General features: G+C 67.4%; 51 protein-coding genes and 2 pseudogenes (2 of these 53 only partly in view). 21 read left to right on the forward strand and 32 right to left on the reverse strand.

Annotated elements, in window-relative coordinates; genetic code table 11:
- On the forward strand, positions 1 to 686 hold the 3' portion of the coding sequence (locus tag ACEXQC_RS12695; protein ID WP_374822687.1) for a bifunctional aldolase/short-chain dehydrogenase. 1,351 nt of this gene lie to the left of the window's left edge; 686 of the gene's 2,037 nt are visible here — the last part of the coding sequence; the start codon falls outside the window, past its left edge; its stop codon occupies positions 684 to 686.
- The gene (locus ACEXQC_RS12700) at positions 686 to 2,113 is read left to right on the forward strand and encodes a rhamnulokinase (RefSeq protein WP_374822690.1); all 1,428 of its coding nucleotides are present in this window, start codon (positions 686 to 688) and stop codon (positions 2,111 to 2,113) included. The genes ACEXQC_RS12695 and ACEXQC_RS12700 overlap by 1 nt, the downstream gene beginning before the upstream one ends.
- A 44-nt stretch (positions 2,114 to 2,157) precedes the next feature.
- On the opposite strand, the gene ACEXQC_RS12705 is transcribed toward ACEXQC_RS12700, so the two are convergent.
- Positions 2,158 to 4,242, reverse strand: a complete 2,085-nt coding sequence (locus ACEXQC_RS12705) for a 3-keto-alpha-glucoside-1,2-lyase-like domain-containing protein (RefSeq protein WP_374822693.1) — start codon at positions 4,240 to 4,242, stop codon at positions 2,158 to 2,160.
- A gap of 130 nt (positions 4,243 to 4,372) precedes the next feature.
- Here ACEXQC_RS12705 and ACEXQC_RS12710 point away from each other — a divergent pair, with 130 nt between their 5' ends.
- From ACEXQC_RS12710 to ACEXQC_RS12730, 5 genes are all read left to right on the forward strand, one after another.
- The gene (locus ACEXQC_RS12710) at positions 4,373 to 5,410 is read left to right on the forward strand and encodes a LacI family DNA-binding transcriptional regulator (protein ID WP_374822696.1); all 1,038 of its coding nucleotides are present in this window, start codon (positions 4,373 to 4,375) and stop codon (positions 5,408 to 5,410) included.
- Between the two features lie 86 nt (positions 5,411 to 5,496).
- The gene (locus ACEXQC_RS12715; protein WP_374822699.1) at positions 5,497 to 6,825 is read left to right on the forward strand and encodes an ABC transporter substrate-binding protein; all 1,329 of its coding nucleotides are present in this window, start codon (positions 5,497 to 5,499) and stop codon (positions 6,823 to 6,825) included.
- Positions 6,826 to 6,833: 8 nt separating this feature from the next.
- Positions 6,834 to 7,784 carry a carbohydrate ABC transporter permease gene (locus ACEXQC_RS12720; protein ID WP_374822702.1) on the forward strand — a complete coding sequence of 317 codons (951 nt, stop codon included), beginning with the start codon at positions 6,834 to 6,836 and terminating at the stop codon, positions 7,782 to 7,784.
- On the forward strand, positions 7,781 to 8,692 hold the full coding sequence (locus ACEXQC_RS12725) for a carbohydrate ABC transporter permease (protein WP_374822705.1): 912 nt from the start codon (positions 7,781 to 7,783) through the stop codon (positions 8,690 to 8,692). Before ACEXQC_RS12720 ends, ACEXQC_RS12725 begins: the two co-directional genes overlap by 4 nt.
- 23 nt (positions 8,693 to 8,715) lie before the next feature.
- On the forward strand, positions 8,716 to 10,356 hold the full coding sequence (locus ACEXQC_RS12730; protein WP_374822708.1) for an FAD-dependent oxidoreductase: 1,641 nt from the start codon (positions 8,716 to 8,718) through the stop codon (positions 10,354 to 10,356).
- A gap of 47 nt (positions 10,357 to 10,403) precedes the next feature.
- On the opposite strand, the gene ACEXQC_RS12735 is transcribed toward ACEXQC_RS12730, so the two are convergent.
- From ACEXQC_RS12735 to ACEXQC_RS12745, 3 genes are all read right to left on the reverse strand, one after another.
- Positions 10,404 to 11,447, reverse strand: coding sequence for an LLM class flavin-dependent oxidoreductase (locus ACEXQC_RS12735; protein WP_374822711.1), 1,044 nt, complete (start codon positions 11,445 to 11,447; stop codon positions 10,404 to 10,406).
- Positions 11,444 to 12,142 (reverse strand): NADPH-dependent F420 reductase, encoded by a 699-nt coding sequence (locus ACEXQC_RS12740; RefSeq protein WP_374822716.1) that lies wholly within the window; start codon positions 12,140 to 12,142, stop codon positions 11,444 to 11,446. The genes ACEXQC_RS12735 and ACEXQC_RS12740 overlap by 4 nt, the downstream gene beginning before the upstream one ends.
- A gap of 88 nt (positions 12,143 to 12,230) precedes the next feature.
- Positions 12,231 to 12,692 carry a MarR family winged helix-turn-helix transcriptional regulator gene (locus tag ACEXQC_RS12745; RefSeq protein ID WP_374822719.1) on the reverse strand — a complete coding sequence of 154 codons (462 nt, stop codon included), beginning with the start codon at positions 12,690 to 12,692 and terminating at the stop codon, positions 12,231 to 12,233.
- Positions 12,693 to 12,718: 26 nt separating this feature from the next.
- On the opposite strand from ACEXQC_RS12745, the gene ACEXQC_RS12750 reads away from it, so the two are divergent.
- Complete coding sequence (locus ACEXQC_RS12750; RefSeq protein ID WP_374822722.1) at positions 12,719 to 13,654, forward strand: aldo/keto reductase; 936 nt, start codon at positions 12,719 to 12,721, stop codon at positions 13,652 to 13,654.
- A gap of 9 nt (positions 13,655 to 13,663) precedes the next feature.
- Here the strand turns inward: ACEXQC_RS12750 and ACEXQC_RS12755 are convergent, their stop codons facing one another.
- On the reverse strand, positions 13,664 to 14,545 hold the full coding sequence (locus ACEXQC_RS12755; protein WP_374822725.1) for an Fpg/Nei family DNA glycosylase: 882 nt from the start codon (positions 14,543 to 14,545) through the stop codon (positions 13,664 to 13,666).
- A gap of 135 nt (positions 14,546 to 14,680) precedes the next feature.
- On the opposite strand from ACEXQC_RS12755, the gene ACEXQC_RS12760 reads away from it, so the two are divergent.
- Complete coding sequence (locus ACEXQC_RS12760; protein WP_374822728.1) at positions 14,681 to 17,944, forward strand: lamin tail domain-containing protein; 3,264 nt, start codon at positions 14,681 to 14,683, stop codon at positions 17,942 to 17,944.
- Between the two features lie 100 nt (positions 17,945 to 18,044).
- On the opposite strand, the gene ACEXQC_RS12765 is transcribed toward ACEXQC_RS12760, so the two are convergent.
- From ACEXQC_RS12765 to ACEXQC_RS12780, 4 genes are read right to left on the reverse strand one after another with little or no spacing between them, the layout of a single operon-like run.
- A complete protein-coding gene (locus ACEXQC_RS12765; RefSeq protein WP_374822731.1) occupies positions 18,045 to 18,518 on the reverse strand; it encodes a MarR family winged helix-turn-helix transcriptional regulator in 474 nt (157 codons plus the stop codon).
- 52 nt (positions 18,519 to 18,570) lie between these two features.
- The gene (locus tag ACEXQC_RS12770; protein ID WP_374822733.1) at positions 18,571 to 19,479 is read right to left on the reverse strand and encodes a ferredoxin family protein; all 909 of its coding nucleotides are present in this window, start codon (positions 19,477 to 19,479) and stop codon (positions 18,571 to 18,573) included.
- 28 nt (positions 19,480 to 19,507) lie between these two features.
- Positions 19,508 to 20,857 (reverse strand): cupin domain-containing protein, encoded by a 1,350-nt coding sequence (locus ACEXQC_RS12775; protein ID WP_374822735.1) that lies wholly within the window; start codon positions 20,855 to 20,857, stop codon positions 19,508 to 19,510.
- On the reverse strand, positions 20,854 to 21,108 hold the full coding sequence (locus ACEXQC_RS12780) for a BatC protein (protein ID WP_374822737.1): 255 nt from the start codon (positions 21,106 to 21,108) through the stop codon (positions 20,854 to 20,856). The genes ACEXQC_RS12775 and ACEXQC_RS12780 overlap by 4 nt, the downstream gene beginning before the upstream one ends.
- Before the next feature lie 169 nt (positions 21,109 to 21,277).
- On the opposite strand from ACEXQC_RS12780, the gene ACEXQC_RS12785 reads away from it, so the two are divergent.
- Positions 21,278 to 22,198 (forward strand): hypothetical protein, encoded by a 921-nt coding sequence (locus ACEXQC_RS12785; RefSeq protein ID WP_374822740.1) that lies wholly within the window; start codon positions 21,278 to 21,280, stop codon positions 22,196 to 22,198.
- A gap of 122 nt (positions 22,199 to 22,320) precedes the next feature.
- Complete coding sequence (locus ACEXQC_RS12790; RefSeq protein ID WP_374822743.1) at positions 22,321 to 23,754, forward strand: YVTN family beta-propeller repeat protein; 1,434 nt, start codon at positions 22,321 to 22,323, stop codon at positions 23,752 to 23,754.
- Positions 23,755 to 23,810: 56 nt separating this feature from the next.
- Here ACEXQC_RS12790 and ACEXQC_RS12795 read toward each other — a convergent pair whose 3' ends face one another.
- From ACEXQC_RS12795 to ACEXQC_RS12805, 3 genes are all read right to left on the reverse strand, one after another.
- Positions 23,811 to 24,740, reverse strand: coding sequence for an NmrA family NAD(P)-binding protein (locus tag ACEXQC_RS12795; RefSeq protein WP_374822746.1), 930 nt, complete (start codon positions 24,738 to 24,740; stop codon positions 23,811 to 23,813).
- Between the two features lie 10 nt (positions 24,741 to 24,750).
- Positions 24,751 to 25,347, reverse strand: a complete 597-nt coding sequence (locus tag ACEXQC_RS12800) for a MarR family winged helix-turn-helix transcriptional regulator (protein WP_374822748.1) — start codon at positions 25,345 to 25,347, stop codon at positions 24,751 to 24,753.
- Between the two features lie 71 nt (positions 25,348 to 25,418).
- A complete protein-coding gene (locus tag ACEXQC_RS12805; RefSeq protein WP_374822751.1) occupies positions 25,419 to 26,426 on the reverse strand; it encodes a helix-turn-helix transcriptional regulator in 1,008 nt (335 codons plus the stop codon).
- A gap of 111 nt (positions 26,427 to 26,537) precedes the next feature.
- Here ACEXQC_RS12805 and ACEXQC_RS12810 point away from each other — a divergent pair, with 111 nt between their 5' ends.
- Positions 26,538 to 26,960, forward strand: coding sequence for a VOC family protein (locus ACEXQC_RS12810; RefSeq protein ID WP_374822753.1), 423 nt, complete (start codon positions 26,538 to 26,540; stop codon positions 26,958 to 26,960).
- Between the two features lie 33 nt (positions 26,961 to 26,993).
- Positions 26,994 to 27,479: a pyridoxamine 5'-phosphate oxidase family protein gene (locus ACEXQC_RS12815; protein ID WP_374822756.1), complete on the forward strand. Its 486-nt coding sequence runs from the start codon at positions 26,994 to 26,996 to the stop codon at positions 27,477 to 27,479.
- A gap of 10 nt (positions 27,480 to 27,489) precedes the next feature.
- On the opposite strand, the gene ACEXQC_RS12820 is transcribed toward ACEXQC_RS12815, so the two are convergent.
- The 9 genes from ACEXQC_RS12820 to ACEXQC_RS12860 all read right to left on the reverse strand — a co-directional run bounded on the left by ACEXQC_RS12820 (position 27,490) and on the right by ACEXQC_RS12860 (position 37,402).
- A complete protein-coding gene (locus ACEXQC_RS12820) occupies positions 27,490 to 28,401 on the reverse strand; it encodes a PfkB family carbohydrate kinase (RefSeq protein WP_374822759.1) in 912 nt (303 codons plus the stop codon).
- Positions 28,398 to 29,855 (reverse strand): glycoside hydrolase family 32 protein, encoded by a 1,458-nt coding sequence (locus ACEXQC_RS12825; protein ID WP_374822762.1) that lies wholly within the window; start codon positions 29,853 to 29,855, stop codon positions 28,398 to 28,400. Before ACEXQC_RS12825 ends, ACEXQC_RS12820 begins: the two co-directional genes overlap by 4 nt.
- An 8-nt stretch (positions 29,856 to 29,863) precedes the next feature.
- The gene (locus ACEXQC_RS12830) at positions 29,864 to 30,874 is read right to left on the reverse strand and encodes a LacI family DNA-binding transcriptional regulator (protein WP_374822765.1); all 1,011 of its coding nucleotides are present in this window, start codon (positions 30,872 to 30,874) and stop codon (positions 29,864 to 29,866) included.
- Positions 30,875 to 30,902: 28 nt separating this feature from the next.
- Complete coding sequence (locus tag ACEXQC_RS12835) at positions 30,903 to 31,799, reverse strand: carbohydrate ABC transporter permease (RefSeq protein WP_374822768.1); 897 nt, start codon at positions 31,797 to 31,799, stop codon at positions 30,903 to 30,905.
- Positions 31,796 to 32,677, reverse strand: coding sequence for a carbohydrate ABC transporter permease (locus ACEXQC_RS12840; protein WP_374822771.1), 882 nt, complete (start codon positions 32,675 to 32,677; stop codon positions 31,796 to 31,798). The genes ACEXQC_RS12835 and ACEXQC_RS12840 overlap by 4 nt, the downstream gene beginning before the upstream one ends.
- Before the next feature lie 60 nt (positions 32,678 to 32,737).
- Positions 32,738 to 34,090 (reverse strand): ABC transporter substrate-binding protein, encoded by a 1,353-nt coding sequence (locus tag ACEXQC_RS12845; protein WP_374822774.1) that lies wholly within the window; start codon positions 34,088 to 34,090, stop codon positions 32,738 to 32,740.
- 61 nt (positions 34,091 to 34,151) lie between these two features.
- Positions 34,152 to 35,648: a family 43 glycosylhydrolase gene (locus ACEXQC_RS12850; RefSeq protein ID WP_374822777.1), complete on the reverse strand. Its 1,497-nt coding sequence runs from the start codon at positions 35,646 to 35,648 to the stop codon at positions 34,152 to 34,154.
- A gap of 119 nt (positions 35,649 to 35,767) precedes the next feature.
- A complete protein-coding gene (locus ACEXQC_RS12855) occupies positions 35,768 to 36,841 on the reverse strand; it encodes a Fic family protein (RefSeq protein ID WP_374822779.1) in 1,074 nt (357 codons plus the stop codon).
- A 282-nt stretch (positions 36,842 to 37,123) separates the two neighbouring features.
- Positions 37,124 to 37,402: a hypothetical protein gene (locus ACEXQC_RS12860; RefSeq protein ID WP_374822782.1), complete on the reverse strand. Its 279-nt coding sequence runs from the start codon at positions 37,400 to 37,402 to the stop codon at positions 37,124 to 37,126.
- A gap of 85 nt (positions 37,403 to 37,487) precedes the next feature.
- Between ACEXQC_RS12860 and ACEXQC_RS12865 the strand changes: the two genes are divergently transcribed.
- Positions 37,488 to 38,666 carry an MFS transporter gene (locus ACEXQC_RS12865; protein ID WP_374822785.1) on the forward strand — a complete coding sequence of 393 codons (1,179 nt, stop codon included), beginning with the start codon at positions 37,488 to 37,490 and terminating at the stop codon, positions 38,664 to 38,666.
- A 90-nt stretch (positions 38,667 to 38,756) separates the two neighbouring features.
- Here the strand turns inward: ACEXQC_RS12865 and ACEXQC_RS12870 are convergent, their stop codons facing one another.
- The gene (locus ACEXQC_RS12870) at positions 38,757 to 39,446 is read right to left on the reverse strand and encodes a hypothetical protein (protein ID WP_374822788.1); all 690 of its coding nucleotides are present in this window, start codon (positions 39,444 to 39,446) and stop codon (positions 38,757 to 38,759) included.
- Between the two features lie 373 nt (positions 39,447 to 39,819).
- Positions 39,820 to 40,440 (reverse strand): N-acyl homoserine lactonase family protein, encoded by a 621-nt coding sequence (locus tag ACEXQC_RS12875; RefSeq protein ID WP_374822791.1) that lies wholly within the window; start codon positions 40,438 to 40,440, stop codon positions 39,820 to 39,822.
- Positions 40,441 to 40,581: 141 nt separating this feature from the next.
- Here ACEXQC_RS12875 and ACEXQC_RS12880 point away from each other — a divergent pair, with 141 nt between their 5' ends.
- Positions 40,582 to 41,190 (forward strand): hypothetical protein, encoded by a 609-nt coding sequence (locus tag ACEXQC_RS12880; protein ID WP_374822794.1) that lies wholly within the window; start codon positions 40,582 to 40,584, stop codon positions 41,188 to 41,190.
- Between the two features lie 25 nt (positions 41,191 to 41,215).
- On the opposite strand, the gene ACEXQC_RS12885 is transcribed toward ACEXQC_RS12880, so the two are convergent.
- Positions 41,216 to 41,563 (reverse strand): type II toxin-antitoxin system PemK/MazF family toxin, encoded by a 348-nt coding sequence (locus ACEXQC_RS12885; protein ID WP_374822797.1) that lies wholly within the window; start codon positions 41,561 to 41,563, stop codon positions 41,216 to 41,218.
- Entirely contained in the window at positions 41,557 to 41,802 is a 246-nt protein-coding gene (locus tag ACEXQC_RS12890; RefSeq protein ID WP_374822800.1) for a CopG family transcriptional regulator, read from the reverse strand. The genes ACEXQC_RS12885 and ACEXQC_RS12890 overlap by 7 nt, the downstream gene beginning before the upstream one ends.
- Positions 41,803 to 41,934: 132 nt before the next feature.
- Between ACEXQC_RS12890 and ACEXQC_RS12895 the strand changes: the two genes are divergently transcribed.
- Positions 41,935 to 42,531 (forward strand): dihydrofolate reductase family protein, encoded by a 597-nt coding sequence (locus ACEXQC_RS12895; RefSeq protein WP_374822803.1) that lies wholly within the window; start codon positions 41,935 to 41,937, stop codon positions 42,529 to 42,531.
- On the opposite strand, the gene ACEXQC_RS12900 is transcribed toward ACEXQC_RS12895, so the two are convergent.
- From ACEXQC_RS12900 to ACEXQC_RS12920, 5 genes are all read right to left on the reverse strand, one after another.
- A complete protein-coding gene (locus ACEXQC_RS12900) occupies positions 42,532 to 43,764 on the reverse strand; it encodes a type II toxin-antitoxin system HipA family toxin (protein ID WP_374822806.1) in 1,233 nt (410 codons plus the stop codon). It abuts the gene before it with no gap.
- 22 nt (positions 43,765 to 43,786) lie between these two features.
- Positions 43,787 to 44,023 (reverse strand): helix-turn-helix domain-containing protein, encoded by a 237-nt coding sequence (locus ACEXQC_RS12905; RefSeq protein ID WP_374822809.1) that lies wholly within the window; start codon positions 44,021 to 44,023, stop codon positions 43,787 to 43,789.
- Positions 44,024 to 44,071: 48 nt separating this feature from the next.
- The gene (locus ACEXQC_RS12910) at positions 44,072 to 44,287 is read right to left on the reverse strand and encodes a hypothetical protein (protein ID WP_374822812.1); all 216 of its coding nucleotides are present in this window, start codon (positions 44,285 to 44,287) and stop codon (positions 44,072 to 44,074) included.
- A 107-nt stretch (positions 44,288 to 44,394) separates the two neighbouring features.
- On the reverse strand, positions 44,395 to 44,922 hold the full coding sequence (locus ACEXQC_RS12915) for a helix-turn-helix domain-containing protein (protein WP_374822815.1): 528 nt from the start codon (positions 44,920 to 44,922) through the stop codon (positions 44,395 to 44,397).
- Positions 44,919 to 45,491 carry an excisionase family DNA-binding protein gene (locus tag ACEXQC_RS12920; RefSeq protein ID WP_374822818.1) on the reverse strand — a complete coding sequence of 191 codons (573 nt, stop codon included), beginning with the start codon at positions 45,489 to 45,491 and terminating at the stop codon, positions 44,919 to 44,921. The genes ACEXQC_RS12915 and ACEXQC_RS12920 overlap by 4 nt, the downstream gene beginning before the upstream one ends.
- 244 nt (positions 45,492 to 45,735) lie before the next feature.
- Here ACEXQC_RS12920 and ACEXQC_RS12925 point away from each other — a divergent pair, with 244 nt between their 5' ends.
- Positions 45,736 to 50,232 (forward strand): NACHT domain-containing protein, encoded by a 4,497-nt coding sequence (locus tag ACEXQC_RS12925; protein ID WP_374822821.1) that lies wholly within the window; start codon positions 45,736 to 45,738, stop codon positions 50,230 to 50,232.
- Between the two features lie 446 nt (positions 50,233 to 50,678).
- On the opposite strand, the gene ACEXQC_RS12930 is transcribed toward ACEXQC_RS12925, so the two are convergent.
- Complete coding sequence (locus tag ACEXQC_RS12930; RefSeq protein ID WP_374822824.1) at positions 50,679 to 51,098, reverse strand: hypothetical protein; 420 nt, start codon at positions 51,096 to 51,098, stop codon at positions 50,679 to 50,681.
- Between the two features lie 354 nt (positions 51,099 to 51,452).
- On the opposite strand from ACEXQC_RS12930, the pseudogene ACEXQC_RS12935 reads away from it, so the two are divergent.
- Positions 51,453 to 51,659 (forward strand): annotated as a pseudogene (locus ACEXQC_RS12935) (MmyB family transcriptional regulator); the annotation flags it as partial.
- Between the two features lie 84 nt (positions 51,660 to 51,743).
- Here the strand turns inward: ACEXQC_RS12935 and ACEXQC_RS12940 are convergent.
- Positions 51,744 to 53,213, reverse strand: a pseudogene (locus ACEXQC_RS12940) (DUF6119 family protein); the annotation flags it as partial.
- A gap of 262 nt (positions 53,214 to 53,475) precedes the next feature.
- Between ACEXQC_RS12940 and ACEXQC_RS12945 the strand changes: the two are divergent.
- The 3 genes in view from ACEXQC_RS12945 to ACEXQC_RS12955 are tightly spaced (at most 1 nt apart) and all read left to right on the forward strand, a layout consistent with a single transcriptional unit that may run on beyond the window.
- The gene (locus ACEXQC_RS12945) at positions 53,476 to 54,930 is read left to right on the forward strand and encodes a class I SAM-dependent DNA methyltransferase (protein WP_374822827.1); all 1,455 of its coding nucleotides are present in this window, start codon (positions 53,476 to 53,478) and stop codon (positions 54,928 to 54,930) included.
- Positions 54,927 to 56,081, forward strand: a complete 1,155-nt coding sequence (locus tag ACEXQC_RS12950; RefSeq protein WP_374822830.1) for a restriction endonuclease subunit S — start codon at positions 54,927 to 54,929, stop codon at positions 56,079 to 56,081. The genes ACEXQC_RS12945 and ACEXQC_RS12950 overlap by 4 nt, the downstream gene beginning before the upstream one ends.
- Position 56,082: 1 nt before the next feature.
- Positions 56,083 to 56,383, forward strand: the 5' end (the start) of a protein-coding gene (locus ACEXQC_RS12955) for a DUF8606 domain-containing protein (protein WP_374822832.1). 776 nt of this gene lie beyond the right edge of the window; only the first 301 of its 1,077 coding nucleotides appear in the window; it begins with the start codon at positions 56,083 to 56,085; its stop codon lies off the right edge, out of view.

The raw sequence follows: 56,383 nt of genomic DNA on the forward strand, positions 1-56,383 counted from the left end.
TCGACCTCGCGAAGGCTCGGGAGGCGGCCGCCGAGCTCGGCTCGACCGACGTCGCCATCGGGGTGAAGGCCGATGTCACGATCGAGGCCGAGGTGCAGGCCGCGGTGGATGCGGCCGTGCTCGCCTTCGGCGGCGTCGATCTCGTGGTCAACAATGCCGGCCTCTCCATCTCGAAGCCGCTGCTCGAGACGACCACGAGCGATTGGGATCTGCAGCACAACGTCATGGCCAAGGGCTCGTTCCTGGTCTCGAAGGCCGCCGCGAAGGTGCTCATCGAGCAGGAGCTCGGCGGCGACATCATCTACATCTCGTCGAAGAACTCCGTGTTCGCCGGCCCCAACAACATCGCCTACTCGGCCACGAAGGCCGACCAGGCGCACCAGGTGAGGCTGCTCGCGGCCGAGCTCGGCGAGCACGGCATCAAGGTGAACGGCATCAATCCGGATGGCGTCGTGCGCGGCTCCGGGATCTTCGCGGGCGGCTGGGGCGCCAAGCGCGCCGCGGTCTACGGTGTGCCTGAGGAGGAGCTCGGCGCCTACTACGCCCAGCGCACCCTGCTCAAGCGCGAGGTGCTGCCCTCGCACGTGGCGAATGCGGTCGCGGTGCTCACAGGCGCCGACCTCACCCACACCACCGGTCTGCACATCCCCGTCGACGCCGGCGTGGCCGCCGCCTTCCTCCGCTGATGAACGGGGCGGTGGCCGCCGTCGACCTGGGGGCGACGAGCGGGAGGGTGATGCTCGGGTACGTGGGGCGCGACGAGGTGCGGCTCGTGCCGGTGGCGCGGTTCCCCAACCAGCCGGTGCGCACGATCGACGGGCTGCACTGGAACATCCTCGAGCTGTACCGCAACGTGCTCGCCGGCCTCGGCAAGGCCGTGCACGATGAGCCGGGGGTCGGCAGCATCGGCATCGACTCGTGGGCCGTCGACTACGCCCTGCTCGAGGGCGACCAGATGCTGGGCACGCCGTTCCACTACCGCGACGAGCGCACCTCCCGGGGCGTCGATGCCGTGCACTCCCTCGCCGGCTTCGACGAGCTCTACGCCGTGAACGGCCTGCAGTTCCTCCCCATCAACTCGATCTACCAGCTCGCCGCCGAACGAGACGGCGGCCGGCTCGACCGCGCCGACACCATGCTGCTCATCCCCGACCTGCTCGCGTTCTGGCTCACCGGAGCGCGTCGTGCCGAGCGCACCAACGCCTCCACCACGGGGCTGCTCGATGCCCGCTCCGGGCAGTGGGACCGCGCGCTCGCCGAGCGCCTCGGCATCCCGCCCCGCATTCTGCCTCCGCTCGCCGAACCCGGCACGGTCGTGGGCACTCTGCTGCCTGGGGTCGCGGCCGAGATCGGCGCCGCCGGTTCCCTTCCGGTCACCGCGATCGGCTCGCACGACACCGCGTCGGCCGTCGTCGCGGTGCCCGCCACCGAGTCTGGGTTCGCCTACATCTCGAGCGGAACCTGGTCACTCGTGGGGGTCGAGCTCGAGCACCCCGTGATCACCGAGGCCAGTCGGGCCGCGAACTTCACGAATGAAGGGGGAGTGGACGGCCGCACCCGATTCCTGCAGAACGTCTCCGGCCTGTGGTTGCTCTCGGAATCGGTGCGGCACTGGGAACGGGAGTCGGGCGAGACCATCGGCCTTCCCTCGCTGCTGGCGGCGGCGGAGCAGGTGCGCGGCCCCGTCGGTGTGTTCGATGCCGGCGACCCCGCGTTCATCCCTCCCGGCGACATGCCCGCGCGCATCGGCGCGTGGTTCACGTCGAGGGGGCTGCCCGCGCCGGAGGGGCCCGCCGAGGTGACGCGCAGCATTCTGGAGAGCCTGGCCGAGGCCTATGCGCGCTCCCTCCGCCAGGCGGCCGAGCTGTCGGGCCACCCGGTCTCGGTCGTGCACGTGGTGGGCGGCGGCTCGCAGAACGCACTCCTCTGCCAGCTCACCGCCGACCGCACCGGGCTCCCGGTGCTCGCGGGGCCCGTGGAGGCCACCGCGCTCGGCAACGTGCTCATCCAGGCTCGGGCGCAGGGTCTCGTGGCGGTGGACTCGAGCATGGAATCGCTGCGCGCGCTCGTGGCGCGGGCGTTTCCGCCCGTACGTTACACCCCGGTGAGGTAGACGCCGCGCGGGCTCCGCCGGCGCGAAACCGGGGCCTCCGCCGCTCAGCCGCGCACGATCACCTCGTCGAACGCGCCCGTCGAGGAGGCCGTGCGCACCCCGACCTTGCCGGCCGTGAAGGTGCCGGCCGGAGCGGTCCACGTGAGGAGAGCGCGGCCGTCGGCCCAGCCGGTGATCGTGCTGCCCCTGGCATCCGCTCGGAGGCTCACGAACTCGCCCGGCCGGCTCACGAACGGCTGCGATGCGACGAGGGTCAGCACTCCGGCCGACTTGCGGTAGAGGTCGAGGGTCGAGGCGCCGGAATCCATCCGGAGCATGAGGAAGTTCGACGCGTCGGTGTAGCGGAGGAGCACTCCGGCGTTGCCGCCGGGGGTGGTGACGGCCACGCGAGCGGCGATCGTGTAGTCGGTCCAGGCCGTCGACCCGGCGCTCGCGATGGCCTCGCCCGACGAGGAGCTCTGTGTGAGAGCCCCCGGAGTGCCTCCGACGGTCCAGCTGCCCGAGACGGGTGCCCACCCCTCGGTGCTCGCCGATCCGAAGAGGGCCACCGAGAGCACCGCGGCGCCGCCCTCGACCGCCCCGCGGTCCGGTGCGCCGCTGTAGAGCGGACCTCCCGCGAAGTCCAGGCCGCCGTTGCCTGCGATCTGCGCTCCCGATTCGCGCGAGGCCGACGAGGCGGCCATCGTGTACGCGGCGGCCGCATCCGCGATGCCGGTGGCGCCGCCGGGGGCCGCGAAGAGCGGATCGGCCGTGATGCGCTGCGGATCCGGCACCGTGGAGGCGTTGGCCCCGACGAAGGTGTTGTTCGTGTACGAGGCCCCGCTGTTCACCGTGAAGCCGCCGGTGCCGGTGGTGACGAAGATGTTGTTCGAGTACGCCACGACCCCGGTGGGGTTGGGGCTCGTGAGGGCACCCGTCTGCCCCTGATTCCGGTAGAACACGTTGTTGGACACGGCGAGGCTCCCCGCGCCCGAGACCACGTGGAAGGCTCCGACCGAGAGGTCGAGGTCGTTCTGCGAGATGTTGTACCGGAACACGTTGCCCGAGGTCGCGTTCATGGTGAGCAGCACTCCGCCCTCGTTGGCGAAGCTGTAGTTGTACTGGTAGACGCTGTTGGTCACTCCGATGTCGAAGTCCCACGGCTGACCGTCCCCCTCGAGCCGGCGCGTTCGTGAAGCCTGGTTGTACTGGAAGACGGCGCCGTCTGAGTAGTAGGCCCACTGCGCCGCGACGACGGCCACGTTCGGCAGGTAGCCGACGGTCGCGGTGTCGGCCGTGGTGGACTCGCCGATGAGGTCGGTGGTGTTGTACTCCACGAGTGGGGAGACCGCCGCCCGCACGAGGATCCCGTCGCGGTGGATCTCCGAGACGGTGTTGCGCCGCATCACCACGTGCTGGAACGCGTCGTACTCGTGGGTCCAGTTCGAGCTCGGCAGCAGGGCATCCGTCATCGTCTGGATGCCGGTGTCGGCGACGTTGCGCACCGTGTTGCCCTGGATCAGCACGTCGTCCCAGGTGCTCTCGGGGGAGGTCGACGACGCCTGGCGCGCGTGCACGTTGATCCCGCCCGTGCGCCGGTCGTTGCCGAAGATGTCGTGCACGTAGTTGTCGACGATGTGGATGTGGCGGAACGCGCCTCCACCCGCTCCCGTGCCCAGGACGAGGATGCCGTTGCGGCGCTTCGAGGTCGGGAACTCGCCGCTCGTGATCTCGAGGTTCTCGACGTGCCAGTACGACCCGTTGGTGATCCGCACCCCGAAGCCCTCACCCCCCACGGAGGTGTCGTCGAAGTCGATCACGGGGCGGGCTGTGCCGCCGTAGCGCCCCACGACCGCCGGTGCCGCCGCGGTGCCGGATCCCTTCAGATCGAGGTACTGGCCGTTCCAGACGGATCCGGATTTCAGCAGGATGCTGGTGCCCGCGGTCGCGGTCAGGGCGTTCGCCTTGGCGAGCGACTTCCACGGCGACGAGGCACTCGTTCCGGGGTTCGCGTCGCTTCCGGCCACGGAGTCGATGTAATAGGTCGTGGCGGCCGCCGAGGCCGGGGCCGCCGGCTGGGCCGCGACCAGGGAGCCCGCCACGAGCGCCACGGCGGCGCCGGCGGCGGCGATGAACGTCAGTGTTCTCACTCTTTCCTCCTTGAATGGGTGTGACCCCTTCATAACCGCTTATTCGTATAACTACAATCCGGAGATCGCTTGACACTTATACGTATGAGCGGATACGGTCGCTGCTATCGACGCCGAAGGAGGCTACCCCGTGGTCCGAAGCAGAACCCCCCGCCAGAGCGATATCGCTCGGCTCGCCGGGGTGTCGCAGGCCACGGTGTCGATGGTCCTCAACGGCCGTGCGGAGTCGAACCGCATCCCCGAGTCCACGCAGCACCGCATCCGCGAGTCGATGGCCGAGCTCGGCTACGTGCCGAACATCGCGGCCCAGTCGCTTCGGGGAGGGCGCAACGGGCTCATCGGGGTGCACACCTTCGAGCGCGTCTTCCCGGTCTCGCCGGACGACTACTACCACGAGTTCCTCAACGGCATCGAGGAGCAGGCCGTGGCGGAGGGCCTCGATCTCGTGCTGTTCGCCTCGACGCAGCGCCCCGACGGCACGCGCACCATCTACGGCAACGGCAGCAACCGGCTCCGCCTCGCCGACGGCGCCATCATGCTCGGTTTCGAGACCAACGACGACGAGCTCGCTCGCCTCGTCGACGAGGGGTTCCCTTTCGTCTTCATCGGCCACCGCGATGTCGCCGGCATCGAGATCCCCGCCGTCACCGCTGCCTACGCCGACGCCATGCGGCCGGTGGCAGAGATGCTCGCGGCGGCCGGCCACCGCGATGTCGCCTACCTGGCCACCACCACCCGTGCAGCGGCTCAGGCCGAGCGGTTGAAGGGTTTCCGGCAGCATGCCGACGAGGCGGGGATCGACGGCGTCACGGTGCACGAACTCGCCGTCGAGGCCGTCACGGCGGACTGGCTCCGCCTCCTGGTCGACGACGGCACGACTGCGGTCGTCGTCGAGACCCACGATCTCGCGCACGCGCTGCGGCGAGCGGTCGTCGAGGCGGACATCGACGTCCCCGGCGCTCTGAGTGTCGTGAGCCTCGACTCCGACCCCCGTGGTGGCGAGGTCTTCAGCACCGTGCAGGTGCCTCGCCGCGAGATGGGACGCCGGGCGGTGCGCCTCCTGCTCGGCGTGATCGAGGATGACGTGAACCCCGTGCTCACCGAACCGATCGCGTGCGGCGAGCCTGCCCCGCTCTCGGTCGCCCCCGCCAGAACCCCGCGCGACTGACCGCTGTCGCGCCCCTGAACGCACCACCCGCTCGCCGATACGAACCCCGCCACTACAAGCCCTGCTAATACGAATAAGGAGTCAACATGGACGTTACTCGCACAGCTCGCCTGCGCCCCAGGACCCTCGGCATCGCCGCCGTGGCCGTCGCCGCGCTCGCTCTCGGCGGATGCTCGGCCGACGCCGGATCGGAGACGGGCGCCGAGGCGGAGACCCTCACCGTCTGGATGCCCGGCAACAACCAGACCGAGATCGACCTGGTGACCGACACGATCGTCCCCGCCTTCGAGGAGGAGACGGGAGCGACCGTCGAGGTCACCTACGTGGACTGGGCCGACATCTCCACCAAGCTCAACTCGGCTTTCGCGGCGGGCACGGCGCCCGACCTCTTCGGTCACGGGCCGGCGGCGGCAGCCGACTTCGTGGTGAACGACCGCATCCTCGCCCTCGACGACTACGTCGAGGCCCTCGACCAGGCCGACCGCGACGACATGGCCACCGCTCTCGAGGGCGGAACCGTCGACGGCACCCAGTACCTCATGCCGCTCTCGCTCCAGGGCTACCTCGTGATGTACGACGCCGAGGCCTTCACCGCTGCCGGGCTGGATCCGGATGCTCCCCCCTCGACCTGGGAGGAGCTCATGGAGGCCGCCCAGGCGCTGACCGAACGCGACGACTCCGGCACCATCACGCGATCCGGGTTCCTCATGCCGAGCCAGGCGCTCGCGCGCCAGCAGTCGTTCACCACCCTGCTGGCCGGAGCGGGAGGAACCCTCGTGAACGACGACGGCACCGCCGCCGAGTTCGCCTCCTCCGAGGGAGCGGCAGCACTCGACTTCTTCACCGACCTCTACGTGGGCGATGACGCGGTGTCGGCGAATCTCGGCGAGGACTACCTGAACGCTCCTCCCGCGCAGCAGCCGCTCGTGCAGGGCACCGCGGCCATGACCGTCCAGAGCGCCCCCGGCATGGTGCAGATCCTCGCGAGCGCCCCCGACAAGGATCTGCGGGTGATGCCTGCGCTCGGCTTCGAGGGGGGAGACCCCGCGGCGTTCGGAGGAGCGGGAGCAGGCCTCATGATCAACTCCGACACCGAGAACCCCGACCTCGCCTGGCAGTTCATCGACTACATGCTCTCGCCGGAGGTCAGCACCGAGTACACCGAGGGAACGGGCTCGATACCCGTGCGGGCATCGGCCGCCGAGAGCGACTACGCCACCGGCAGCCCGGTCATCTCGATGTTCCTCTCCCAGACCGAGTTCCTCGTCGCCAACCCCAACGTGGTGGGCTGGACGCAGGTGAGGGACTCCCTCGACAAGGAGCTCGAGCAGGCGCTGAACGAGACGATGTCGTCGCAGGACGCGCTCGACCGCGCGGCCGTCGAAGCCGACAAGATCCTCTCGGCGAACGGCTAGGCGAGCACATGACGGCGACCATCCTCCCTCCGGCGGGAGCGGCGACACCCGCTCCCGCCGGGGCGGCCCCACCCACCGTCCGCCGGCAGCGGCGCTGGAGCCGCTCGGCGATCGTCGGCCTCGTGTTCGTGCTGCCCGCGGCGCTCTACGTCGTGATCTTCCAGCTCGTGCCCGTGATCTACGGCCTCGTGCTCTCGTTCACGTCGTACAGCCCGCTCAGTCGCTCCGGGCCGGAGTTCACCGGGGTCGACAACTACACCGACCTGCTGGGCGACGCGGAGTTCGGCAACGCGCTCCTCGTGACGGGTCGCTACGTGCTGCAGGTGCTCCCCATCACGGTGATCATCGCTCTCGTGCTCGCCCTGCTCGTGAACCGGCCGTTCCGCGGGGTGGGGATCTTCCGTTCAGCCCTCTACGTGCCGCACATCGTCTCGCTCACGGCGGTGAGCATGGTCTGGCTCTGGATGTACTCCCAGACGGGCCTGTTCAACGAGATCCTGAACGGCATCGGGCTCCCGAGCCAGAGCTGGCTCCTCGATTCCGACTCCGCCCTCAACGCCGTGTCGGCGATGCGCGTCTGGAAGGCCCTCGGCAGCAACATGGTCCTGCTCCTCGCCGGCCTGCAGTCGATTCCCAAGGAGCTCTACGAGGCGGCGCGGATGGACGGCGCCGGGCGCTGGAACGCGTTCCGCTACGTGACGCTCCCGGGGCTCAGGCCGATGCTCGTGTACGTCGTAGCGATGGACATCATCTACCTCGCCCAGGGCTTCGCCGAGATCTACGTGCTCACCGGGGGCGGACCGCTCGGGAGCACCACCACCGTCAACTACCTCATCTACAACGAAGCGTTCCAGTACAACCAGCTCGGCTCGGCATCGGCGATGGCCTTCGTGCTGTTCGCCCTCATCGTGGGCTTCTCGGTGCTGGCTGTGCGCGGAGTGACAGGGAGACAGAAGTGACCGCCTCCGCCGACACGAGACGAGCCAGCGCCCTCCGCCGCATGCGGGGCGCGCCGGGCGAAGGGCGCATCGGCTCGATCGTCATCCTGGTGCTCGTGACCCTCGCGGTGCTCACCCCCTTCGTCTGGGTGATCTCGCTCTCGTTCACGCCGCCGAACGACGCGTTCGGCTCGGTGTCGCTCATTCCCGCCGAGCCGACCCTCGAGAACTACGCCACGGCGTTCATCGACGCCGACCTCGCGCGAGCGCTGTTCAACTCGGCCGTGGTGGGGAGCGTGACCGTGGCGAGCAACTGCATCCTCGCGGTACTGGCGGGCTATGCGTTCGCGATGCTGCCGTTCCCCGGCAGCCGGGCGGTGTTCTACACGCTCATCGCGACGGCGGCGATCCCCATCTCGGTCACTCTCATCCCGCTGTTCCTGATGGCGAGAGGGATCCCGCTGGTCGGGGGCAACGACATCCTGGGCCAGGGCGGCAGCGGTCTGCTCGACACGCTCGCCGGCGTCATCCTGCCCTACGTCGTGATGCCCATGAACATCTTCCTGGCCCGTCAGTTCTTCAGCTCGGCACCTCTCGAGCTCGGCGAGGCGGCGAGGGTCGACGGGGCGAGCGAGCTGCGCATCTTCCGGAGCGTGTACCTGCCGCTCGCGAAACCGCTCGTCGCCGTGGTGGCGATCTTCTCCTTTACCGGGGTCTGGGACGACTTCCTCTGGCCCCTCGTCGTGACCAGCTCGGAGGAGGTGCAGACCGTCCAGCTCGCTCTCGCCCGCTTCCTCGGCAGCGGCAACGTGCAGTACGGGCCCCTCATGGCGGGAACGGTCATCGCCACCATCCCCGTGCTCATCGTCTTCCTGTTCAACCAACGCAGCTTCATCTCCGGCCTCGCCGACGGCAGCGTCAAGGGCTGACCAGCCCACAGAAAGGATCCACCATGCCCACTCGTCATCTCGAGGCACCCTTCGTGGTCATCGGCGGGGGACTCGGCGGCGTCGCCGCCGCCCTCACCGCCGCCCGGCTGGGCACGCGAGTCGTGCTCACCGAGGCGAGCGACTGGCTCGGCGGCCAGCTCACGAGCCAGGGTGTTCCGCCCGACGAGCACGAATGGATCGACCGCCAGGCGATCTCACCGAGCTACACCGAGCTGCGCGAGCGAATCCGGGACCACTACCGCCGCGAGTATCCGCTGGCCGAGGGCATCGGAGCGGTCGTCGAGCTCAACCCGGGAGCGGGCTTCGTCTCGCGACTGTGCCACGAGCCCCGGGTGGCCCACCTCGCGATCCGCGAGATGATCTCGCCGCTCGAGGCCTCCGGCATGCTCACGGTGCTGACCGAGCACGAGCCCGTTGAGGTGCTGCGGGACGGCGATCGCATCGAGGCGGTGCGACTCGTCGACCGCCGGACCGGTGACGAGGTGGTGCTGCGGGGCGGCATCGTGGCGGATGCGACGGAGCTCGGCGACCTCCTCGAGCTCGGCGCCGTCGACCACGTGGTGGGTGCCGAGGCGGCCTCGGAGACGGGCGAGCTGCACGCGCCCGACGTCGCGGACCCCCTCGACCAGCAGGCCATCACCTGGTGCGCCGCCCTCGAGCTGCGACCGGGGGAGTCGCACGTGATCGACCGCCCCCGCCACTACGACCACTGGCGTTCGGCCGTTCCCGCCTTCTGGCCTGGCCCGCAGCTGTCGTGGGTCGACGTGGAGCCGATCAGTCTCGAGGCCCGCTCGCGGCCGATCTTCTTCGGCACCCCGGAGGCGGCGGTCTGGAGCGACGACCTCGACCTGTGGCACTACCGCCGCATCCTGTCGCGCCGCATGATGGTGCCGGAGTGGGCCGGGCACGATGTCACCCTCGTCAACTGGCCGCAGGTGGACTACTGGGACGCGCCCCTGGTGGGCGTGGATGCGGCGGCCAAGGCCGCAGCCCTCGAGGGGGCCCGCGAGCTCACCAGGTCGTTCATCTACTGGATGCAGACGGAGGCTCCGCGGGCCGACGGCGGGGAGGGCTACCCCGAGCTGAGACCACGCGGCGACGTGCTCGGCACCGCCGACGGGCTGGCGAAAGAGGCGTACATCCGCGAATCCCGTCGCATCCGGGCCCTCTTCACCGTGACCGAAGGCCACATCGGCCGCGACATGCGCGGAGACGGGGCCGGATCGGCGGTCTTCGACGACAGCGTCGGAATCGGCTTCTACCGCATCGATCTGCACCCGTCGACGGCCGGCCGCAGCTACGTCGACATCGACTGCTACCCGTTCCAGATCCCGCTCGGGGCACTCATTCCGCGGGATGTCTCGAACCTCCTCGCGTGCAATAAGAACATCGGCAGCACCCACATCACCAACGGCGCCTACCGGCTGCACCCGGTGGAATGGTCGATCGGCGAGGCGGCGGGGGCGCTCGCCACCTTCTGCAGCGGCGTCGGGGTGCGCCCGGAGGCCGTGCACGCCGACACGGGTCTGCGCGAGGACTACCAGGCGCTGCTCTCGCACCGTCTGGGCATCGCGCTCGCGTGGAGCGACGAGATCCGCACCCGGGGGTCGCGGAGCGAGGCGGTCGCGGTCGTGGAGGCGTAGCGGCGCCCGTCAGGGCGCAGCGGAGTAGGACGGGCTGACCGCTGCGGTCAGCTCGTCGCCGCGGTGCCCAGTTCGCGGTCGACGGCGGGCTTCACCACGGTGCCGAGGAGCTCGATGTGGTGGAGGAGGTCGCGGTGGGGCATGCGCCCCCAGTCGCTCTCGAAGCCGAACCGGTCGGGGCCCAGCTGCTCGTGCACGGTCAGGATGCGCTCGGTGATCTCCTCGGGATCGCCGATGAAGAACGAGCCGCCTGGCGCGACCTGCCGGTCGTAGAGGGGGCGGGGGATGCGCGAGGTGCCGCCCATGTCGTTCGTGCGCTCAGTCATGCGGTCGTAGAAGCCCGAGCGGGCCGCGGGGCCGTCGTCGGCGATGAAGCCGAGCGCGCCGAAGCCGACCGTGCGCTTGTGCTCGGGTGTGCCGGTCTGCGCCGAGGCCTCGCGGTACAGCTCCACGAGGGGCTTCAACCGGATCGGGTCTCCGCCGACGATGCTGAAGAAGATGCGCGAGTGCAGGTTGGCGGCGCGGATGACGGAGTTGGGGTTGCCGTTGGTGCCGAGCCAGATCGGCAGCTCGCTCTGCTCGGGGCGGGGGACCACCTCGGCGTTCTCGAGGGGGGCCCGGAACGTGCTCGACCAGGTGATGCGCTCGGACTCGTCGAGCTTGAGCAGCAGCTCGTAGTTCTCGGCGAAGAGCCCGTCGTAGTCCTCGAGCGAGTGGCCGAAGAGCTTGAACGGATCGGCGGCCGATCCGCGACCGGCGATGATCTCGGCCCGACCGTTCGAGACGGCGTCGACGATCGCGAACTGCTGGTAGACGCGCACGGGGTCGTCGGCCCCGATGACGGAGATGGCGCTCGAGAGGCGGATCCGGTTCGTGACCATCGCGGCCGCCGCGAGCACGGTGGCGGGGCTCGACGACGGCATCGTGAACGAGTGGTGCTCGCCCACACCGAACCAGTCGAGTCCGACCTCTTCGGCGACCCTGATGGCCTCCACGAGATTGCGGATGCCCTGCGCGGTGCTGACGCGCTTTCCGGTCGCGGGATCGTTCTCGAGCGATCCGAAGCTCATCATCCCGAGTTCCATGGTCATGCCTCCTGCAGTGCGGTTCGTGCGGTCGGTGCGGTTGATGCGGTCGTGCCGAGGGCGGCACGTGTGCGGTCGGCGTCGAGCCGGTCGTCGAAGATGGGGGTGCCCGGCTGGAGCACCGCGGAGCCGCTGAGCGGTCCGGTGAAGACCGGGTCGTAGCCGAGGGAGTCGATGAAGTCGGCCACGAGTCGCGCCGCCTCCTCGTGGTCCGACGAGATCGCGAGGGCCCTTCGGTCGGGCGCTCCTGGCGGACGGGCGTCGGCCTCGAGCTCGTGGTAGCCGATGTGGTTGAGCGTCTTGACCACCTCGGCGAGGGGGAGCGCGCGCTGCACGAGCTCACTCGTGGGGGCCTCGGCGTCGCTGAACCCAGGCACGTGCCCGTCGAGCGGTTCCCAGTAGTTCATGACGTCGATCACGGTGCGCCCGGCGAAGACGGCCGGGTCGAGCGTGGCGAACTTCTTGAGCGGAACCGCGAGGACCACGAGATCGGCGTGGGCGGTGACATCGCTCGCGCTGCCGATGCGGGTGCCCGGCATGGTGAAGCGGGCCACGAGCGCGAGTTCGTCCGGCGTTCCCGATCCGGCGACGCTCACGGAGTGACCCGCGGCCACGGCTGCTCTGGCGATGGCCGTGCCCACCCGGCCGGCTCCGATGATCCCGATGCGCAGACCCTGCGGTCCGCTCGGCTGCGATGGCATTCCCGACTTCTCTCCGCCGATCGCGACAACTGCGATCTACTTGATGATTCAAGTAGAGTAGCTCAATCTACTTGAATCGTCAAGTAAATCAGGATCGGGGAGCTGACCTCCGGAGGTTCTCGGCGATCGGCCGCAGCAGTTGGGCCAGCTGAGCGGCGGAATCCTCCGGGAGGTGATCGAAGACCAGGCGGCGCACCTCCTCGACGTGCCCGGGAGCGGCGGCCTGCAGGGTCTCCCAGCCGAGCTCGGTGAGGGTGACATATCGGGTGCCGCCCTTCTGGGTGCGCGTCACGAGCCCGCGCTCCGCCAGGCGAGTGACCGTGTGCGAGAGCCGCGAGAGAGAGCCGTTCGCCAGCTCGCTCAGCTGCAGCATCGCGATCGAGCGGCCGGGCGATCCGGAGGCCATCGCCAGCACCGAGTACTCGAACCGGCCCAGGCCGGAATCCCTCTTCAACTGCGTCTCGATGGCCCCGGGGAGGTACTCGAAGACCGACAGGAGCTGCAGCCAGGCATCGGCCTCTTGGTCGTCCAACCACCGCGGTTCGCTCATGCGGGAACCCTACTAGCGTGGGGCTCATGAAGACATTCACTCTGCCAGGCACCGACATCACCGTTCCGAACGTCGTCCTCGGGCTCATGCGCATCACCGAGAAGACCGACGACGAGGTGCGTGAGCTCCTCCGCACCGGCCGCGACGCCGGCATCGACTTCGTCGACCACGCCGACGTCTACGGCGACGACCTGCACGGCTGCGAGCGGCGCTTCGCCGAGGCCATGCAGCTCTCGCCCGCCGAGCGGGACGCGATCACCATCCAGACCAAGGCCGGCATCGTGCGCGAGGGGCCGTACTTCGACTTCTCCTACGAGCACATCGTCTCGTCGGTGGAGGCGTCGCTCGAGGCCCTGCAGACCGACCGCATCGACATCCTGCTGCTCCACCGCCCCGACGCGCTCGTCGAGCCCGAAGAGGTCGCGAAGGCGTTCGACGAGCTCGAGAGCTCGGGCAAGGTGCGCGCCTTCGGTGTCTCCAACCAGACGCCCAGGCAGATCGACCTGCTCAAGAAGTACGTGCGTCAGCCGATCGTGGCCAACCAGCTGCAGCTCTCCATCACGCACTCGCCGATCATCGCGCAGGGCGTGGCGACGAACATGCTCGGCGAGGACCAGTCGGTCACGCGCGACGGCGGTGGCATCGTGGACTACTGCCGCCTCAACGACATCACCATCCAGGCCTGGTCGCCGTTCCAGGCCGGCTTCTTCAACGGCGTCTTCCTCGATTCGCCCGACTACCCCGAGCTCAACGCCGTGATCGACAGGCTCGCCGCGCAGTACGACGTGCCGCCCATCGCCATCGCTACCGCCTGGATCACACGCCACCCCGCGCAGATGCAGGTGGTGCTCGGCACCACGAGCCCCGAGCGCGTGGCGGGGGCGGCGCAGGGCTCCGACCTGCCCCTCACCCGGGCCGAGTGGTACGAGCTCTTCCGCGCCTCCGGCCACCTCGTGCCGTAGGCGGCACCGCTACTTGAGGAGGCGGGAGAGCACGCGGTCGGCGAGGGGCTTGCCTCCCGTCTGGCAGGTGGGGCAGTACTGCAGCGAGGAGTCGGCGAAGGTCACCTGGCGCACGGTGTCGCCGCAGACCGGGCAGGCCTCTCCGGTGCGGCCGTGCACCTGCAGGTGCGACTTCTTCTCGCCCTTGAGCTCGCTCGCCGCGACGCCGTCGGCGCGGGCCACCGCCTCCCGCAGGGTGCGCTGCAGCGCCTCGTAGAGCAGCACCCTGTCGGCGGCCGGCATGGAAGCGGGCTTGTAGGGCGACATGCGGGCCGCGTGCAGGATCTCGTCCGAGTAGGCGTTGCCGATGCCCGCGATGAGCGATTGGCTGCGCAGCACCCCCTTGATCTGAGCACGCCCGGCGTCGGCCAGGATGCGCGCGAAGACCTCCTCGGTGAAGGCGGCATCGAGCGGATCGGGGCCGAGCCGCGCGATGCCGGGCACCTCAGACGGGTTGCGCACCACGTACAGCGCGAGGCTCTTCTTGGTGCCTGCCTCGGTGACGTCGAACCCCGCGCCGGCGGGCAGGCCGTCGCCTCCCGCGAGCACGAGTCGAGCGGCGAGGGCACCGCGCGCGGGCTTGCCGGTGGGCGGGGGAGGCGGGCCGTCGCGCCAGCGGATCCAGCCGGCTCTCGCCAGGTGCAGCACGAGATGCAGCTCGCCGATCTCGAGGTCGAGGAACTTGCCGTGCCGCCGCACACCCCTCACGGTCTCGCCGGCCAGAGCGGAGGCCGGGGGATCGAAGGTCTTGAGCGCCGCGAACGAGACGAGCTCGAACCGGTCGACCACCTGGCCGCCGAGGCGGCGCCCGAGGTCACCCACGAGCGCTTCGACCTCGGGCAGTTCTGGCATGCCACCAGTCTCCGCCTCGCCGCCGACATCCGCGAGCCCCGCGCCCGCGCATCCGTTGGGCTGGCGTTCACCTGCCGTTCCCCAGGGCTCGCCACACTTCGGTCGACGCCATCAGGCGTGCGTGAAAGGGCCCCCATGCGAATTCATTGGCGAAAGAACGCCGCGCTCCTCATCTCGACCGCTCTCGCTGTGCCGCTCCTCGCGGCACTCTCGCCGATCGCGGCCCCCGCCGCCTCGGCGGCGCCGGTCGTCCCGAGCGACACGGCGTCGATCCGCATCAACGAGGTCGAGTCCGACGGCGACGCCGTGGGCGACTGGGCGGAGTTCACGAACATCGGATCCGTCGCCGTCGACGTCTCCGGCTGGATCGTGCGCGACGACAAGGACGACCGCACCGATGCTCTGCCGGCCGGCTCCGTGATCGAGCCCGGCGGCTTCCTGGCGTTCGGCGAGCCCGAGATGTCGTTCGGACTCGGCAAGGCCGACACCGTGCGCCTCTACCTCGCCGACGGCACCACGCTCGTCGACTCCTACGCCTGGACCCAGCACGCCGCCGCCACCAGCTACGGCCGCTGCGCCGACGGCACGGGCGAGTTCATCGTCACCGTCGCCCCGACGCGCGGTGCCGCCAACGCGTGCACCCTCGATGCCTCCACCGTCGTGCGCATCAACGAGGTCGAGTCCTCCGGAGGCGCCCCCGGCGACTGGATCGAGCTCGTCAACACCGCGTCCGTGACCGTCGACGCCTCCGGCCTCGTGCTGAAGGACAGCGACGACACCCACACGTTCGTGGTGGCCGAGGGCACCACGATCGCCGCAGGCGGCTTCGTGGCCATCGACGTCGACGTCACCGGCGGCTTCGGACTCGGCGGCGGTGACTCCGCGAGGCTCTTCGCGGCCGACGGCACCACGCTCATCGACTCCTACTCCTGGACCTCGCACGGCACCCCCACCTACGGGCGCTGCCCCGACGGCACGGGCGAGTTCGCCACGACCGTCTCCTCCACCCGCGCCGCCGCCAACGACTGCGCGCCCGTGGTCGTGCCCGGCGACGCTGTGCGCATCAACGAGGTCGAGTCCAACGGCGGCACCCCCGGCGACTGGATCGAGCTCGTGAACCCGACGGCCGACGCCGTCGACGTGAGCGGCTGGATCGTGAAGGACAACGACGACACCCGCACCGCCGCGCTGCCCGCCGGCACCTCGATCGCCGCGGGCGGCTACTTCGCGATCGACGAGTCGGTCTTCGGCTTCGGTCTCGGAGCCACCGATTCGGCGCGCATCTACGCTCCCGACGGCGTGACGCTCATCGACTCCTACAGCTGGACCGGTGGCCACGCCACCACGACGTACGGGCGCTGCCCGGACGTCACGGGCGAGTTCGCCGTCACGACCTCCTCCACCAAGGCTGCCGCGAACGACTGCAGCGCCCCCGTGCGCATCAACGAGATCGAGTCGTCCAACGGAGTGCCCGGCGACTGGATCGAGCTGAAGAACAACGGTGCCTCCGCCGTCGACGTCTCGGGCTACGTGCTCAAGGACAACGACGATACCCACGCGGTCACCATCCCCGCGGCCACGAGCATCGCCGCCGGCGGCTACCTCGCCATCGACGTGGAGGAGGGCACGAGCGGCTACGGCCTCGGCGCCAACGACTCCGCTCGGCTCTTCGCGGCCGACGGCACCACGCTCGTCGACTCGCACACCTGGGCCGGTCACGCCGCGACCACCTACGGGCGCTGCCCCGACGGCACCGGCGAGTTCGCGGTGACCAGGGTGGTCACCAAGGGTGCGGCCAACGCGTGCGAGGGCGACCTCGTGACCGCGCCGTGGCCTGGCGGTGCCGAGGTCTCCACGATCGACGAGGCCGGCTACTTCGGCACGAACATGAGTGGGCTCGCTTACGAGGCTTCGACCACCGCCCCCGCCGACACCCTCGAGGGCACGCTGTGGGCCGTGAAGAACGGTCCTGGCACGCTCTACCAGCTCGAGTGGAACGGATCCGCCTGGGTCCCCTCCACCGAGGCCGGCTGGTCGGCGGGCGCACCCCTGCACTACGCCGACGGCACGGGCGACGTCGACTCCGAGGGTGTGGCGTTCACCGCTGCAGGCCCCGCGGGCGGCGCGTTCGTCTCCACGGAGCGCAACAACTCCGTGTCGGGCGTGAGCCGGCCCGCCGTGCTGCGCTACGACGTGACGGGCACCCCCGGTTCTGCCGGGCTCTCCGCCTCCATGGAGTGGAACCTCGCCGCCGACCTGCCCGTCGTGGGCGCGAACGCGGGCCTCGAGGGCATCGCGTGGGTTCCGGATGCCGTGCTCGTGCAGAAGGGCTTCGTGGACGAGAGCACGAACGCTCTCTACGACCCGGCCACGTACGCGGACCACGGTGACGGCCTGTTCTTCGTGGGCCTCGAGGCCAACGGCACGGTGTACGCCTACGCACTCGACCAGGTGACCGGCGGCTACGACCGCGTGGCCACCATCTCGAGCGGGTTCACCGGGGTCATGGACCTCGAGTGGGATGCCGAGAACAGCGTGCTCTGGGCGGTCTGCGACGACACCTGCGAGGGGCGCAGCGCGCTGCTCGACGTAGCTCCCGCGACCGCCGCGACCGGTGCGGGGCGCTTCGCGGTGACCACCGTGCTCGAGCGTCCGACCGGCATGCCGAACCTCAACAACGAGGGCTTCGCGGTCGCACCGCAGTCGCAGTGCGCCGACGGCCTGAAGACCGCGTTCTGGTCGGACGACAACGGCACCGGCGGGCACTCGCTGCGCGCCGGCACCGTGACGTGCACCGAGGCGCCGGTCGACCCGACGGATCCGACCGATCCCACGGACCCGACGGATCCCACGGACCCGACGGATCCCACGGACCCGACCGATCCCACGGACCCCACGGACCCGACGGTGCCGACCGATCCCGCGCCGACCGATCCGGGAGCCCCCAGCGGGTCGCCGGCCCCGGTCGACGACAGCGCCCTCACCGATGCGGCCCGCGGTTCGGTCTCGACCCCCGCGACCGCGCGGGTCGGGCAGACGGTGGTCGTGACGATGAGCCCGGCGCTCGCCGGCAGCCAGGTCGACGTGTGGCTGCACTCCACGCCGGTGAACCTCGGTCGTCACACCGTGTCGGCGGCGGGCACGGTGAGCGTCGTCATCCCGGCGAACGCCCCGCTCGGAGCCCACAAGATCGCGGTCGTCGACGTGCGCGGCGGCCTCATCGGCTGGGACGACATCGCCCTCTCGGCCGCGGCCGCCGCCCCCGGCGGCTCCGGGGCCGGCTCCGCGGGAGGCTCGCTCGCCTCCACCGGTGCCGAGCCGCTCCTGCCGATCGGACTCGCGGCCGCCCTGCTCCTCGCCGGCCTCACCGCGGTCATCCTCCGCCGCCGCACCGCCTGACACCGACCGGGGCACCGTTCCGAACCGCAACGCTCCCGGCATCCGGCGCCCACAAGGGCTCGGAGGCCGGGAGCTTTGCGGTTGTCAACGCCGCGAGCCGTCAGCGGCCGAGGGCGTTGTCCGGGTCGAGGCGCGTGAGGAGCGACTGCATGATGCCGTCGAGCTGGGTGACCTGCTCGGGCGAGAGCGCGTCGATCACGTGCTCACGCACGTTCTCGACGTGACCGGGCGCCGTCTCCACCACCTTCGCCCACCCCGCCTCTGTGAGGTGCGCGTTGGTGGCGCGCCGATCGCCGGGGCAGGGCAGGCGCTCCACGTAGCCGCGCCCCTCGAGCCGGCTCACGACGTGCGAGAGCCGGGGGAGCGAGGAGTTGGTGCCCGCCGCGAGCGCCCCCATGCGCAGCAGGTGACCGTCGCTCTCGGAGAGCGTCGCCATCACGAGGTACTCGAAGTGCGTGAGCTGGGCGTCGCGCTGCAGCTGCGAGTCGAGCACGGCGGGCAGCAGTTCCACCACGGCCTCGAGTCGGATCCACGCCCTCAGCTGATCGGCCGTCAGCCAGCGCACCCCGTCCATGCTCCGAGTCTAGATCGATTGTCGGAACAACTATCGTCGGTGCCCGCCGCCGTCAGGCCCGGGCGATGGAGGCGAGCTGCCACTGCCGCACACGGCCCGTGCGAGTGGCGGCGCACGTGCTGAGCAGGGGCTCGGAGAGGTGCTCGGCCAGCTCGACCGTGACGGGACCGGCCTCAGAGTCGAGGCGCACGGTCCAGTGCGCGGCGCCCAGCACGGGGTCGCCGTCGCCGTGCCACAGCTCCTCGAGCGGGGGATAGGCGTCGAGGCGATCGTCGCCGTAGGCCTCGCGGGCGAAGTGCTGGGCCGCCTGCACGGGGTGGGTGAGTGAGCTGCGGCCGCGGTAGAACTCGTCGACCACCCGGCCGTCGAGGTAGGCGCGGGCCACCGTCGCCGCGTCGGTGTCGTCGACGCGGCCGTAGTAGAGGGCGTGGGGGAAGAGCACCATGGTGCCGGCGAAGCGGTCGCCGCCGAGGTGCGAGCATTCCCACGTCTCCTCGGGGAACTCGGCCGCGAGGGTGCCGACGACCTGGCGGCCGCGCACGGCGCAGCACTGGTCGTGGCGGGCGTGGGCGCACACGCAGAACACCGGGTGCTCGGAGGGGGTGCCTGTGGAGCCGTCGAGCGGCACCGCCAGCAGCTCGGCGGGGTCGCTCACCTCACCCCAGCGCACCTCCTCGTGGCCTGGCCGCGAGTCGACGAACGCCCACCGCCAGCTCGACTGGGCCTCACGTCGACCGGTGCGACGGATGGCGAGCGGGCGCAGCCCGGCCGCCTCGATACGGGTCACGAGAGCGCGCCCGAGCTCGGGGTCGAACGGCGGATCGAGGAACGCCCGGGTGCCCCACGCCCCCGAGATCTCGACCAGGAACCACTGCAGCCCACGCGACCCGGTGGCCGTGAGCGGATCCTCGCGCTCCCGAGCCCGATCACTGCACGGCCGCCACCCACCCCCATCACTCACGCGACGACGCTCCGCGAACTCGATCGCATCAGGCGGGGACCAGGATGGCCTCGCGGAGCAGGCGGCGCACCACCACGATCGCGTCGTCGACGTCGAGCCCCGGCAGCTCGGAGAGCTCCACGGGCCCGCCCTCGTGCAGACGCCGCACGGCAGCCTCCGCCTCGGCCGGCAGCGCCACGGTCTTGGACGCCGTGACGATGCGCACGGTGCCGGACCCGCTGCCCGATCCGCCAGTCGACCCGCTGCCCGACTCTATGCGAGCGGTCAGCGACCCGCGCCAGCGCACCACCGAAGCGGCTCCGAGCGCGGCGGCGGCCTCCACGGTCGCGAGCGGAGCGACGGGCTCCGGCCGCGTGGCATCGGCGAACCGCCGAGCCAGCGCCCGCGAGACCATCCCGACCCCGTCCGCTCCGGATCGATCGCTGGAAGACGCCGAAGCGGACGCGCCGAGGGCCGCGAGCATCTCGGCGGCGACCTCCTGCACGAGGGGCCGCATGGCCTCAGGCGACGACCAGTCGACGCCGAGCGGCAGCGATCCGCGCAGGGCCTCGTGCTCGCCGAGCGTCGACACGAGCGCGCGCACCACGTCGGCGCGCGTGTACGCTGCCATGCCCACGGTGAGGTGCACCGAGGTGCCCCCGAGGGCAGTGGCCGAGTGGATCCACCCGCGCGGCAGGTAGAGGGCGTCGCCCGGTCGCAGCACAGCGTCGATGACGGGCTCGCCCAGCGCGGCCTCGGCCACAGCGGCGCGGTGATCCGTCCACGGCTGATCGCGCAGCGGATCGACGTGCACGGGAGCGTGGATGCGCCAGTGCTTCTCGCCCGCGATCTGCAGCACGAACACGTCGTGCACGTCGTAGTGCGGGTCGAAGCCGCGCGACGAGGCCGGCGTGACGTAGGCGTTGACCTGGGCGGGATGCCCGATGTCGTCGATGAGCCGGCGCGTGAAGTCGATGAGCGGCGGCCACACCCGGTGCAGCCCCTGCAGCACGATCGTGGCCCCGGCGGCGAACTCGGCGAGCACCTTCTCAGAGCTCACCTGATCACCGACCTCGGCCCCGAACCCGCCGGACGCCGTGAACGAGGAGGAGGGCAGAACCGACCCCTCCTGAGCCATGCGGATGAACGGCGTGCGCAGACCCCGCTCGCTCACGAGCTCGTCGACAGCAGCCGCGCTGAACAGGTCGGAGAAGTCGGTGTAGAGGCCGGAGGCGGGGGAGAGGAGCGCCTGACGGCCCCAGTACTCGCTCGCGAAGACCTCGGGCGAGACGTCGATGCACCGCGCGAGGGCCGAGCGCGGGGCCGACCCTGAAGAGGGTCGACCCGCGCCGTCGTGAGCCCGGTCGCCGGTGTGAGCGGGAGCGGGATCGAGTGTCACGCGGAGCCGTCTGCCCCGCCGTCGTGGCCGTCGGCGTTGGCTCCGCCGTCGGCGGGGCCTTCACCCTCGTCGGCCGAGCCGTCTGCTCCGCCGTCGTGGCCGTCGGCGTTCGCGCCGCCGTCTGCGGTGCCCTCGCCGGCCGCAGCCGAGCCGTCTGCTCCGCCGTCGTGACCGCCGGGGTTCGCCCCGCCGTCTGCCACGCCTTCGCCGCCCCCGGCCTCGGTGGTGATGTCGTCGTCGTTGATGGCCATGGTGTCTCCTGTCGAGGTGGTGGTTGCCGTCGATCCGACACTACGCCCGCCCTCCGACACGGTGAACCCCCTCCCGTCGACAACACTCCGACAACAAGAGGAACCCCGTGCGACGAGCAGACGTCGGCGAGACGGTGCGTCGTGGAGCGAGTGTGCTTGACTCGGCGACATGAGACCCCGCCGCCTCGCCCTGCCAGCCGCCCTCGCCCTCGCCCTGCTGCTCGCGGGGTGCACCGGTGCGACGCCGGCGTCCGACCCCGACGCCACGGCGACGCAGACGCCCACCGCGGCGGCCGAGCCGAAGACGCTCGTGGAACTCGCCGACGCCGTGAGGGCGGAAGGGCTCGTCGACTCCGCCACGTTCTCCGAGATCACGGGCGATCCGGGCTCGCTCTCGATTCAGCTCTACTGGACGGATCCCCCGCGCCCTGCTGAGCAGCTCGACGTGCTCACCGAGATCGATGGCCGCATCGACGACGTGCTCGCCGACCGCCCCGAGGTGACGCAGATCAGCATGACCACGGCTCGCCTCGACGGCACGATCGTGGGAATCGGTGCGGCTTACGACCCCGGTGCCGAGGTGCTCCTCGAGATGCTCGAGACCGTGTCGTACTCGCCGTGCTCCTTCGCGAGCCTCGACACACGGGATGTCGGTGAGGGCCCGCGTGCGATCGTCACTCTCACCTGCAAGGTGGAGGCCACGGATGCAGTGGGTCTGGCGTCGGCGTACGACGACGTCACCGACTACCGCATCGACGCCGCCGGGATCGACGGGACGCGCTGGGACGTGTCGCTCGCCGGCCGGTCCGCCGCGGACGGGGACATGCGCTTGGAGGCGGGCCCGATCGAAGGCCGCCAGCAGCTCTTCACCGACGCCATGACCCTCGCGGTGGAGGGAGGCGCCGATCAGCTCACCCTCATCGACGATGGTGAGGGCATCACGATCGTCGGTTTCGCGGATGCCGCCCAGGCCGGCCTGTGCACGGTCATGCGCGAGCGCCTCCTCGCCGCCGGCGTGCCGTTCGCCTCGGTGTCGCTGCAGCTGCGCGACACGGAGCCGGGAGCCTGGTCGTGCCGCGTCGACTCCTGAAGTGGGGCCTTGTCCGCCCCTGAGGATTCCGCCAGAGTGAAGTCCTCGGCCTGCGTCGTGGTGTCTCCCCTGCGGGCCGCTCTCGTCCACGTGCAGCTACCGCCCCGGAAGTGAGCTGCAGCATGACCCGACACGGTGCACCCCTTCGGCGCAGGATCCTGACGATAGCGGCGACCGCACTGCTCACCGGCGGCGCCGTCGTGCTGCTCTCGGGGCCGGCGATCGCCGCCGGCGAACCCACCGTGATCGCCGTCGGGCTCAATCCGCAGACGGTGATCGTGAGCCCCGACGGCGGCACGGTCTACGTCGCCAACGCCAACGGACACTCGATCTCGGTGATCGACGCCACCACCCGGGCGGTCGTCGACACCGTGCAGGTCGGCAACGTGCCGCTCTCGATGGCCATGAGCCCTGACGGTTCGACGCTCTACACGACCGACTCGTACGACGGCTCCGTGTCGGTCGTCGACACGGCTCTGGGGGAGCGCACCGCGGGCATCCCCGTCGCCGGCTACCCGATCGGTGTGGCGGTGAGCCCCGACGGGTCGACGCTCTACGTCGCCCAGAACAACCTCGGCTCGCTCGCGGTCGTCGACACGGCGACCCAGACCGTCACCGGCACGATCCCCGTCGGGGCGTCCCCGAGGTCGACGGTGTTCAGCGCCGACGGCACCACCGCCTACGCCACCGGCGGCGAGGCGATCACCGTGATCGACACGTCGTCGCGCACTGCCACGGCCACCGTTCCGATGGGCACGCGGGCGACCTCCCTCGCCCTCAGCCCCGACGGCACGACGCTCTTCACCGCCGACCCCTTCGACAACACGTCGACGGTGATCGACACGGCCACCGACGAGGTGATCGCCACCATCCCGATCGGCTTCGGACCCCTGGATGTGGCCTTCCGCCCCGACGGCGCCGTCGTCTACTTCACGAACTTCGCCGCGGACACCGTCACGGCTGTCGACACCGCCTCCCGGGAGGTGACCGCCACGGTCACGGTGGGAGAGCGCCCTCGGGAGCTCGCGATCAGCCCCGACGGTCGCCTCGCGTACGTCTCCCTCATGGGCGACTCCGTCGCGGTCGTCGACCTGCCCGCGGAGCCGGTCTTCGTGGAGGACACCCCGCCCGCTGCAGCGACGGTGGGGCAGCAGTACGCGTACACCTTCACGGCGACCGGAGAACCGCAGCCGACCTTCACGCTCTCATCGGGCGCTCTCCCTGACGGCCTGTCGCTCAGCCCCGAGGGTGTGCTGTCGGGCACGCCGACGAGCGCCGGGCCCGCGACCTTCACGGTGACCGCGGCCAACGGTGTGGCACCCGACGCGACGACGGATCCGCTCACCATCACGGTCGCGGATGTCGTGCCGACGCCCACCCCGACGCCGACGCCCACGCCGACGACCGCACCCACCACCGCGCCGACGGCGCCGCCCGCCAACCCGGCCCTGGCCGCGACGGGCGCCGATCCGCTCGTTCCCCTTGCGGCGGGGGCGATGGCCCTCGTGGCCGGGGCGTTCCTCGCCGCGGCGAGGCGGATGCACCGCGCCCGCTGACCGCGGCTACTGGCCCCGACGGCTACCGAGCCCCGACGGGTACCGGCGACCGACTGCTACCGAGCCCCGGCGACCTGCCCGGCGACCTGCCCGGCGAGGTGCCCTTCGAGGACATCCCGCACAGTCGTCCACGCGTGCGGCCCGTAGCGGTCGTTGTCGACGTGATGCAGCTGCGCCTGCCCGCTGAACATGCTCACGAAGTACTGCATGCCCTGCCAGGCCGGGAAGGTCTCGTCCGGGTTCTTGGAGAGGCGCTTGCCGACCTTGCTCATCGCCGCGAGAGTGCCGGTGGTGCCCGCCCACTGCGTCTTGAAGGGGGTTCCCGTGAGCTCCGTCATGGTGCGGGCGACGTCCCGGGCCGAGACCTGGTCTCCGGCGATCTCGATCACGCGCGGGGCGTCGTCGTCGAGGGCGGCGAGAGCGGTGACGCGGGCCACGTCGTCCTTCGTGGTGAAGTCGAGGATCTGGTCGGCGGACGACCAGAACATGATGCGTCGGCGACCGAACAGGATCATGGGCGCCTGGTCGGTGAGCAGGTCGGTGAACATGCCGTTGAGGATCGATGTCGCCTGCACGGGCGCCGCGTCGACGTCGGCGGCGAACTCGCGTCGGAGCTCGAAGTTGCGGTTGCTGCCCGGCGTGATGCTGCGGTAGTCGGCGGCGTAGTCCGACGGGATGAACCGGGGCACTCCCGCCGCCACAGCGGCCGCGAGGAGCGCGCGCTGGGCGTCGACGATCACAGGCCGGATGCCGCTCACGGCCGAGACCACGACGTCGGCACCTGCGAGGGCCGCGGTCAAGGCGGCGCGGTCGGAGTACGCGGCGGTCACGACGTCGATTCGGGCATCGCCCCCGAAGAGTGCGGCGGCGGTGGAGCTGCCGGGGCGGGTGAGCACGCGGAGCCGCACGTCGTGCAGGAGCAGTTCGCGCGCGATGCGCTGTCCGAGGTCGCCGGTGGCGCCGGCGAGGAGGATGGTTCGGGTCATGGGGGTGGTCTCAATCTGTCGGGGTCGAAGGGGCGGAGCGGCGGGAGCGATCCGGGGCGGCGAGCGGTTGTTCGCGGGCTGCCCGGGCTGCGTCGGCTGCCTCCGCGTCGGCGATGCAGGATTCGATGTCGCCCGCGCCGAGAGCGACCCGTGCCATGAGCCGGCGCAGCTGGGTCTGCTCCTCCGGGCTGAGGTGCCGCAGGAGCACACCCTCCCTCTCCCGGAGTGCGACGCGCGAGGACGACAGAAGCGCCCGGCCCGCCTCGGTCGGGTTGACCTGGCGGATGCGTCGATCGCGCGGATCGGGGCGGCGTTCGACGAACCCGCCGGTCTCGAGGGCGTCGATGACGTAGGTCATCTGGGTCTTGTCGATGCCGAGGCGGTGGGCGAGCGCCAGCTGCGAGGAAGGCTGTTCGGTCGTGATCGCCACGAGCACCTGATACCCCCGCGGACCCCCCGGCACGTCGGAGACGGCACCGATGGCCGACCGGGAGTACCCCTGGTACATCCCCGACACCGCCCACCCGAGCTCGGTCTCGATGCCTTCGGCGCCCCAGTCGATCTCCGGCAAAGAAGCCGGTCCGTCTGTCGATGCTGCATCACTCACAGTGTGATCGTATATGTCAGAGATCGTCTTTGCAAAAGACGATTGGCCCGCCGGTCAGTGTGCCCTCCCCATCAGGAGGCGGCGTAGAGCGCTCGCAGCTGTTCCGCGATGGCGGCGAGCTCGAGCCGAACAGCCGGCGGTTCCAGCACCTCGGCGAAGGCGCCCCAGCCGGCCAGGCGCCGGGCGATCAGCGTCTCGGTCGGGGCGGAGATCCGGATGCGCGTGCGCCCGTCGTCGTGCGCCGCCAGCTCCTCGACGTGCTGCTGGCCGAACTCGGACCGCAGGTAGCCCAGCAACGAGGAGGGCACGATCACGACGGCGGAGGTGGATGCGCGCTCGCGCTCCACGCCCGCGACCACACGATCCCAGGCCGCGGCCAGGTCGAAGTCGGCCGGGCGGTCGGCGGGCTCCTCGGTGAGCGTGACGGCGCGCATCCGATCGACGCGGAACGTGCGCTCCGCGAGTGCGCCATCGGCCCTGCCGACGCCAACGCCAGCACCTGGGCTATCGCCTTCGCCGGGTTCTACCCCGGCGAGCAGGTACCAGACCTCGTTCTTCTCCACCAACCCCCACGGCGCAACCAAGTAGTCGGCCTCAGGGCTAGACCAACCCGCATAGCGGATGCGCACGAGCCGCCGCCGGATGACGGCCGTCTGCAGCTCCTCCACGAACGCGGGCCGCGGTCGAGCCGATCCGCCCCAGGGAGCAGGGTCGGCGACCACGGTCGCGGCCGCCGCCTCGGCGTCGTCCCGGAATGTGGCCGGCAGGGCCCGCAGCAGTTTGCGCAGTGCGGAGCGTGCGGCCGGATCGCCGGCGGTGTGCGGGCCGAGCAGCACGAAGAGCGCTTGCGCTTCGGGCGAGCTGAGCCCGCTCAGATCGGTGCGGGCGCCTCCGAGGAGCGCCCATCCGCCGCCGCGACCCGCCTGGGGGTAGACGGGGATGCCGGCGCTCGACAGGGCGAGGAGATCGCGGCGGGCGGTCGCCACGGAGATCTCGAGCTCGTCGGCGAGCTCGCGGGCCGTGATGCGGTCCCGGGCCTGGAGCAGGAGGACCGTGGCGATGAGGCGATCGGCGCGCATGACTCCATTCTCGTCAGAAAAGTAGTCACAAGATGAGCACTTCTGGAGCGCAGACTGATCCTGCTTCCGCGAACCGTCACCGGAGCATCCGATTCGAGAAGGAGAACGATCATGCTGCGAGGACTCTCCACCGTGAGCTTCTGGGCCGCCGACCTCGAGGCCGCGGAGACGTGGTACTCAGAGCTGCTGGGTGTCGAGGCGTACTTCCACGTGCCCGGCTACGTCGAGTTCCGGGTGGGCGACTTCGCTCACGAGCTCGGCATCATCGATGCCCGCTACGCACCGCCCACCCGCACCGACGGTCTCGGTGGTGAGATCGTGTACTGGCACGTCGACGACGTCGAGGCGTCCCTCGAGCGGCTGCTCGCCCGGGGAGCGTCGCTCCACGAGGCGCCGCGTGACCGCAGTGAGGGCTTCATCACGGCCTCCGTCGTCGACCCGTTCGGCAACATCCTCGGCGTCATGTACAACCCGCACTACCTCGAGGTGCTCGCCGCGCACCCGGCCCTAGGCGAGGCCCCCGGCCCGGCGTAGCGTGAGGATCCTCACCACCGAATGGAGCATCCCATGACCGGCACCGACGACATCGAGACCCTGGCCGCACTGCTCGACGACTTCCCCATCACCATGATCGTGACCCTCGACGACGCCGGGCACCCGGTGTCGCAGCCGTTCGCGATGCAGCAGCAGCACCACCGCTTCGATGGCGACCTGTGGTTCCTGCTCGCCGCCGACTCCTCCACGGCGACCCGCCTCGAGAAGAACCCGATCGTGAACCTCGCGTTGAGCTCGAACTCGTCCTGGGTCTCGGTCACGGGCCACGCCGAGCTCACCACCGAGCAGAGCTTCATCGACGCGATGTGGGACACGAGCGTGGAGGCCTGGTTCCCCGGTGGCCGCACCGACCCGTCCATCCGGGCCCTCATCGTGCACGCCGACTCGGCCGAGTACTGGGACACCCCGGGCTCCACCCTCACCACGGTCTTCAGCTTCGTGAAGTCGAAGGTCACAGGCACCCCCATCGACATCGACAACGAGAAGCTCGCCCTTTAGTCCTCCCCCTCTAGTCGCGGAGCTCCGCGGCGCTGGGGATGTCGGCGCCCGCGCGACCGACCACGATGGCGGCGACCTCGGCGGCCCGACGCCCGAGAGCGGCGAGGTCGGAGTGGTCGAGGCGAGGCATTCCTGCACGGTCGACTCCGCGCTGTGCGATTCCGGCGATCAGCGCCGCCAGATAGGAGTCGCCCGCCCCGATGGTGTCCTCGACGGGCACCGGGGGAGCGGGGACGTCGACCTGCGCCGTGCGGGTGCGGAGCGTCGAGCCGCCAGCGCCGCGGGTGAGCACGGCGAGGGCTGTTCCCGCGTCGAGCAGGCGGTCGAGCACCTCATCGGCGGCGAGTTCCGGGTAGAGCCAGGCGGCGTCGTCATCGCTCAGCTTGACTAGGTCGGAGGCCGCAGCGGTGCGCTCGAAGCGCAGCCGCACCTCTCCGTGGTCGCCCAGGAGAGACGGTCGGATGTTCGGATCGAAGGTGCGGATCGCGCCCGTTACGTCGGTCGCCCGCAGAAGGGCGTCGACGGCATCGCGACCGGGTGCGAGGAAAGCGCCGATCGAGCCCACGTGCAGCAGCCGCCAGGCGGATGCGGGCACCAATGCCGGGTCGGGATCCCAGCGCAGGTCGAAGTCGTACTCGGCAGAGCCGTCCGGGCCGAGATGTGCGTGCGCCAGCGAGGTCGCTCCTCGAGGCCGGGCGAGCACGGTGACGCCGGCCATCCGCAATCGATCGCCGAGATCCACCCCGTCGGAGTCGGCACCGAGGTCGGTGAGGAACGACACCCTGGCGTCCGGCGCCAGCCGAGCGGTCCCGATGGCCACGGTGAAGGACGACCCTCCGGGAGTCCGCGTGACGCCGCCGTCGGTGCGATGCACCACGTCGATGAGCGACTCGCCGACGACCAGGATCTGCGGAGCGCTCATGCCCCGACCGTCCGCGCCGCCGACGGCAGGGCGCGCACGGTCACCGTTCCCGTCCCCCCGTCGGCAGCGAGGACCAGGCCATCGGCATCGTCCGGAGGGAAAACCAGATCGGTGAACGTGATGGCGCCGGAGTCGGCGAAGACCTCCACGATGCTCGCATCGACGACGATCCGGAGCAGGAGTGCGCCGTCTCGGAGCCGGGTGACCGCCTCGGTCCTCGTCGCGAAACCCGGGTGGACCTCCGGCCCGCCGCTGTTCCGCCGATCCAGCGACAGGAGCTGCTCCGCCGCGTCGTAGACGAGCCGCACGCCGGTTCCCAGCCCGGCCACGAGCTCGAGCGAGAGCGTCGAGTCGGGCGAGGGAGTCCACGAGACGTCGGCGATGTAGTGCCGCCCGGCCGGCAGGGAGATCCTCTCGCCGGGAATGATCTGCACCTCTCGCCACGGCTGCGAGTCATCGGCTGTCGAGCCCTCCATGCCCCACTCCCGAGGAAGGGCCTGTCGCAGCATGACCACTCCGTCCTGCTCCGTCAGGCTCAGCTCGCGGGGCGACGACATCGCACCGCGCCAGGGATGCGTGGGTGTCTCGGCGGCGTACTGCCAGTTGCCCGCCCAGCCGATCGCGATACGGCGCTCGTCGGGTACGTCGGAGAACGTGACGGCGGCGTAGAAGTCGCGGCCGTGGTCGAGCGCACGCCACGCGCTCACCTCGTCGGCCACGAAGGCGTGGCCGTCGAACGACCCGATCAGGTAGCTCATGGAGGAGTCGGTGATGTCACCGGTGCGGTTCGTGCTGAGGAGCAGCACCCACTTCGATCGGTCCGGATCACCGTCGACGGGCAAGGGGAACAGGTCGGGGCACTCCCACACCACGTCGCCGGGCCCGGTCGGGCCGATGACCGACTCGAAACTCCAGTCGCGGAGGTCGGTCGAGCTGTAGACGAGCACCTGCCGGTCGACCGCTTCGACGGCGACCATGATCCAGCGGGTTCCACCGGCCGCCGAGGTGAACTCGAACACCTTCGGGTCGCGGAACTCCCGGGAACCGCGGTCGAGCACGGGGTTGTCCGAGAACTTCTCCCACCGGTACCCACCATCCGTGCTGAAGGCGAGGGACTGCGCCTGGCGGCCGTCGGTGGAGACGCCCGTGTAGATCGCGACGAGAGGTGGCCGGTCGCTGCTCCCCAACCCGGAGCTGTTGCGATGGTCGACGACCACCGACCCCGAGTAGATCTCCTCCTCGGCGGCGCACGGAATGGCCACCGGCAGCTCGTCCCAGATCACGAGATCGCGGCTGGTCGCGTGGCCCCAGCTCATGTTCCCCCACGTCGCCCCGAACGGGTTGTGCTGGAAGAACAGGTGGTAGACGCCGTCGTGGTGCACGAGCCCGTTGGGGTCGTTCATCCAGTTGCGGGCCGGAGTGAAGTGGGCACGGGGTCGGAGATCGGTCGTCATGGTGAGCCTCAGACGGATGACCGGGCGACCGGCGGGCACGAGATCGAGAGGGGGGCGCCGCTCGGGGCGGGCTGCATGCCGAGGAGCACCCGCACGCCCGCGGCGCCGAGCTCGTAGTGGGGGAGGGCGACGGTCGACAGCGGTGGGCGCAGGTGCGCGGCGATGACCTCCTGATTGTCGAACCCCACGACTGCGATGTCGTTCGGGATGGTGAGGCCGAGCTCGCGGAGGCCGTCGTAGAGACCCATCGCGACGCGGTCGTTGTGGCAGAACACACCGGTGACGTCCATGTCGCGTATGCGACCGGCGGCGCCGTATCCGCCCTCCTGCTCGGGCGCAGCATCCAGCACCAGGGTGGGGTCGAAGGCGATACCGGCATCCTGCAGCGCCTCGCGGTAGCCCGCGAGGCGGCCCGATCGGGCGGGGGACGGGGAGGTCGTGTTCACGAAGGCGATGCGGGTGTGGCCGGCGCTCAGGAGCATCCGTGTCGCGGTGCGACCGCCCTCCCGCTCGTCGGGCACCACGGCGGGGGCGGGCGTGCCGGTGTCGAAGCAGTCGACGAGCACGTACTCGGTCTCGTGCAGCGCCGGAGGGGCCGTGACGGCGCGGTGGTACCAGGTGGAGTAGAGGATGCCCCGCACCTTGTGCTCGAGCATCATCGAGATGGCGGCCTCCTCCGCGGCGAGATCACCCTCGGTGTTGGCCACGAGGAGCACGTAGCCGTGCTTCCACGCCTCGTCCTGGGCGCCATGGATGATCTGACCGGCGAACGGGGTGGTGGCGATCGCATCGGCCACGAGGCCGATGAAGTTCGAGCTCCCGCTGGAGAGCGTCTTCGCCAGGGCGTTCGGGCGGAATCCGAGCTCCTTCACGGCGTCCCGCACTCGCCGGCGCGCCTCGGCACCGATCCTCGCCCCCTTCTTGTCGTTGACCACGTACGACACCGTCGCGATCGACACCCCGGCCGCCTCGGCCACTTGGCGCATCGTGATCGGAGGCGCCGACCGGTCGACGCTCATCGGTTCACTCGTTTCGGACACGAGACGATCATCCCTTAGTGGCGCCGCTGGCGAGGCTGTAGGTCATGGCTTTGTTCAGCACCAGGAAGACCAGGAGCAGGGGGGTGATGCTCACGCACACCGCGGCGAACGTGGCGGTCCAGTCGACCTTGCCCATCGAACCGATGTAGTTCTGGAGCCCGAGGGGGATCGTCTTCAGGTCGTCGGTCAGCACGAACGTGTTGGCGAAGATGAAGTCGTTCCAGATGAAGATGCTGTTGACCATCGCGACGGTCACCATCGTGTTCACCGACAGCGGCAGAGTGATCTGGCCGAAGATGCGGTACGGCCCCGCGCCGTCGAGCGACGCCGCCTCGTAGATCTCTCCTGGGATGTACTCGTAGAAGGAGGAGAACAGGTAGATCGACGTCGGGAGCGCGAACCCGGCGAGCGGGATGATGATCGACTGGTAGGTGTCGAGCAGGTTCACCGCGGCGTAGTCCACGAACAGGGGCACGAGGGCCACCTGCACCGGCACGATGATGCCGATCAGGAACAGTGCCCGCACGAACCTGCTGAAGCGGAAGCCGAGCACCTGCAGGGCGTAGGCCCCCATCATCCCGAGGAACACGATCACCACGATCGCGCCGACCGTGACGATCAGGGAGTTCAGGATGTTGAGGCCCAGGTTCCCCGTGGCGAAGGCTCGCGCGTAGTTGTCGAAGGTGACTTCGGTGGGGAGGGCGAAGGGATTGCCTTCGGCGAAGTCCTGTTCGGTGCGCACGCTCGTGATGAAGAGCCACGCGAGCGGGTACACCTGCACGATGACGATCAGAGCGACGATGACGCCGGTGATCTTGCGGCGCAGGTGCAGCTGCCGGCGTCGCGGCCTTGGCGGAGCCGTGTGCTCGGTGGGTCGGGTGGGGCGGGATGCCGTGAGCGTCATGCGTCGGCCTTACGTCGGAGGAGAAGGAAGATGAGCCCGACCGCGGCGAGGCACTCGACCACCACGAAGACGGAGATCGCGCTCGCATAGCCGTAGTTCGTGCTCGTGAAGGCCGTCTTGTACATGTACGTGGTGAGGAGCTCGGAGGACTGCCCGGGCCCGCCGTTGGTCAGCAGGTACGGGATGTCGAAACCGCGGAGGGCGTTGGTGGTGGCGATGATGGTCGTCGTGATCCAGACGGGACGGATGTAGGGGAACCGGATCCGCCAGAACGTCTGCCACCACGACGCGCCGTCGAGCTTCGCCGCCTCCTCGAGTTCGGCCGGAACGGCCAGGAGGGCGGCGTAGATGATGAGCATGTAGAGCCCGGTGAACCGCCACCCCTCGGGTACGGAGACCGCGGCCAGCACCGTGCCGACATCGGAGAGCCAGGCGTTCTGCAGAGCGCCGAGGCCGACGAACTCGAGCACCTGGTTGATGAGTCCCTCGGGATCGAGGGAGTAGATGCGCTGGAACAGGAACGCGATGGCCACGGTGGAGATGACCGCGGGCAGGATGTAGAGCGTCTTGACGACTTCGCGGCCCTTGCGGAGGAGGGTGAGCAGGCTCGCGACGATCAGCGCCCCTCCTAGCTGGAGGATCAGGCAGATCACGACGTAGCCGACGGTGTTGCGGAATGCGATCCAGAACACGGTGTCGCCCGTGAGCATGCGCACGTAGTTGTCGACACCAACGAAGAGCATCGGGCTGATGCCGTCCCACTCGAAGAAGCTGAGGAACAGCGACTGGAAGATCGGCAGCAGCACGGCGATGCCGTACAGGGCGAGCGGCGGCAGCAGGAAGACCAGCACCGAGAGGCGTGACCGCTGGGGAAGCATCAGCGTCCCCTTCCTGTGGGGCCCGAAGGCCCCACATCAGGCGTGAATGGGTGGGCGGCGTTACTGGAAGGCCTTCGGCCCGTTCTCGGCGATGACGCCGTCCATGGTGCTGATGAACTCGTCAGGGTCGATCTCTCCCTGCACCAGCAGGGTCAGCTCCTGCTGCAGACGGGTGTTGGAGGTCGGGTCGAGCTGGGTGTCCCAGGGCATCGCCGTCTTCTCGCCGACCTCATCGGCCTGGTCGACCGCGCGCTGGTAGAGCGGCGTCGCATTGGCGGGGATCGTGGTCTCCACGGTCGTGGTGGGCGAGAGGGCGCCCGTGGCTGCATACACCTCGGGGTAGCGCGTGAGCGCGAACGACAGGAAGTCGCGAACGAGCGGGTCGTAGGTGCTCGTGTTCACGGCCATGCCGATGCCCGAGGGGGAGACATACTCGTTCGGAGCCGTCACCGAGTCCGCGGTGACGGGGAGGGTGAAGTAGTCGATGTCGTCGCGCACCGACTCATCGAGCGCGTCGGTGGCGAGGCTGTTCAGCTCCCAGGTGCCGATGTTGTACACGGCGGCCTTGCCCGAGGTGAACGACGCCTGCGCATCGGAGTAGCCCGTGGAGGAGAAGCCGTCCTGGAAGCATCCCGCCGAACCGAGGTCGCTCAGCCACTGCACGGCCTGCTCGCCGGTCGCATCGCTGAGCGTCGCCTCGCCCTTCTTGAGCTCCTGCACGTAGTCGGGGCCTGCGGTGCGGAACGGGTAGTAGGCCATGTACCGCTCGAGCGGCCACTGGTCCTGGCCGTCGAGGGCGATGGGGGTGATTCCGGCGGCGCGCAGCGCGGTGCACATCGCGGGGAAGTCGTCGAGCGTCTCCGGCACGGTGACCCCCGCCTGCTCGAAGAGCGCCTTGTTGTACCAGAAGAACTCCAGCTGGAACTCGAACGGCACCATGTAGAGCGAACCGTCGTCGAAGCGCTGGTAGTTCAGGGCCGCCGGACGGTAGTCGTCGTAGACCCCGAGATCCTTCAGGAGCGCCTCGGCGTCCATCATCCTGCCCTGGGAGGCGAGCTTCTGCGCGAACGGGGTCGCATCCGTGTCGAACAGCTCCGGCAGCTTGTTCGCTGCGGCGAGGGTCTCGTACTTCTGGATGTACGACGGCCGGTCGGGTGTGGTGATGAGGTTCAGCGCGAACCCGGGGTGGTCCTCGGCGTACTCGTCGGCGATCTGCTCCATCGCGGTGATGACGCCTCCGTCGGCGGGCCGGGAGAGCAGCCAGGAGATCTCACGTGGTTCGATCTCGCCCTCGGGGTCCACGGCGGTGGGGTCGGTGTTGCCGGAGCCTCCGCCGGCGGCGCAACCGCTGAGCAGCAGCGCGAACGCGGCCACGGAGGCTGCGACGGCGAGTCGTGTGCGGGTGGTCTTCATGTGTTCCATCTCCATTGATCGAAAGGGTTGGGTGTTCTCTGGGTGCTGTCAGGAAGACTGGTCAGGCGAACTGGCGTTCGGTCTGTTCGGCGGTCGAGTCCGCGAGCGGATCGGGGGAGTGATCGGAGCGGACGGTCAGCTCGAAGCGCTGCACGGTCACGGATCCCTCTCCGACGAAGACGCCGATGCGCCCGTGGGGGAGGTCGTAGATGCGCGTGCTGAGAGTGGTCGTGCCGTCGAGGTCGATCACGCACAGGTCGTTCTCCACGATCACGTCGAGTCGATGCATCCCCGGAGCGAGATCGCACGGGCGCTCGAGTTCGATCAGGAACGGCACGTCGCCGGAGATCTCCCACTGCCCGTCGCCCGTGCGTCGCCGCGGCCAGCGGTCGAACACCATCCGCTGCCGCTTGGGTTCGAGTCGCACGATGTAGGAGGTGTCTCCGTCGGCGCTTGCGCGAAGGAGCAGACCGCACTCGGTGGTTCCGGCTTCGATGTCGAAGGTGATCGAGGCGTGGAACGTGTCGGGGGTGTCATCGTCGGAGATCACCGCTTCGTAGCCGTCGGGCGCTGAGAGCGCGATGCGCTCACCCTTCTCCAGCCCAGCGAGGGTGAGGGGGACCATTTCATCGAAGTCCTCCCTGGTCTCGGGGGCGAAGCCGAAGGCGAGAGTGCCGTCGGCCTTCTGCCGGGCTTCGAGCACCGACATCGTGCCTGCCCACTGCCAGGCCCCGTCGTCGCGGGAGCCCTCCTTGCTCGCGATCCAGCCGAAGAAGAACCGTCGACCGTTCCGCTCAGCCGACTTCGACGCGTAGTAGGCGCGACCATCGATGCTGTCGTGCTCCGGCACCTCCCACGGGCCCCCGAGGGATCGGGCCATGCGGTAGCGCGTGGTGAAGCCCTCGGAGAACTCCGAGTAGACCAGGTACCACCAGTCACCCCACTTGAAGACGTCAGGGCACTCATGCGCGACGTACCGACGGGGATCCCAGAACGGTTCGGCCGTCTCCCACGTCACGAGGTCGGTCGACACGCACTGCGCGATCACGCCGCGGCGCCGTTCGGGGCCCTCGGAGTGGCGGGCGGCGATGAGCATGCGCCACAGGCCGGCATCGTCATCCCGGAACACGAAGGGATCGCGCCAGTCGCCGGATTCGTAGCCGGCCGGGGCGCCGAACGTGTGTTCGGGGTGCCTGGTCCATCCGGCCATCTCGTCGGAGCTCGTGGCGTGCATGACCAGTTGGAGCGGCAGACCGTCGGCGCCGAGGTGGCGGGGATTCTGGCCGGTGTAGAACAGGTGGACCGTGCTTCCCTCCCGCACGATGCTTCCCGTGTAGACGTTGAAATCCGGATCGTCGGCCGTCCCGTGGTCGAAGGCCAGTCCTTCATCCTCGAAGTGCACGAGATCGCGAGTCGTGACGAGGTGCCATGGTGTGCCCGGTTTCGGGTCGGCCCGCTCCTCGTAGAGGTAGAAGAGGCTGAACCCGCCGTCGTGCGAGAAGGGGATGATGTCACCCACCCACGCCCCGCGCGGTTGGAAGAATGTGTGATCGGGCATCGTCGTCGAGTCCTTTGGTTAATCGCTTGATCATGACCATAAGCGACGTCTGGACGATGATCAAGCGGTTAAGCAATTTAAGCGGACGGCCCGACGGATTACTTGTCCGGATCGGTGTCTCAGCTGCGCTCGCGTCGCCCAGCGCGCTCCGCGAAACGGTCGATGGCCCCCAGGATCTCGTCGCTGCGCCAGAACGGCCCTGACCTGTGCTCGCCCCTCGACTTCAGGATGCCCGCATCGGTGAGTGCCTGCAGCGGCGGGTACACGTTCGGCTGCTTCACCCCAAGAGCGGCAGCGGCGGTCGCCGCATCGATGACCGGCCGCTGAGCGACCACGTCGAGCAGCGCCCAGGCATTGCTCGACCGCCGGGCCGTCAGCTGTTCCTGCCATCCCTCTTTGATGGCGTCGATCTCGGCGACGAGCTCTCGCGAGTTCGCGACCGCCCGAAGGGACGCCTCACCGAACGCGAGAACGATCGGCGACACATCTCCCTCTCGGTAGGCGGTGAGGGCTTGGTGATATCCCTCGACGTCGGCGAGCAACCCCGCCGACACCGGAATCGCGATGTTGCGGGTCACTCCTCGGTGCCGCATCAGTGCCTGCGCGAACGCGCGACCAGTTCGCCCGTTCCCGTCGGTGAACGGGTGGATGGTCTCGAACTGGGCGTGGGCGATGGCCGTCGAGGTCAGGGCGGGGATGTCACGCCTCGCCGAGAATTCGACCACGTCATCGATCAGCGCCGGAACCCGGTCGAAGTGCGGTGCGACGAACTCCGCGCCGAGGGGACTGTTCGACCTCGTGCCGATCCACACGGCTTCGCGGCGCCACTCGCCGGGAGTGTGACGCTTCTGGTCGCCCATCAGCACGCGGTGCATCTCGGCCAGGGCGGCCGGTGACAGGGAGTCCGAGAGGTCGATGGCAGCCTGCATGGCTCGAGTGTTCGCCGCGATCAGTTCGGCATTGCGGCTGCCCTTCGCCCCGAGCTCGGCGCTGAAGATCGCGCGGGCGCTCGCGGTGAGGTTCTCGATCTGAGACGAGGACGCTGCTTCGGAACGCAGGAGCACCGGTGCGAACCCGGCGACCCGGGTGCCGAGCTCGGCGTCGAACCGGCTCAGCTCCTGCGCCGCGGCCTCCGCGGCCTCGCCGGCTTCCCTGTCGGGCTCCGGGTCGAGCCGGGCGATGACAGGCGGCACCGATGACTTGTACGGTCGGCCGCCGCTCCCGAACTCCGCATTGATCGACCATCCCGTGGTCGGCAGCCAGACTTGAGGCTCCCACTCGAGGCGCGGCCATCTGCTCGACGGCACGGGCCCTGACGTGAGGCTACTCATAATGTCGATCACTCTACATTATGACTAACCAGGTTACTCATAATTCGGTCGTGAGTGTCGTATGAGATCCGGGTCGCTTGATGGACTGGGGTCAAGCGAGGGCTGCCGCCTCAGGGGAGACCAGCCCGGCGGCGCTCGGCGCGCTCACCGTTCGCGGGTAAGACCCCGCTGCGACGCCGGGTACGGGCCTTCCCGGAGGCGGTGTCGGGCGAACCCGTCCAGCCGCGACAGGATGAGGTCGCGGCGACCGTGCATCCACGGCGGAGTGCACGCCTCCCAGTCCTCGGCGGTCGGCACGTAGAGCACAGGCGGTTCCACGCCCCACCCGGCATCGAACAGGAACCCGCGCTCACCCTCCCAGTAGTAGACCTCCTCCTTCCACCGGGCCTCGACCTCGAAATTGCGCTCGTCCCTGTCCATCACCAGATCATCCTCGTGCACGACGGTGCGACCGACCTCCGCCAGACTGGCTGATGTGACCAGCCCCTCTTATCCAGTCGTCGGGGTCTTGCGCACCAGACACACCGGGTACCTGCTGTTCACCTCGCTGCTCGGTCGGCTGCCCGGGGCGATGGCCGCTCTCGCGCTCGTGCAGCTCGTGCGCTCCACGAGCGGCGACTTCGGCTTCGCCGGGCTCATCACCGCGGTCTACGTCGTCGCCGGCGCGGTGGGGCAGCCGCTTCTCGGCCGACTCATCGACCGCTTCGGTCAGGTGGCCGTTCTCACCATCAGCGGCATCCTGAGCTTCCTCGCCTTCACCGGCATGGCGCTGACCCTCGAACCGCTGCCGGGCCTCGCCGTGGCGCTCGCCGCAGCGGCCGGGGTGTTCACGCCGCCCCTCGAGCCCGCCCTCCGGGCGCTGTGGCCGCGACTCGTGACCCCCGGCCCGCAGCTGAAGGCGGCCTTCAGCCTGGATGCCGGCGCCCAGGAGATCATCTTCATCCTCGGACCGCTGCTCACCGTCGCGGGCATCGCGGTCTTCGGTCCGGTCGGCAACCTGCTGTTCGCGGGCGCGCTCGGCCTGGTCGGTGCGCTCGCTTTCGTCATCAATCCCGCGCCCCGCGCCGCCTCGGCCCAGCGGCGCGGTGATGTCACGGCCCATCCCGGCGTCCGTTCACCCATCCTCCTTCCTGCGGTCGCGCGGGTCGCCGTCTTCACGTTCGGCATCGGTGTGCCCGTCGGCGCACTGACCATCGTCGCCACCGCCACCGAGGCAGCCCGCACCAGCGAGGGACTCGCCGGCTGGATCCTCGCCGTCAACGCCCTCGGCGCCCTCGTCGGCGCCACCATCGTGGGCATCCGCCCCCTCGGCTCCACCCCGGCCCGCCTCCTCACCGTCTGCGGCGTCCTCCTCGCCCTCGGCTACCTCCCGCTCGCGGCAACAGCGCTCCCCACGTGGGCGTACGTGATCGCGGCCGGCATCTCCGGCCTGATGCTTCCGCCGACCCTGGGCCAGGTCTTCGAGCGGATCTCGCAACTCAGCCCCGCCGGCGCTCTCACTGAGGCGAACGGCTGGGTCGTCAGCGCAATGACCCTCGGAGTCGGCGCAGGCACCCTCGCGGCGGGCGCGGCCGTCGGTGCCGCTGGCACATCCGCAGTGACGTGGATCGTCCTCGGCGCGTCAGCTCTCACCGCGCTTTTCTCACTCGTCGCGTTGCCCTCCGCGCGCGTGATCGTCGGGCCGTAGATCCTTTTCTTGCCGCCTCGAGCAATCTATCTCCCGAACAGGTGATCGCGATCGGCGGCATTTCTCGAACAAGTGCCTGCGTCCCGCCGGCTAAGGCCGCTCCTCGAGCACGCTCCTGACGGAGCTGCGGCTGTCGATGTGCTGCCGGAGTGGCTCTGAGAGGTTCTTCGCGACGTACACAATGCTGCGCCTCTGGTTCTCGGGTCGTCGGTCGTAGACCGATTCGTTGTGGGCGAGACGGTTCCGCACGTCCCGCAGGTCGCGAAGGGCGAGGTGCAGTTTTCCCCGATCGGCGCCCGGCAGGTATGCCTTGTGCAGCGTCGGCACCCACAGAGTCTTCTCATGCAGACTGTCGGTGAGATACGTCCAGAAGCCGAACATCAATTCGGCGATCACCTTCCCCCGATCGACGCCGTTCGTCTCGGTGTACCGTGCGCGCTTGCAAGCCTGTTTGATCGAGTTGCGTGAGATCGCGTTCTTGTCGTGACCTTCGCCGGTGCCGTTCGGGGCGAGGTGAGGCGGCAGAAGGGCTGCGGCGACAGCTGGGTCGATCCAGTCCTTACCCGAGACGAGAGGGTGACTCAGCAGTGCGCGATCGTATGCGTTCCGAAGCCCAACCTCCAGGTGCCCGAGGTCGTGGAGGAGTGACGCCGACCGCTTCGCATTCCAGTCGTACACCGCGAGCGCCCGCCCGTGGTCACCGCCGGCGGCTCTCGAATACTTGCCGAAGCGCCCGAGGGTGAGCGACTCCGTGACCCAAGGTTCGGGTGAGGATGACACGGTGGAATCCGTTCGCGTAGAATCGGGGCAACGAGAGTCCTTGATGACCGATGCTGCTGACGCAGTAAGTTACTTGGGCCCGGACCCGGAAGCCTCGGTATCAGGAAACTGACCCGGGGCTTCTTCTTTTGCTCCGGACAGAGCCGCCACGGTTCGTGCGGATCTCGCCTCTCAGCATTCCATGATGGTGAGAATCATTCAATACCTAGTCTGTTGCCAGCTGAAGGGAAGCGGCCCGACAGTAGCCTGACAATGCACCAGTGAAACGCTCCGCACGCATCGAGGGAGAGCTCCGATGAGACCACTGCGCTAGTCCGCGGTCGACCCTGGCGATTCGGTCGTCGCGGACGATGTGGGCATCCAGGCCTCCCGTCTACTTTCGGCCAGGGCGCCAGGCGGCGGTCTCGTGCGAGAGCCAGACCTGATGCGGGTCGAGCGACACGATGAGGCGCTGGCCCTCGGTGGTCGGCTCGTCGAGCTCGCCCGACCAGACCGCGGTGTCGCCGGCGATCACGACCAGGCCCTCCTCGGTCTGCACGGTGACGATTTGCGAGCCCGGGGTGTGGCCGGGTGCCGGAAGAAGCCGCACTCCGGGCAGGAGTTCGTGCTCGCCGTCGATCTCGGTGTACTCGACGCCGGGGGCATCCACCCACTCGCGGATCGCGTAATCGTCCTGGGTGCGCGCATCCTCGAGCTCCCGGCGCTGCACGTAGACCGGAGTCCCGGCGAACAGGTGGTTGCCACCGCAATGGTCGAAGTGGAGGTGCGTGTTCACCACCGCGGTGATGCGACCCAGGTCGAGGCTCTGTGACCAGAGCGGTTCGAGCTGGGGGTCCATGTCGGCGGCGGGATGGAGTTCGGTCAGGCCGGTGTCGACGAGCACCTGCCCCTGGGGGTGCGAGATGAGGTGCACGTACACGGGCAGCCGCTCCTCCTCGGCGAGCAGGGTGGCGACGCGGATCGGCGTCACGGTGACGGGGTTGCCGGATGACATGAGCGCTCCTCTGCTAAGTGGACAGCGTGCACTTCGAAGCGGACAAGCGCGCGAATTGCGAGACGTGAAGGAGGAGGGGCGGAGCCGCTAGCCTGGTCCGCACACGAACATCTAGTGCGAGCAGGTGGATCGACGATGCTGATGGATTCGAGCGAGTTCCTCCTGGGTGTCGCAGGCGTCTCCGCAACCCTCATCGGCACGTTCATCGTGGGGGTGTTCTTCTACCTCGACACGGATCTGCACCGCATCACGATGGCCACGGACGCCGCCGATCGCTACCTCCGCTCCGGCGTGCGCTGGGTGTTCGCCGTCTACGCCCTCCCCCTCTTCGTGGCCTTGACTCTCGCGGTGTTCGAGCCGATCTGGGGCGCGCTGACGTTCATCGCCTTGGGTGTCATCGTGGTGCTGTGCACCGTGGACACAGGCCGGCGGATGCTCATGCGGGGCGCCTCGGGAGAATCGATCGGCCTCGCGGTCAACCAGTGGTTGTGCACGGCAGCCGTCGTAGTCCTGGTCGCACTCCCGTGGGTCATCGGGGGATGGGTGCCCTCCGCCACGGCCTTCATCCCCTCGATCCTCCTCGCCCTCGCGGCCGCCTTCGCGAGCACCGTAGCGCTCGTCATGAGGCAGTTCGACCTGACCGCGGCGATGGCCGATTCAGGCTCCACCGACCACGACCCGGACTGCGTTCTGCGAGGACGCCACTCGAAGTGCTCCCCGACGGCTGCGGATGCCGGCCTCGGTTTCTGACCGCCGACGGCTCATGCGCGAATGTCTACACGCCCGTGACGAGGCGCACTCCGGCGCCGATCTTCGCCAACAGGTATGCGGGAACCCGCCCGGCAGGGTGGGGGTCGAAATTTTCCCTGCTCACCGGTCCGAGCTGAGACACCACGGCTACCGAGTCCCTCTCGAGGCCGGACGCCTCTACCGGAATGGCGACGTTGCCCGGAAATCCTTCCAACGCCGTGTTGGAGGTCAATGGAACGACGAGCACGGTGTTGATATCGGTCGCGAGCAGCCAATCCTCCTGCAGCACGACGGCAGGCCGGATCTTCGCCGGCTCCGAGCCCCGAGGTGATCCGAAGTCCACCCACACGACATCGCCGTACTCGATCACCATCCGGTGGACTCGAGCTGTCGGCGAGCATTCTCGCCCAGGAACACGCCATCCCCGGAGGGTTGTCCTGCCCGTTTGATCACCGCGTTCGCCAGCGCGGTGAGCTCTCGTTCGCCCTCCAACTCATCGGCCAGCCGACTGGCGGCGAGGCGATAGAACTCCGACCGGTTCATGCCGTGGCGTGACGCGACCCTCTCGAACCGCTCGAAGTCACCGTCGGGAACTGAGATGGAAGTCTTCATGCACTGAGTATGACGAGCCATACCAGGCGGGAAAAGTACTCGGACGGGGGAGACTTCCCGCCACCGGGGCCCCGACTGTAGCCTGGCAACGCACCAGTGAAACGCTCCGCACGCATCGAGGGAGAGCACCGGATGAGACCACTGCGCTACGGGATCAACGTCACCCTCGACGGCTGCGTCCACCACGAGGCCGGCATCGCCCCCGACGAGGAGTCGATGCGCTTCTGGACCGCCCAGATCGACCGAGCCGACGCCCTGCTGTACGGCCGCGTGACCTACGAGATGATGCAGTCGGTTTGGCGACGACCGGCCTCGGGGGCGTGGCCGGACTGGATGAGCGAGCGGGACATCCCCTTCGCCGAGAGCATCGACAGCACCAAGAAGTACGTCGTGTCGAGCACCCTTGGTGAGGTCGATTGGAATGCCGAACTCGTGCGAGGCGACCTGGAGCAGACGGTCCGGCGGCTCAAGCAGGAGCCGGGGGAGGGCTTGTCGGTCGGAGGCGTGACGTTGCCGCTGGCGCTGGCCGATCTGGGGCTGATCGACGAGTACGCGTTCGTCGTGCACCCGGTGATCGCCGGTCGCGGGCCGACTCTGTTCGCCGGTCTGCGCGACCGCCTGCAGCTCAGGCTCGTGGAACGCCAAGAGTTCAGCTCGGGCGCGGTGGCCCTGCTCTACCGCCCTGCCAGTGCGGTGCCCTCGCGCTCAGGGTCGTTCTCGGAGCAGTAATCACCGCTTGGGTGAGCTGATCTCTGATCCGCTAAGCAGTCGGCTGGTGTTCCAGCGCAAGCGTTCGGCCATTCCCGGAGACGACCCGGTAGGCACACCGATCGAGGCCAGGGCGGCGTCCAACGACGTGAGCGTCTCCGTCACGATGGCGGATGCTCGCGAGTGCGGCAGTACGCCCCACGACGCGACCTCGGCCAGCAGCCGCTCGGCCGACATCCTGCGATGGTCGAAGACTCCGTCGACCGACAGCGCGAGGTTCCAGTCGATGAGCCCGTCCTGGAAGAGGTTGGGCAGCGCGTCGTACATCTGGGAGAGCTCGGTTCCTGTCGGCAGATGCATGAGGGCGACGTTCTTGGCATGCGCGTCGTTGTTGCCGATCGCGATGTGGAAGGTGAGCTGACGCACCCACGCTTCCACGGCGGCGTCCCCGCGGGGAATGGACCCCAGCAGCTCTCCGATCCGCCGCGCAGTGGCCCGTTTCGGGTCGGTCGGCCAGCTCGGTTCCTGGAACTTCACGTCGGTGTCGCGCCAATCCAGACCCAAGGCCTGGGCCAGATCCTCCTGGTGGTGCAGCAGAACGTGGTCACCGTCGAGCACCCGGTCGAATCTCTCGATGGCGAGGTAGGTGGTGCGGCCGGCTGTGCGAATCCGGCTGTCGTACTGCGAGAGGCCGACCTCTCGGGCGAGCAGGTGGCTGTAGTGCTCGTCGAAGATGCGATGGGGGCGCGAGGGAACCTGGGGTTTCAGGATGTGCGTCGAATGTGCGCGCCCGTGCGGCACGGCCCACTCGTCGTTCAGCAGCGCAGCAAGCACCTTGGGCTGATAGCCGGGCAGGGTCGAGCGGCTGTCGTCGGGGATGCCCTGGTCGCTGTCTTCCAGGGCCTGCTTCAGGCGTGCGGCGAGCTGCGTGTCGGTCAGGGCCTCGTAGCTCGGCGAGACCACCGAGGTGTCGTCTGCTCGACGCAGCGTCACGGCACCGGCGATCGATCCGCCGAACTCACTCAGAAGCGCGAACAGATCGTCCTTGTCGATGCGGCGCTTGGCGGCCATCTGCTCTCGGTGGTTGCCCTCGGGCACGTAACCGCCGAGAAAGTCGGAGACGCGATCGGATGCGGGGCGCCGTCCGGGCAGAGCCGTGAACGATTCGCTCAGCAGCACTTCCTGACGGTACCCGCGATGTACAGTCAGCGTGACGCGCGTTCGATCGCGGGGCACCCTCTCGACGATGCCCACCGGTTCGTCGTGGAGGAAGAGCTCAAGCGTCGGCATCGTCGTCGCCGTAGTCGAGGGTGATGGTGATGCCGAGCTCGTGCAGCGTGCGGAACAGCCGCGTCATGTAGAGGTTCGGCTTCGCTGCCTCGAGGTCGACCATGTAGTCGCGCGGGAAGGAGAGCCGCTCAGCCAACTCGGCCTGAGTCAGCTCCGCATCTTCACGCGCGGCGCGGATGACGGCAGCGACATCGGAGTGCTTTCGGGCGGTGAGGGATGGCATGCGCGCCTCTCAAGTGGGCATTTCCCCACAACAGCGCGTGTGGGAATATCACCACACTATCCAATGTGGGGAATTTCCCACAAGTAGATGGCTCCGCGGGGCCTCATGGCGTTGCCGGCGCCCTACGAGATGATGCAGTACCAGGTCGTCGTAGCCGGTGACCAGCGCATCAGCGAAGTATCGCTCCATCGTGCCGACGCGCTTCTCGACGAGCGCCGGATCCTCGCCGTTCTTGACGAGGTTCTTCGCCAGCTCGAACAGCACATCCTTCGATCACAGCGGCCGGAACAGTCCACTGTCGGCGAGTTCGAGGATGAAGTCGTTGAGGAGCGCTCCGTAGAGAACGTTGGTGTCGAAGAAGGCTGGGAAGCTCACTCAGCGTCCAGCTCCGCACGACGCTTCACGTCAGCCGGCTTACCGACCTGAACCTTCGCCCTGAGACTGGCGCGCTGCAACTCGCGCAACGCAGCACGGCGCTCAGAACGAAAGTTCGCCTGGTAGGCGACCAGGTCCTCTAGTTGGACACGACGGTGACGGCCGGGCTTGTCGTAAGCGATGTCGCCGGCCTCCAGGAGACGGACCAGCGTCGGGCGGCTGATGCCGAGGAAACCCGCGGCTTGTTGCGACGTCATGGACATGCCCTGAGGCACGATCGTGATGCCCGCACCCGCGGCGAGGGTGTTCGTCACCTGGTCGAGGATGCGGAAGATCTCATCCGGGATGGGGCGGGCATTGCCCCGGGGGTCGACGAGTGCAGCCTTGGACGAGTTCTGCGCGAGGAAGGCCGCAAGCTCGCGCATCAACTCGGCGAAATCGAGAATCTCCTCGCGGGCGTTGGCCTCGGGAAGGTAGGTCTGTGCCTTGCGGGCACCGCGTGGCGTGTTGGGCGAGGTGCTCATGGCGCCCACCATACTCGGGCAAAACGAAAAAATCGAACATCAGGTTGGGTGGTTTCCTGCGACGTTTCGGGCCAAGTCCAAGCCATTTCCACCCGACGAAGCAACGGCGTCGACGGTCTCCGGTCGAAGCCCATGTCCTCGCTCATCTGCACCAGTGCATCAGCGGCATCATGCGCTCGAGCGTCAGCACGAGCCTTGAATGCGAGCAGCGAATCCGTTTTCGCTCGGCGATGGGTGCCCACCGTCCGGTACAGGATCTCGCTACTCTCCAGGAGCTTGATCAAGTAGGGGCGTGAGACGTTGAGCACCTCCGCTGCCTGCACCGTCGTCATCTCCTCTTCTCTCGACAGCACGCTCACGTGGTGGCCGGCGGCGAGGTTCTCGAGAGCGGCGATGATGACATCGGTCATCTCGTCCGGGATATCGACCGGTGACTTCTCGCCCACAATCGTCAGCTCGAACACGTTCGACCCAGGCGCAGCTTCTACCGCACGGCGAACGCGATCAAGAGCGCGCTTCGCGACGTGCTCGGGGTTTTCGCCCGGGCGCGGGTTGGCAGCGATGGACACGCATGCACTGTCGCTCGACAAACGCAATAAGTGAAGCGACTGCTTACTCGATTGCTGAGGAGATTAGGGATGAATATGGAGCTGACGATTCCGCTCGACCAATCCGCAAAAGGATCGCTCTTGCCTTGGACGCGCCGTCAGCCGTCGGAGCGCGGGGGAGAGCTACCTAATCTGCCTCCGTGCATTGTGATGCGGCGGAAGCGCCTAACGCCGAGAATCGGCGAATCCGCCCAGAATGGTGATCATGGAGGATGCGGACCAGGTACCCGCGGTAGCGCTTCGGAAGAATAGCGCTGGCGGCGGAGTCGCCGACAAGCTCGGCAACAAGTACGAGCTGGCATGGGCCGTTTACCACGCGTTGCGGTGCATTCAGGACGAGCGTCGAAGCATAACTCTCGAGGACCTCGACCCAGATCTAGCCCATGGCTCGGAGTTCACGCTCGTGGACGAGCACGGCATAGTTGCAATCACCCAGGTGAAGCGCCAGCACAGCGTGAACGATCGTTGGACGACCGCAGCCCTGCACAGTCGCGGCATCTTCAAGGTAGCAGCGCGGCACGTCGCAGCTGGCCGGGAGTACCACTTCGCTTCGATGACGCCATGCGGATCGCTACGCGTACTTAGCGAATGGGCCCGGGCGTCTTCTAGTGTCCAGCAATTCATGAGGCGCCAACTCACCAAGCAACTAAGTCCGGTCTTCGATGAAGTCGCCGATCCCGCTGTCCTCGGCAGCGCGGAAGACGCTTGGCGGGTGCTTCGCGGTATGTGGTTCGAACTCGGAGATGAGCAACAGCTAGTTAAGACGAACGCCATGCTCGCTGAAACGATGTTGGAGGGCGCGTCAGAATCGCTCCTACCGATCGCCGTGGGTGCAGTATTGCTCGACAATCTCCGTCTAAGGCTCACGAGGCGCGAGTTGCTCGAGGGGCTGGCCCGTCACGGTATCTCAGCCCGCCACGCTACGGCGACAAGGACCGCTCATGAAGAGGTTCAGGCTACGACCAAGGGCTGGCGTGGCACCGTGGAAAGAGAGCTGCTCAGCCCGCCCATCCCCAGGAGTGAGTCCGCAGACCTCGTCAAACTGATGAACAGTACGCGCGTGGCATTGGTTGTCGGCGCTGGTGGTGGAGGCAAGAGTTCTGTCCTCTATCAGGCGGCGGATAGCTTCGAATCAGATGGGGCCGAGATCTTGGCGTTCCGTCTCGACCGTCGGGGAGCCTTCAACTCGACGGTCGAGTTGGGCGCCCAGCTAGGCCTGAATTCTTCGCCAGTTGCGTCCCTGCGGCTGGCCGCAGATGGCCGCGACGCCTTCCTCATCATTGACCAGCTCGACGCGGTCTCACTCGCATCGGGACGTCTCTCCGAGCGCTATGACGTGATTGCCGACCTGATTCACGAGGCGTTGTCAGTCGAAGGAGTACGGGTCGTCCTTGCCTGCCGACTTTTCGATGTCGAGAACGATCACCGAATTCGCAAGCTTGATGCGCGAGCAGACGTTCAACGCGTCACCGTCCAGCCGCTGCCCAATGAGGCCGTCATTGGTGCCGTCGACGCGATGGGCCTCGACGCGACAGCACTTACCCCGCCACAACGAGAACTGCTGAGGTCACCCCTGAACCTCGTGCTTCTCGAAAGCGTCGCAAGTCAACCCGGCGCTCTCAACTTCACCTCCCGTGGCTCACTCTTCGAAGCCTTCTGGGAGCGCAAGCGCCAGACCATCCACAACCATCGCCCGGAGGTTCGCTTCAACGACGTGCTTGCGCGCATTGCCAACGCCGCAAGCGACCAGCAGGCGCTTTCGGTCGCCATCGAGATTCTCGACCCCGACGACTACATCAGCGATGCCCAGGTGCTGGCATCGGAGCAGGTGTTAGCGATCGATGGTGATCGCGTCTCCTTTTTTCACGAAACCTTCTTCGACTACACCTTCGCGAGGCAATGGCTGTCGCGGAAGGAGTCCCTTGTCGAATTTCTCTGTGCACAAGAGCAAGAGCTGTTTCGACGTGCTCAAGTGCGTCAGATTCTCGAGCTACTGCGCGAACGGGATCCGGATCGCTTCCGGAACGAAGTCGAAGCTGTCCTGACCGCGCCTTCCATCCGGTTCCACCTTAAGGAGACGGCCGTGATGGTGTTCGCAAACGTAAGGACGCCTACTGACGACGATCTCGACCTCACCCTGCGGGTTGCCGAGACAGATCCAACGCTGTCACGGCGTCTATGGCAGCAAATAACGCGCCCGACTTGGTTCCACGTGGTCAGTGACCGCGGCTTCATCGGGGATTGGATTGATGGGGCTGATCCAATCTTGAGGGAACGGGGAATCGAATGGCTGTCGAACGCTGGACCTGACAACAGCGAGACGGTAGCGCATCTGCTGTCCAAACGACGGGACGATCCCGAGTACAGACAATGGCTCCAGTTGGTAACGCGGCGAGCAGACCTGCATCTAAATCGGCCTTTGTTTGACCTGATGCTTGAAGCTATTCGTTCGGGTGAAATTGATTTGCTCGACCGAAACCTGTGGTTCTCGTTTCACGGCCTCGCTGAATATGAACCGCGATGGGCTATTGAAGTGCTGGCCGCCTGCTTCATCGACAATCCGTCAGCTCTGGCACTAGGTGAAGACCAAAAGGTCACGATCCTCGGCCTGCGGGAGTACAGCCTCACTCAGCTGATTCAGGGGGCAAGCAAGTCAGAACCTCGGGTGTTTGCTGAAACCGTCGTGCCGTGCCTTCTGGCTGTGATGAAGGCGACCTCTGTCGATTCTCATCCCGATGCGCCAACTAGTGACCGCCACTTCAGCTTCCGGCTACCATCCCCGACCTCGTCAGATGACGTCGATGATGCCCTCTACAACGGCTCCGTCGAGGCGCTCGCGAGTTGGGCAGCGACAGCGCCGGAGTCGCTCGAACCCCTGCTCCGCAGCTTGGCTGCCGACGAACACGACGCGGCGCAGGCGCTGTTGTTCCGAACTCTCATCGCCGGATCGGCTCACTTCGCCGACTGGGCTGCCCAGCTCATGCTCGAAGGCGGACCTCGACTGCACAGCGGCTACATCTCGGACAGCTACGGGCTCTCTCGAGAGGTAATTGAGGCAATCGCACCACACATCTCTGACGATGACCATTCACGCCTTGAAGGTCAATTGCGCGACCTCCGCAATCCTTACGAGCGAGGTCGCTCCTTCGGTTACACCGCCTTCAAGTTCTTGTCGGCGCTTGATCGAAACCGGCTTAGCCCGACCGGCTTGCGGCGCCTCGCTGAGTATCAGCGAAAGTTCGACATGGAGGTGCCCCCTCCGGCTACCGGCATAATCAGCTATTCGGTCGGCTCCCCGATCAGCGCCGACGCGACCGGCAAAATGTCCGATAGTCACTGGCTTCGCGCTATGGCCAAGCACGACAAAGACGAGCGCCACAAGGATCCCTCCGTCGGCGGGGCCCGGGAGCTTTCGCATATGCTCAAGAGTTGCACGTCTGAGGACCCGCTGCGGTTCGCAGGTCTAGCCATGCAACTGACTTCGGCCACAAACCCTGCTTATCCCAGTGCAATTTTGTGGGGTTTCGGCGACACGTCGATCCCGCCCGTTGCGCAACCGATGGTGTTTGAGGCCATCAGACACATCATGAGCCTCGGGCTGACCAGCTGTGATCGATGGCTTGGTTGGTCAGTGCGGAGAGTCCGTGACGAGCTACCAATTGATCTTGTGGAGCTGGTTCGGGATCGCGCCTTATACGCGCTAGACCCGGAAGACAACAGACCGATCTTCACACGTGAGGGAGACGATCGCAGCCCTCGTGACCTAATTCAGAACGGCATCAACACCGCAAGAGGCAGTCTTGCGGAAGAACTTGGCGACCTCCTCATACACGACGCGCAGGGCGAGCGATCCGGACTCGTAAGCCCACACTTGAGTGCGCTAGCCAGCGACCCAGTCCTTAGCGTCCGCGCATGTGTGGCTCACACCGTCGCGGCCTGCCTTCGGCATGCGCGGCATGAGGCATACGAAGCATTTGAACGCTTGATCGACGCTGACGATGTCTTGCTTGCCTCAGAGCACGTCCGCAGCCTGATGGTGTACGTCGGGAATGCGGACCCAGCACGAATTGATCCAGTAATCAACAGGATGCTCGAATCAGAGGACGCAAATGTAAGGCACGCCGGCGGATGGATGGCTGCGTTCGCCGCGCTTCAATGGGAGCGTCCCGACTTTATGAAGCGAGCCCTTGCTGGCGGTATCGAGCTTCGCAGTGGCGCGGCTGAAGTTTGCAGCGCCAGAATTGATCGCGCCGCGAATTCTGACCTTGTTCTCGCCACATTGCGCCGGCTCATGCATGACGAGGACGACGAGGTTCGCAAGGCAGTGGGACGGCTCGCCAGTAACCTGAGGGGCCACAGCCTGCGGCCGTTCAGCAGCTTTCTCGCTGACCTCATCATGTCGCCGAGCTACGTCCATGCCACCCCACAATTGCTGATCACCTTGCAGGAAGCACCTGACATGGTCGACGATCTAATTGACCTCGCCGCCCACCGCTTTCTCGACGTCTTCGGCAGTGACATAGCGGATATCCGGACGGGAGCGGCTGGCGACGCACACTACATCTCGGACCTAGTCGTTCGGGGTCTGGCTCAGTCACGTGACAAAAGGCGCATATCGGAACTGCTCGACATTCTCGATCGTCTGATCGAACTCGGTGTCTATGGAATTGCGGACGCGATCGAGGAGGCGGAACGCCGCTAACCCATCAGAGATGGCTGTGTTGGGAGGCCTCAATACGTGAGTGCCTTCCCCAACGGCGACCAAATGGCCTTCCGCCTCATGCACGACGCAACGGACCCCCTCACGGGCGCGATCGTCGTACCATCGACCATGCTCGGTAGGGCGAGGCTTCCTCGGCCCTTTCGCACGTCACCGTGCCCCATCCCCGTCACCCTCGTGGCCGGCGCCGCTGACCGGATCGACCCTCACGAGAGCGGCCGGATGACGAGCTGGGCGCGCCACGTTCCGCGTCAGGTCGGCGCGACAATCCCCACTTCGTACTGGGTATCTGCTCAGGTGAAGTGGCCCTGATGTAACTCCGCTTTTGGACCTCTTCGACTATGTCGCCCACGGCTGTTTGACTCCGGCAGCGTTAACCCGCCCTCCTAGCTCCCGAGCCTGGCCGACCGTCTCGCAATCGTGTGCGGTCAGGCCTCTCTGTTCAGGTCGGCGCGCTCTCGTGGAGAAGACGGCCCGAACCATATCCAAAGGGGTCGAGCCGTGACCAAGATGAGCACCGCAAACAGGCTTTGACTGATGACGCCGAACAACGACAGGCCGCCGACCAGAGCGAAGACGCTCCAGTTCACTGCGATGTCGGCGACGATCACGGCGATGCCGAGCACGATGCCGGAGCGTCGTCGAAAGATGATCAGCGCAGCGGTGACCGGATCCAGGATGGTCAGTGACACCCAGAACAGCCGGACGCCGAGAGGGAAGCCGCTGTAGGCGTTCACTCCGCCGACGATCAGATCCGCTGTGTGAGTGGTTGTTCCCACGAGGAAGCCGAGCACCCACAGGACTTGGAACACTCTGAGCGCTCGTGCTGATGCGGCGAGAGCGATCATGCGCTCATGCTACCGAGCCAGATGGTGCCGCCGGGTCCTTCGTCTAGTCCACGAAAGCGTCGAACGTCTCCTTGAACCAGAGGTTGTTGGCGCAGTCCTCGGAGCAGGCGCGGTGGTCGTAGACCATCTCGCTGCGGGGCACCCGGAGGCCGCATTGCCAGCACCGCCGGAGCCGGCCGCTGAACCGCTCGAGCGGGCTCACAGTGGCACCGTCCCGACGTACTCGCGCAGGGCCGCGCAGACCACTGCATTGATGTCCTCGCCTCGTGCCGCGGCAATAAGACGAGCCGTCCGTGGCAAGCAATGAGTTCCGTCAGTGGCGGTTAGCGCACCGGGTGCACCAGCGCACGCGCGGCACCAAAACGCTTGAATCATCCCCTGGTGGGCGAGCTCGAGATCCACTTCGAAACCCTCACCCTTCCCGGAGAGCCATCCCAGACGCTTTACATCTACACAACGGAACCAGACTCCGCGTCAGAGCAGTCGCTCGCCTTGCTGACGAGCTGGGCCGGAACCGACCCGGGCCCCCATCCAGGAAGCGAGAGCAAGCCGAACCGATGACGATTCTCCTGGGACTGTCTTGGAGGCTGGCATATGGGGTCGCCCAACCCTGGCTGGCATCTCCGGGTTGGCCGACTGCTGGTGCTACGCCTCCGGTTGTTCCTCAACCGGCACCCGTGAAATGACGACAGTTGGGCCGAGACTTTGTGTTTGCTTCGCCGTCTGCATCAGGTTCAGCTTGCTAAAGAACGGGAGCCAACCCGTCCCGGACCCTTTGGAGTTGGTTAGAACAGCAAAGTGCACTGAGTAGCGGGTGCGCTCAAGATGCTCGCCCGCGGCGGGGATCAAGTCGAGCCATCGCGGCGCGTCATCCCCTGCGATCTCTCCGAGGTACGTGCGCACACTGTCCCGGAATTGCCCGTCGCCGATAAGAGTGGACGCCGATACGTTTCCCTGAGCAAATAGGTGGCTCAGGGTCGCCGACCGTGACTTGCGCTTTACATGAATCAACTCCGCGCCACTTGAGAGTAAGTCGCAAAATTCCACGGAGGTCGTCGCGCCCTCAGCCCGCACGAGCTTCTTGTCGAGCAGCAGTATGTCTTCCGAAAGATCTCGAGCCCTCTCGTTGTATGAACCTTCGTGCTCGTTCTTCCATGCGGCCGGGAGCACCGTGCTGGGCGCAGGAAGGGACGCCAGGTAGCTGTCGACTTCATTGACGAGCGTCGGCGCGACTTCAAACCACTGGCCTTCGATCAGTGAGAACAGCTTCCCATTGAGGTCCTGCTCCGAGACAAGCGAATTGTAGACACTCCAACGCGTATCGAACGTTCCCGACTTGATCCAGCCCACCTGTACTCGGCGCTGCTTGAGCTGTTCCAGGGTGATCGAGTCCCGTTCATCGTCCAACGCCTCTAGGTATTCGTCGAGGTCCAGATCATCGAAAACATGCCGACCAGCGCCGCCGATCTTGAATCCTGAGATCTCATCCCATCCGAAGTTCTCCGGCATGGCTAAATGGGTTCGCGTGGTTTCCCCCGCTCGTAATTGGGCGATGATAAGCGCGTCGAGTGCTGCTGTGTCGTCTGGATCCTTCACCTCTGCGAGATGGTCGATCCACTCAAAGCGCGCCTTATAGGCATCGTCATCGTAGGCGTTCAGCAACTCGGCGAGTAGCTCAGGAAGTTCCTCCAGAGACCGCTTCGTCGTCAGAACGAGGGCGTCTGAACCTGTGATGGTTCGACCGAACGTCTCGTCGGAGGGTTTCCCGGTGACCGCCCGCAGAAGGTCTCGAACTGCGTCCACTCCGAAGTTGGACAGTTCTGCGTTCTTGCTGGTTTGAGTGGTCTTCGACACCACCATGTCCTCGAACGTCTTCGTGTCCAGGCTACGAATCTGTTGTGCGTCGATGCGGTTGAGCGCCACTTTCAGTCCGAATCGCCGCTCGATCTTTGACGGGTCGAGGAGGTTCCGTCCGAATCCGAAACTAAGCGCGAAGTAGCGCTCGGAGGCCTTCAAGACGAGTAGCCCCGAGGAAGACGCAGTCTTCACTTCCAGATCACCTTCAAGAACGGGGGCAACATACTTTGCCCACTCGGGAAATCGCGGATGATTGTACTTTGAATGAAGATGCCCTCGAAACCGGCCGAAGTTGAGACAACCTGCTCCGAGAAGGTCTGCTCGCCGCCCGCATCGAGGGCATCCCCAGGTGCCTCAACGTCCGTCGTGAGAAGGAATATTGTGAGTCGCTGACTTGGCATGGCCCCCCCATGGTTACGCAGACCTTATCCGTTGCTCGGGGCTCACACCACCTCTGTGCGCGAGCGTCTCAGATGGAGACACGTACCGCGCCTTCGGCAACGAGAACTAGGCTGGGCGGGTGATCACCGGGGAGCTCAAGAGCAAGATCGACCGCATCTGGGACGCCTTCTGGTCGGGTGGCATCAGCAATCCGCTCGAGGTCATCGAGCAGATCACCTACCTGCTCTTCCTGCGCCGGCTGGACGACCTTCAGATCCTCGCGGAGAAGCGGGCGCGTGTGACGGGTGCGGATGGCGAGAAACAGGTCTTCTTGCCCGGTCAGGCGCACCTACGCTGGAGCGAATTCAAGAACGAGTCGCCCGAGGTCATGCACCGCACCGTCGGCGACGAGGTGTTCCCGTTCCTGCGTTCCCTGGGCGATGGCACGACGTACAGCGAGCACATGAAGGATGCGCGCTTCACGATCCCGACGCCGGCGCTGTTGTCGAAGGTCGTTGACATGCTCGACGGCATCCCGATGGCCGACCGTGACACCAACGGCGATCTCTACGAGTACCTGCTGTCGAAGATTGCTTCGGCCGGCGTGAATGGACAGTTCCGTACGCCCCGCCACATCATCGAGCTGATGGTTGCGATGACGGCGCCGAAGCCCGGCGACGAAATCTGCGATCCGGCCAGCGGCACCGCGGGCTTCCTCGTGGCCGCCAGCGAGTACGTTCGGGCGAATCACTCGGATTCCCTCATTGACGAGGTGCAGCGCACGCAGTTTCACCACTCGATGTTCCACGGGTACGACTTCGATTCGACGATGCTGCGAATTGGCAGCATGAACATGCTGCTGCACGGCGTCGAGTCACCCGACATTCGCTACCGCGACTCACTGTCGGAGGGAGCATCCGGCGACGCTGAGAAGTACACGCTGATCCTTGCCAACCCGCCCTTCGCCGGATCACTAGATTTCGAGGCGACGGCGAAAGACCTTCAGCGCACGGTCAAAACGAAGAAAACCGAGCTGCTCTTCCTCGCTCTGTTCCTAAAGCTGTTGAAGCCCGGAGGCCGCGCGGCGGTCATCGTGCCCGATGGCGTGCTATTCGGGTCGAGCGCAGCGCACAAGAATCTGCGCACCATGCTCGTCGAAGACCAAAAGCTAGACGCTGTCGTCAAACTTCCCTCGGGAGTCTTCCGTCCTTACGCCGGGGTTTCAACGGCAATCCTCTTCTTCACGAAGACGAACGACGGTGGCACCGACGACGTGTGGTTCTACGACGTACGAGCCGACGGCTTCTCGCTCGACGACAAGCGCAATCCGGTCGAGGCGACCGACCTGCCCGATGTCCTCGCACGCTGGCAGAACCGCTCCGCCGAGTTGGACCGCGCGCGGACGGATCAGTCGTTCTGCGTGCCGAAGGCCGACATCGTCGCACAGGGCTACGATCTTTCGCTCAATCGCTACAAGGAGGTCATACACGACGAGGTCGAGCATCGTGCGCCTCTCGACATCATCGCCGACATCGAAAAGCTCGACGCTGAGATCGCCAACGACCTAAACGAGCTCAGAGCATTGCTCACATGAATAACGCCAGACTTGGGGATCTCATTCGCCCCGCAGGAAGGCGAGCGGGCTCGCAATCTGGGTTGTCCGTCTATTCCGTGACAAAGCACTCGGGGTTTGTCCCAAGCCTGGAATACTTCAAGAAGCAGGTTTTCAGCCGGGACGTCGAGAGTTACAAGCTTGTCGAGCCTGGCGATTTCGCGTATGCGACGATTCACCTTGACGAGGGCTCCATAGGCATCGCGCCAAGACGGGGGCTGATAAGTCCCATGTACACAGTTTTTCGGGCGGATGACTCGCTAATCGAGCCTGCATACTTGATCCGCTTCCTGAAGAGTCCCCGAGCGCTAACTTACTATTCCCAGCTCGGCAATGGCGGAGTCCACCGGCGGAAGGCGATCTCGCTCGAGGCATTGGGCAGCGTGTCGATTCCCTTGCCGCCGCGCGCCGAGCAGCGACGGATCGCCGCGATCATGGATCGTGCCGACATGCTGCGCGTCAAGCGGCGTCAGGTGCTTGCGCATCTAGACATCCTGAGTCAGTCGATATTCCTCGATCTATTCGGCGACCCAACGACGTGGTCAGAACACTGGCCCATGGGAACCATTGGTGACTTCGCAGCCGATGTCAGCTACGGCACTTCTGCGAGGTCCGGCTTTACCGGCAAGTGGCCAATTCTTCGGATGGGAAACATCACCGACCATGGCAGGGTCGACACGACCGACCTCAAGTACGCGAACCTAACCCCTGAAGAAATTCCGAAATACACGGTTCGGGCAGGCGACCTTCTTTTCAACCGCACGAACAGTGCCGAGAAGGTTGGCAAGGCGGCCGTGGTGCGTACACACGCGCCGTTCGGATACGCCGGATACCTTATACGCGTTCGCTTCCATGACTCGTCCACCGCCGAGTTTGTGTCTGCCTACCTAGCGAGCGAGCACGGGCGCCGTACTAGGCGGCGCCTCGCAAAGACGGCCGTGAATCAGGCGAATATCAACGCCTCGGAACTGCGACGAATCAGGATTGCTCACCCTCCTGCCGACCTAGTCAGGCAGTTCGAATCGCGCGTGATGGCGATCGAACTGCAATGGGATCGGGCTCATCAAGCACTCGCCGCCTCGAACGCTCTGTTCGAATCAATTCAAGCGCGAGCATTTCGAGGAAAGAGCTGACATGCCGGTCGAGATGAGGATGTGGCGGATCGATGGGGATCAACCGCGACCGCTGGCCGCTGCGGCGATGCCGACGGAGAAGGAATTGCACGACTTCCTGCGGCACGATCCTTCGCTACTCGGCATCCCACTTCTTGTGATCGGCAGCGAGGTTCTCACGCCTCACGGGAAACGACTCGATCTGCTCGCCATTGACAGTGACGGTAATCTGCACATCCTCGAGCTTAAGCGTGACAAGACGCCGCGCGAGGTTGTCGCACAAGTGCTCGACTACGGCTCGTGGGTGTCGACGCTGTTGCGCG

It is taken from the genome of Herbiconiux liukaitaii (assembly GCF_041927495.1).
Taxonomy (GTDB): domain Bacteria; phylum Actinomycetota; class Actinomycetes; order Actinomycetales; family Microbacteriaceae; genus Herbiconiux; species Herbiconiux liukaitaii.

Bases quoted from the DNA above. Each gene is read 5' to 3' on its own strand.
- ACEXQC_RS12700 (WP_374822690.1), top strand. From the start codon at position 686: ATGAACGGGGCGGTGGCCGCCGTCGACCTGGGGGCGACGAGCGGGAGG.
- ACEXQC_RS12715 (WP_374822699.1), top strand. From the start codon at position 5,497: ATGGACGTTACTCGCACAGCTCGCCTGCGCCCCAGGACCCTCGGCATC.
- ACEXQC_RS12720 (WP_374822702.1), top strand. From the start codon at position 6,834: ATGACGGCGACCATCCTCCCTCCGGCGGGAGCGGCGACACCCGCTCCC.
- ACEXQC_RS12730 (WP_374822708.1), top strand. From the start codon at position 8,716: ATGCCCACTCGTCATCTCGAGGCACCCTTCGTGGTCATCGGCGGGGGA.
- ACEXQC_RS12735 (WP_374822711.1), bottom strand. From the start codon at position 11,447: ATGACCATGGAACTCGGGATGATGAGCTTCGGATCGCTCGAGAACGAT.
- ACEXQC_RS12740 (WP_374822716.1), bottom strand. From the start codon at position 12,142: ATGCCATCGCAGCCGAGCGGACCGCAGGGTCTGCGCATCGGGATCATC.
- ACEXQC_RS12745 (WP_374822719.1), bottom strand. From the start codon at position 12,692: ATGAGCGAACCGCGGTGGTTGGACGACCAAGAGGCCGATGCCTGGCTG.
- ACEXQC_RS12750 (WP_374822722.1), top strand. From the start codon at position 12,719: ATGAAGACATTCACTCTGCCAGGCACCGACATCACCGTTCCGAACGTC.
- ACEXQC_RS12755 (WP_374822725.1), bottom strand. From the start codon at position 14,545: ATGCCAGAACTGCCCGAGGTCGAAGCGCTCGTGGGTGACCTCGGGCGC.
- ACEXQC_RS12760 (WP_374822728.1), top strand. From the start codon at position 14,681: ATGCGAATTCATTGGCGAAAGAACGCCGCGCTCCTCATCTCGACCGCT.
- ACEXQC_RS12765 (WP_374822731.1), bottom strand. From the start codon at position 18,518: ATGGACGGGGTGCGCTGGCTGACGGCCGATCAGCTGAGGGCGTGGATC.
- ACEXQC_RS12780 (WP_374822737.1), bottom strand. From the start codon at position 21,108: ATGGCCATCAACGACGACGACATCACCACCGAGGCCGGGGGCGGCGAA.
- ACEXQC_RS12785 (WP_374822740.1), top strand. From the start codon at position 21,278: ATGAGACCCCGCCGCCTCGCCCTGCCAGCCGCCCTCGCCCTCGCCCTG.
- ACEXQC_RS12790 (WP_374822743.1), top strand. From the start codon at position 22,321: ATGACCCGACACGGTGCACCCCTTCGGCGCAGGATCCTGACGATAGCG.
- ACEXQC_RS12795 (WP_374822746.1), bottom strand. From the start codon at position 24,740: ATGACCCGAACCATCCTCCTCGCCGGCGCCACCGGCGACCTCGGACAG.
- ACEXQC_RS12805 (WP_374822751.1), bottom strand. From the start codon at position 26,426: ATGCGCGCCGATCGCCTCATCGCCACGGTCCTCCTGCTCCAGGCCCGG.
- ACEXQC_RS12810 (WP_374822753.1), top strand. From the start codon at position 26,538: ATGCTGCGAGGACTCTCCACCGTGAGCTTCTGGGCCGCCGACCTCGAG.
- ACEXQC_RS12815 (WP_374822756.1), top strand. From the start codon at position 26,994: ATGACCGGCACCGACGACATCGAGACCCTGGCCGCACTGCTCGACGAC.
- ACEXQC_RS12820 (WP_374822759.1), bottom strand. From the start codon at position 28,401: ATGAGCGCTCCGCAGATCCTGGTCGTCGGCGAGTCGCTCATCGACGTG.
- ACEXQC_RS12825 (WP_374822762.1), bottom strand. From the start codon at position 29,855: ATGACGACCGATCTCCGACCCCGTGCCCACTTCACTCCGGCCCGCAAC.
- ACEXQC_RS12830 (WP_374822765.1), bottom strand. From the start codon at position 30,874: ATGAGCGTCGACCGGTCGGCGCCTCCGATCACGATGCGCCAAGTGGCC.
- ACEXQC_RS12835 (WP_374822768.1), bottom strand. From the start codon at position 31,799: ATGACGCTCACGGCATCCCGCCCCACCCGACCCACCGAGCACACGGCT.
- ACEXQC_RS12840 (WP_374822771.1), bottom strand. From the start codon at position 32,677: ATGCTTCCCCAGCGGTCACGCCTCTCGGTGCTGGTCTTCCTGCTGCCG.
- ACEXQC_RS12845 (WP_374822774.1), bottom strand. From the start codon at position 34,090: ATGAAGACCACCCGCACACGACTCGCCGTCGCAGCCTCCGTGGCCGCG.
- ACEXQC_RS12850 (WP_374822777.1), bottom strand. From the start codon at position 35,648: ATGCCCGATCACACATTCTTCCAACCGCGCGGGGCGTGGGTGGGTGAC.
- ACEXQC_RS12875 (WP_374822791.1), bottom strand. From the start codon at position 40,440: ATGTCATCCGGCAACCCCGTCACCGTGACGCCGATCCGCGTCGCCACC.
- ACEXQC_RS12880 (WP_374822794.1), top strand. From the start codon at position 40,582: ATGGATTCGAGCGAGTTCCTCCTGGGTGTCGCAGGCGTCTCCGCAACC.
- ACEXQC_RS12885 (WP_374822797.1), bottom strand. From the start codon at position 41,563: ATGGTGATCGAGTACGGCGATGTCGTGTGGGTGGACTTCGGATCACCT.
- ACEXQC_RS12890 (WP_374822800.1), bottom strand. From the start codon at position 41,802: ATGAAGACTTCCATCTCAGTTCCCGACGGTGACTTCGAGCGGTTCGAG.
- ACEXQC_RS12895 (WP_374822803.1), top strand. From the start codon at position 41,935: ATGAGACCACTGCGCTACGGGATCAACGTCACCCTCGACGGCTGCGTC.
- ACEXQC_RS12905 (WP_374822809.1), bottom strand. From the start codon at position 44,023: ATGCCATCCCTCACCGCCCGAAAGCACTCCGATGTCGCTGCCGTCATC.
- ACEXQC_RS12915 (WP_374822815.1), bottom strand. From the start codon at position 44,922: ATGAGCACCTCGCCCAACACGCCACGCGGTGCCCGCAAGGCACAGACC.
- ACEXQC_RS12925 (WP_374822821.1), top strand. From the start codon at position 45,736: ATGGAGGATGCGGACCAGGTACCCGCGGTAGCGCTTCGGAAGAATAGC.
- ACEXQC_RS12930 (WP_374822824.1), bottom strand. From the start codon at position 51,098: ATGATCGCTCTCGCCGCATCAGCACGAGCGCTCAGAGTGTTCCAAGTC.
- ACEXQC_RS12950 (WP_374822830.1), top strand. From the start codon at position 54,927: ATGAATAACGCCAGACTTGGGGATCTCATTCGCCCCGCAGGAAGGCGA.